Raw genomic sequence first — 57,323 nt, forward strand, 5'->3', positions numbered from 1 at the left:
GGTGCTCGAGCCCTGGCGCGGCGTCATCTTCCTGGTGGGCAACAAGTCCATCAGCAACGCGCTGCTCTTCACCATCCTGGGCGCCACCGCGGCCGTGTTCGGCCTGCAGGCGCTCTCGGAGCACCGGCCGCTGCGCGCGCTGAGCGCTTTCGCGGTGACGCTGGCGGTGATCGTGATCATCACCTTCAGCCTGCCCTCGCGCACCTCCCTGCTGGCGCTGCTGCTGGTGATCCCGGCGGCCTGCGTGCACCAGTGGCGCGGGCGTCTCAAGGTGCTCGCGCTGGCCCTGGCAGCGGTCGGCGCGATCGTCGTGGTGGGCCTGTGGAACTCGCCGGCGGTGCAGCAGAAGTTCGAGCTGGGCGTGCAGGAGCTCGAACAGGCGCAGACCGGCGCCGTCTCGGAGGGCAGCTGGGTCGTGCGCTATTACATGTACCGCGACACGGGCCGCATGATCCTCGATCGGCCCTGGATGGGCTGGGGCATCGGCGGCTGGACCGCGCAGTGGCACTTGCGCGGCCCCAAGCTGCTGGCCGACTACAACATGCCGCACAACGACTTCCTGTGGATGGGCTCCCAGGCCGGCATCCCGGGCGCGCTGTGCCTGCTGGCGATGATGCTGACAGGCGTCTGGATCGGTTGGCGGCGTGACGACCTGTATGGCCGCTATGCCTTCGTCGCCCAGCTGATCGCCCTGATCGCGACCAATGCCAACTCGGCGTTGCGCGATGCGCAGATCGGGCTCAGCCTGTTGTGGGTGTCGACGATCTACCTGCGGCTCGCGCAGGAGCAGGGCGATGCGTGGCGCGGATTGCTGCCGCGCCGCGGGGCGCCCCCGGCGCTCGCTGGCGATGTGCGTTCGCCTGGGCAAGCTTGAGGCGATTCACGCAGCGCGGCAAGCTCGTGCCGCGCGCTTGAAGCGAGCGCCCCAGCGCAGCTCATTTCGACAACTTTCCCTTGTCGGACCTATACGGCGCCAGGAAGCTCACCACCTCGAGCCGCTCGCTCTGCTCCAGACGTTTGAACTTGCACGTCCTGAACGCAAGACCAAGTTGCTTCAAGGTGTCGGCGATGCCGCCATCCTGATGACCGGGCCCGGAGCTCACAAGGAGACAAGCCCACAAGCACATTCGCTCCTGCGCACGTTCACTGGGCGACAGCACTCTCAGCAACTCTGCAATCGCCTTCTGCGTGAGCGCGCTGCCTGCCTTCATGTACTTCGTCGCCGCGCGGAGATCATTGCCTGTCACGATCGTGGATTCGCAAAGCAATGCAATGAGCTCGGTCGCCCGCTGGTCGTTTCCGTCAACGTAGGCGCTACTGGCGCACTTGACAACGAGGCAAACGACGAGCGCCCTGTATTTCGGGTCTGTCGGGTATCTTTCGAGCAACGACTTGATCCAGTTGCCAGATGCACCGCTCAGGACGTACGCGACGATGTCGTCCATGTCGCCGTCCCGAACGTCGCCGCCTCCTTGATCGAGCGCGTTCTTGAGAATGTCCGCCGTCAGGTCGAAAGTCTGCGGCGGCATCTTCAACGGCAAAATTCGAGGCTTGGGGCCTGACCCATCGTCACGCCACAGGAGCTGAACCTTCCACGACGCCTCCTTGAATCCTGTCGGGGCCAGAGACGCCAGCACCTCGCTGGTGCTTGTACTTCGGAAGAGCGCCATCAGCCCTCGCTTCACGTCTTCGTGCAACCGTAGCTGTGACTGGAACGCCTGGTCTGCGCCACAGCGGCCAATCATGTGGGCCAGGACCTGGGTCGCATGATCCAACTTTGCAAAGGGAATCGCCAAGGACCCCTCTCGCCAGGGCAGTTGCAACGGATATCTCTGCGTGGATGCAGGCAGCCGCGAACGATCCTCCAGGAGCCAGGGAAGATGTTGGGCGAATGAATAGGACGCGGCGGCGGAAAAATGCCGAGCGAAATTCTTGTGGAGACGGTCCAGCAGCCAACCCAGGGCGTCACCGTGCACGTCGCCATTCTTCAGACCGTGGGAAAGAACGATGAACGCACAACTGAAGAACAGGTCCGCCCGGTTCTCACGCCGGATGCAGTTGATGGCCTCCACGGCGTTTCCGTATCGCAGCTCCCGATCGCGCGCGCCGCGCAAGATCTGGTGGAACTGGTAACGGATGTAGCGCACGCCGGTCCTCCAGATGAGCCCGCCTTCCTGCGGATACTTGGCGCTGCGCACTCGCTCCAGGTTGGCGTCGGGCTGATAACGAGCCACCAATGCCTCGGGATCGGGATTCAGCCGCCGCCTGACCTCATCGGTGGGCGCCGCAATCATCGAAGCGCGCCACGGGTCTGTCATGTGCGGGTCGCCGAGCGTACTCAGGATGTCGCAAAGCGTGGCCTCCGCCCATGAAGGACAGCGCGCCATCCATACCGCAATGCGTTGCGGATCGCGCGCCTGCTTCATCTCGGACGTCAATCCCGATTGAAAATGGGCAAGCAACGATTCCCGGTCCGCTTCGTCGACGATTCGCGCCGTCAGCACGTCGAACGTGGGCGGATACCTGGTCAACAGGGTCCATTGGTCTTGCGGTGCCATGCACAAGAACACAAGACAGGCCAGGGACGGCGCGTGGCTGGCCAGGTTGACGATGACGCTCTGGAGCCATTGAACATCCCCTGTCAAGAACGGCCGACCGTCCGCTACGGTGAGTCTGACCCCCGGTTCCCGCGCATGCACCATCAACACCGGCGTGCGCAGAAGCACACGCAGGACATCCTCTTCGTGCCGCATACCCAGCGCAGCCAGGAACTCGAACGCGAAGCCCAAGCGGCCCAGGACATTACCCGCGCGCGTGCCCTGCAGGTGAAGCACGCCTCCCGAGATCCACGGTTCACCCTGCACTCCCTTGACCCTTTGCAGGGCCGACAGGAAATCCTTGTTCTCCCATGTGCTCGACAATCGCATGAAGGCGCCGCCTTCTTCTTCCACGACCTGGGATGCCAGGAGCCTGTACCGCTCAAACAGGCCCCTGACCTTGGGACCGTTCTGCGTCAGATACTTGAACTCGCGCCCCTTGTGCATCAATTCGAGGTAGCGCACGGTCTCCGCCACACGATCACTTTGATCCGATTGCACCGAACGTTCAAGGAAATAGGCCCATAGATACATCCGTTCCCGCCCGCGCTGATCAGGGGACAACGCTTTCTCCAGCGGCTTGATGGCTTCCAGCGTGATCGCTGCAATCGCTGCAACTGCCGTCATGGACGACGCAGCCCTCTCGAGATCGTCGTCAAACAAGAACGGGCTTTTGCAAAGCATCGCGATGAACTCCGTCGCGCGCGTTCTGTCTTCAGCAATGTAGGCGTCACTCGCACACCTGGCGGCAAGGCAAGCGACCAAGCCTCTGAATTTTGGGCGTGCGGTAAATATGGGATTCAATCGCAGCAGCGAATGGAGCCAGTCGGAAGACTTGTCCTTCAAGACGTAGGAAACGATGTCATCCATGTCCTGGTCCTGGAGTCCGTCCCCGTCCTCTTGATCAAGCGCAGCATTGAGAATGGCTGCCGTCTCGATCGCAGAGCCATTCGTCACGCCACAGGAGCTGCACCTTCCAAGATGCCTTCTTGAAACCGTCTTTCTGGCCGGTCGGGGCCAGCCACACGAACAGATCCTGGCCGGCCAACGCTGCCAGCTCGTCCTTCACTTCTTTCGTCAACCGGAGCCCGGACTGAAATTCCAGAGTTGCATGACACCAGCCGATCATGCGGCACACGATGTTCCAAACCTGCACAAAGTCTGTAAACGCAACCGTCTCGTCTCTCGAGCGCCCACCCAATGGCAGTTCTTTGGTGCACGGAGAAGCTACCAGGTGGGCGAGCGCAGAGGAGGCTATGACGGAAAAATCAAGGGCAAACCCGTTGAAAAGCCGGCTGAGAAGCCACTCAAGGGGCTCGCTCTCCACCCTTGTAGTCTTCAACGCAGTGGCGATGGAAGAGAGCGCGCAATGAAAGAAGAACTGCGTCACCTGGCCCTTTTCCTGATATCTCTTCAGAGCCTGCTTGTATCGACTCTCTCGGTCTTTGGCGGATTTGGCGGAGCCTTGCAAGATCTGCTTGAAATGGTTGCAGATGTACTGCGTATCCTCATTCGAAGGCTTTATGAGTTCGACTTCCAGAGATTGCTGCCGGCCCGGGTCATCGATGCGCGCTCCCGGCGTCGACGAAAAAGATTCCGCCCATTGCGCCAGGGTTTGGCTCAGCGCAGGGTGGTCTTCCTGCCATCCCTTCTTTGTGGATTCCTCGCCGTGTGTCGACCAGATGTCATGGAGCGAAGCTTCCGCCCATGGAGGGCAGCGCGCCATCCAGACGGCAATGTATCGAGCACCGCGCGAGCCCTTCATTTCAGACGCCAACTCACGTTGGAAGTAAGCCTGCAACGCTTCTTGGTCTTCCTTGTTCTCGACGCGCGCCACCAGCGCATCGAAGACAGAGGGATGGTGGGACAACAGTGTCCATTTCGCCCGGCGGTCCAGCAGATCCAAGAAGACGCGGCAGGCGAGCGAAGGGAAATGACAGGCCAGGTCGCCGATCAGGCTTTGCAGCCATCGAGCATCCCCTTTCAAGCACGCGCCATGCTCGTCGAGGGTGAATTTCACGGGCTGCTTCGCCCCGTCCACCATCAACGCTGGCGTGTCTCGGAGAACATCCAGGGCCTTCACATCGAGGACTCGGAGCACCCGCAACGCCACGGCCAGTTTGGTCAGGACGTGCCCTGCCCGAGGCCCCGGCAGGTGAAGCGCTCCAGCAGAGATCCAGGCCCCCTGTCCGCCCTTCACTCGGTCGATCACGGACAGGAGGGCCTCGTTGTCTCTCCACCCCCCGGGCAAGCGCATGAAGGCGCCGCCCGCCTCTGTCACGACGTCGAGCGCGCCTCCATCCTGCTCGAAGATGACCCCTTGCTGCCCTTCGAGGGGCCGCAGGGAGTTCAGGGGCGGCTGCGACGGGAGTGGCCGCTCGGTCGAGAGCGGTCGCCGAGTGACGGGGGTCGGTTGACTGGACGAGCGATGCATGGGATTCCCTGATTGGCTGGATCGGCGCAGCTTCGCGTCCGCCTTTCCGTTGTTCTTGTTCGCGTACGAGGACGCGGAGCCTAACCCAACTTTCGTCGTGGCGGTGCTCCTGCGAACTTGCGAATTCTTGTGGTGGCGGCGGCGTCCGTGATCCGCCGCGGTGCCCATGCTTGCGCGCGCCATCAGGCGCCGCCGATCGCGCAGAGCAGTCAGCATCGCTTCGGCCGAGGCGATGCAAAGACCGGACTCAGCCCATGATGGATTTCAACGGTCTACCTGCGGCTCGGGCCCGCGCAGGCAGATGGCACGGCGCAGACCGCGACGCTTGGGCGCGGGGCGCCCTCAGTGTCGATGCGCCACGGCCTCGCCGGCCTTGAGCCGGTACACCGTGCCGCAATACGGGCACTTGGCCTCGCCGGTGCGCGCCACGTCCAGGTAGACCTTGGGGTGTGCGCTCCACAGCTTCATATCGGCCTTGGGATTGGGGCAGAACACGCCGCCCTGGTGGTTCAGGTCCTGGCCCGACAGTTCGATCACGGCTTTGGCGCTCATGGGTTTTCTCAGACCTTCGTGAGCCAGTGGGCGTACTTGGGATTGCGGCCGTTCACGATGTCGAAGAAGGCGCTCTGGATCTTCTCGGTGACGGGACCGCGCGAACCCTGGCCGATTTCGACGCGGTCGAGTTCGCGGATGGGCGTGACTTCGGCCGCGGTGCCGGTGAAGAAGGCCTCCTCGGCGATGTAGACCTCGTCGCGCGTGATGCGCTTCTGCACCACCTCGATGCCGAGGTCCTTGCAGATGTGGAGGATGGTGTTGCGCGTGATGCCGTTCAGCGCACCGGCCGACAGGTCGGGCGTGTAGACCACGCCGCCCTTGACCACGAAGATGTTCTCGCCCGCGCCTTCGCTCACGAAGCCGGACGCATCCAGCAGGAGCGCCTCGTCGTAGCCGTCGTCCAGCGCCTCCATGTTGGCGAGGATCGAGTTGCTGTAGTTGCTCACCGCCTTGGCCTGCGTCATCGTGATGTTGACGTGGTGGCGCGTGTAGCTGGAGGTCTTGACGCGGATGCCGCGCTTCATGCCCTCGTCACCCAGGTAGGCACCCCAGGCCCAGGCCGCGACCATCGCGTGGATGCGGTTGCCCTTGGGGCTCACGCCCAGCTTCTCGGAGCCGATCCACACCAGCGGGCGCAGGTAGCAGCTCTCCAGCTTGTTGGCGCGCACCACCTGCTTCTGCGCCTCGTTGAGCTGCTCGGGCGTGAACGGAATCTTCATGCGCAGGATCTTGGCGCTGTTGAACAGGCGCTCGGTGTGCTCGGCCAGGCGGAAGATCGCAGTGCCGTCGACCGTCTTGTAGGCCCGCACCCCTTCGAAGGCGCCGCAGCCATAGTGCAGCGTGTGGCTCAGCACGTGGATCTTGGCGTCGCGCCAGTCCACGAGATCACCGTCCATCCAGATCTTTCCGTCACGATCGTCCAATGCGGGGGGCAGCGCGCTCATTGCTTGGGTCCTTTGGGGGAGGGAAGTCGCAAAAGCTTGCGATTTTACGGCGCGGCCCGGCGCGCGCCCGCCGACAATGCTCGGCTTTGCCAAACAGCCAGGAAAAGGGTTTTCTTCTCGTGTCCGTCTTCAAGAACGTCATCGTCTATCGCATCGAATCCACATGGTCACAAACGCTCACGGACGTCGAGCAGCGCCTGGAGGCCTTTCGCTTCGTGCCCTGCAGCCCCTCGCAGGAGAAAGCCGCCGGCTGGGCCGAGCCCCGCGGCGAGGCGCATGGGCCCCTCGTCGAATCCGTCGGGGGCCAGTGGCTGCTCGAGTACATGATCGAAAGCAAGACGCTGCCCGGCTCGGTGGTGCGCCGCAAGGTCGACGAGCGCGCCGCGCAGATCGAGGCCACCACCGGCCGCAAGCCTGGCAAGAAGGAGAGGAAGGAGCTCAAGGAAGACATCACGCAGGAACTGCTGCCGCTCGCCTTCACGCGGCACGTGCGCATCGCGGTCTGGATCGATCCGGCCGCGCACCGGCTGGTGGTGAACGCCAGCAACGCGGCGCGCGCCGACGAGGTCGTGACCAGCCTGGTGAAGGCGCTGGAAGGCCTCGCGGTGGCGCAGATCAACACCCAGGTCGAACCGGCCGTCGCCATGTCGGACTGGCTGTCGACGCAGGAGCCGCCGACCGGCTTCACCATCGACCGCGAATGCGAGCTCAAGGCCACCGATGAATCGAAGGCCGTGGTGCGCTATGCCAAGCACCCGCTGGACATCGAGGAAGTGCGCCAGCACATCGCCGACGGCAAGCGGCCCACGCGCCTGGCGATGACCTGGGACGACCGCGTCTCCTTCGAGCTGACCGAAGGCATGCAGCTGCGCAAGATCGTGTTCCTCGAGGGCACGCTCGACGAGACGAAGGGCTCGGCCAAGGAGGACAACTTCGACGCCGATGCCGCGATCGCCACCGGCGAGCTGGGGCAGCTGGTGCCGGAGCTGATCGAGGCGTTGGGAGGTGAGATGCAGCTCGGGGCGGCGCCGATCGACACCGCGCCGAAAGCGGCGGCGCATGCCGAGGAAATGGCGGATGAGTCGGCGCCGTTCTAAAGAACCCCCGCTCCGCGTGCAAGTTCGGGCCTCGATAGGAAAAACCCTGAGAAGCATCAGGCCGAATCGGCTGGCTTCTCGAGCCCTTTCTTGAAGGACCGATAGCCCTCGAGGATCAGCGCCGGCAATCCGGCTGATTGGAGGGCGATGGCGAGCTTGTGAAGGTCGTCCAGTTCGCGGGCCAAGTTCCAGGCGATCAGGGCCGCTCCACTGGCAATCAAGGCGGCTTTGAGCATCAGTCGGTACTGCCATCCGCCGAGCCAGTGCCGCCGCAGCCGCTGCTCCCGCATGCGCTGCCATCACCGTCACTGCCATCGACACTTGCGTCGACGCAAGGATTGTCGTTCACACAATTGGCATCCGCTACGGATGGGGCTGGGATGCCTGCGATAGCGTTCATACAGGCGCCCACCGCCGAAAGCCCAGCAATGGCGTTCGCTGAACTCACTGCCGCGGCGATCGCAGCCGCGCAAGAGATCGCATCTCCTAGAGCATCTCCCCCTGAGACAAGGTGGAGTTCCGCCTCCGTCGAATCGCGCATGCCGGGGTGATCAAGCAAAGGCCGAGAGTTCTGCTTCTTTTTCAATGCGAACATGTGTTTTCCCTTCATTCAATCGGATTGAGGTGGTCCGATCTTCCACCGCTGATAGAAGCGCGAGGTCTTCCACATGCCTCGATGGAGACGATTCAGTACAACAGCTGCGCGCCGAGGTCGCGCAGAACTGACTCGCCAAGCGCGTACAGTTTCTGGTGGTCCTCTGGGTCCATGACCGCTTTTGTGGTGTTCACTTCAAGCGTGCGTTGAATGATTACTTGATTGCCGCTCTGGACGTAGCTCGATTGATAGCGGCCCACGGAGCTCTCGACCATGGCGGGTACCGGCAGTGCGCGCACATTGATCGAGGACGGAAGCATGAGAACCGTGACTTCCTCATGACGTGCACCCATCTGAGGCGCCGGAAATCGTCGAACGGGCTGCGCGGCTAGCGCGCCAGCGACAGAGCGAATGCTGGCAAAGGCACCAATGCCCGAGGGAATCGCAATGGCTCCGGGCGCGGGCGGTAGCCGGTGCGGCAAGGTGAACTCCGACGTGTACGAGAACGGCGTAGCAAGCTCTTTCACTCCTTTGAGAACATAGGTGCCCATGCCGTTCTCTCCACTTGTGCGGAACAGCCGAGCGGCGAACTGAGCCTCCAGTCCTGGCGGGATCGAGGCTGCGACTTGGCGGCTCATCAGATCCAGCCAGCCCGTCGTTGTCACCGAGCTCTTGCCTTCGATACTTCCGTCCGCGTTTGCCAGCAGCGAAGTCTCCACGCGATGGGCATCGTGCTGCGGATCGCTGAGCGGCAAGGTCACCAGCTTCGCAGTTCCTCGGCCATAGTCGGTCACGAGCGCCGCCTTGCCGCGTTCCAGCGCAGGCAACACACCGAAAGGTGCTACACCGACTGTCGAGTCGACGTATACGTCGAACTCCGGCAAGTAGGTGATGGCATGGTTGAAGACACCCGGTGTCACAGCAACGTTGGGAAGGGCATAGACACTGCCCAGATTGACCAGCACCGGGCTGCTCTGAATTCCTTCAGCAGATAGTAGTGCTTCGAGCAACGTCACATGATCCTTGCAGTCGCCGTACTTGACGCGCGCAATGGTTTCGGCATCGTGTGGGACGACTCCGCCGGTGCCGAGGAAGACTGCGACATAGCGGACCTGCGAGCTCACCCATTGGTAGAGAGCTTCGGCCTTCGAGCGGCGGTCGGCGACATCCTTCGTTATTTCGTCAGCGAGTTGCTGGATTGCCGGCGTTACTGCGGCCTTGGGCCGCGCGCGATCTTGGTAGGCCTTGCCTGCCATCTCGAAGTTTGTAAAGCTCGTCGCCTCCACGCGAGGGCTGAAATCGTAGACTCCGACAGAGCCGGGCTCCGGCGCCCGGGCCTGCGCGTTTTCCAGAGTCCAGCGCCAGGCCTTCGTGCCCTTGGGGTGGGCGGCTGGTTCCCCTGACCTGAGCCCACTCGCGTCGATGTACAACTTGAGCGACTCGGGCGCTTGCAAATTCACTTCGGCACTCTCGAATTCAGCCGTTTGCGCAAACACCTGGGACATCGAGAAAGCGCCAGGAAAGAGCGGAGTCTTCTGGATCATGCGCCACCGCAGATTGATCACCCCGCCGACCTCCGTGGTCGGGAAGATGACCGTCCTGACTTTGGAGTCGTCGAACATAGGCGCGCCCGCGCTTGTCGCACTCTGCTGAAGCATGATCTTGTCGGGCTCTACGTCGATCCTTCTCCCATCCTTGGCAAGGGTGTACGCCTCGAGCACTTCCAGGTCCTGCAACGATGCGCTGAAACGCAGAGGAACCTGACTGCTTTGCTTGACCCCTTGCTCGTTGTTCAAACGAATGCTCTCGAACTTCTCGAAGTCGTACGTCCCATCCGCGCGTACGTCATAGGAGATCTCGTCGCGCAGAAAAGTGATCGGGGGCACGTAGCCGCTCTCCGCCGCTCGCGCCGCCTGCCAGGTGCCGCAGAGACAGACTAGGACATGTGCCGCCAAGGCCTGCCTCAACCTCATCGAAGTATTCATTCGACTGCATTCGACCAACGCATCGCTGCTCAGGCGCATACGTTCTCTCCCCTTTTGATGTTTCGCTCTTGAAGTCCACCTTGCACGGCAAACTATCCTGCTCATTCAGAGGAACCCACCTGATCAGTGGCACGTCTTGAATCCGCAATTCAAGCGGACCGGCTGGAGCATGCTGGGGAAAGGCATGCCGATCAATACACCCGATCGGGTGTATTGACAGCGCTCAATCAACGCGATAGCGCGCGCAATTCCGAACGCGCTACACCGGCGGCCGCAGCGCATCCGCGGCTGCGGGCTTGACGGCGTCGGCACTCGGCGGGTCGGCCGGCGATTCATCGCCCTCGGCCGGCGCCTCCGGCCGCACCAGCGTCCATTCGGTCAGCTTGCCATTCACGAAGGTGGCATCGACCCAGGAGCCGCCGCCGTCGGTCCAGCGAAAGACCTCGGGCTGCGCGTCCTTGGGCGTGCGCTGCTCGCCGAGCGCGCGCGTCATCGCGATCACGTGCAGCAGGGTTGCCTTGGGCTTGAGCTTGGCGTTGAGCATCACCGCGCTGGCGACCGTGCCGACCGGCCGGTCGGCCGCGCGCTTCAGCACCTGCATCGTGCGGTTGAAGTGCATCAACAGGAACATGACGATGGCGCCGCCTGCGAAGGCGACACCGGGCCATCCGTAGGCGCGGTAGGCGGCGCCGAGCAGCAGCAGGCCCGCTAGGGGCACGAAGACTTTCCCGAAATTCATGAGCCGGATTGTCGCCGCGGACGAAGCGGGGCTATTGCGCGAGTTCGCGCATCTTCATGGGCGAGCGCGGCTCAGTCGATTCCACGCACCACATCCATCGCTTCCTCGATGCGCTCCACCGGGTGGATCGTCAGCCCCTCGATGTCCCGGGTGCCCTTGCGCGGCGCGTTGGCCTTGGGCACCACCGCCACGCTGAAGCCCAGCTTGGCCGCCTCGCGCAGCCGCTCCTGGCCACGCGGCGCCGGCCGCACCTCGCCGGCCAGGCCGACCTCGCCGAAGGCGATGAAGCCCTTGGGCAGCGGCTTGCCGCGCAGGCTGGAGGTGATGGCCAGCATCACCGCGAGGTCCGCCGCCGGCTCGCTGATGCGCACCCCGCCCACCGCGTTGACGAACACGTCCTGGTCCATGCAGGCCACGCCCGCATGGCGGTGCAGCACCGCCAGCAGCATCGCGAGCCGGTCGCGATCGAGGCCGACCGACAGGCGGCGCGGGCTGGGCCCGCCGTTGTCGACCAGGGCTTGGATCTCGACCAGCATCGGCCGCGTGCCCTCCAGCGTGACCAGCACCACGCTGCCGGGCACCGGCTCGGCGTGCTGGCTCAGGAAGATCGCACTGGGATTGGCCACGCCCTTCAGGCCGCGCTCGGTCATCGCAAAGACGCCGATCTCGTTGACCGCGCCGAAGCGGTTCTTGATGGCGCGCACCAGGCGGAAGCTGGAATGCGTGTCGCCCTCGAAGTACAGCACCGTGTCGACCATGTGCTCGAGCACGCGCGGCCCGGCTAGCGCGCCCTCCTTGGTCACATGGCCCACCAGCACCACCGCCGTGCCGCTGGCCTTGGCGAAGCGCGTGAGGTGCGCCGCGCATTCACGCACCTGCGCGACCGAGCCCGGTGCCGAGGTCAGCTGGTCCGAATACACGGTCTGGATCGAATCGATCACCGCGATCGCCGGGCGCGTGGCGTCCAGCGTGGCGATGATCTTCTCCAACTGGATCTCGGCCAGCACCTGCACCTGCGACAGCTCGAGGCCGAGGCGCCGCGAGCGCAGCGCCACCTGCGCGCCGCTTTCCTCGCCGGTCACGTAGAGCGCGTTCTGCCCCGCGCGCTGCAGCGCATCGGCCGCCTGCAGCAGCAGTGTCGACTTGCCGATGCCCGGGTCGCCGCCGATCAACGTGACGCCGCCGTCGACGATGCCGCCGCCCAGCACGCGATCGAGTTCGTCCAGCCCGGTCGGCGTGCGCGCGATCTCGCTCGCCTCGATCTCCGACAGCACCGCCAGTTCGGCCGAGCCGGCGAGCGCGGCGAAGGGCGCGCCGAAGCGGTTGTTGGCGCCGCCGGGCGCCACAGCCGCCACCTGCTCGATCAGCGTGTTCCAGGCATTGCAGCTGGGGCAGCGGCCCAGCCACTTGGGGCTGGTGCCGCCGCATTCGGAGCAGACGAAGAGTGTTTTTTCCTTGGCCATCGCCCGAGTGTAGGGAGGGCCCATCGGCGACAGCGCTGCCGGCCGCGGGAAAACCCGAGGAATGCAGTGGCAGGAAAGTCTTGCCCAGAAATTTAACATGTTAAATAATCCAGACCTCATGGCCACGCCCTTCGTCCACCGCAACCTCCCCCGCCTTCTGCTGCAGGCGCGCGAAGCCGTCATGGCGCACACGCGGCCCAGCTTGCGCGAGCACGGGTTGAGCGACCAGCAATGGCGCGTGCTGCGGGTGCTGGGCGAGCACGGCATGGTCGAGACCGGCCGTGTCGCGCGCGAGGCCTTCATCCTCGGCCCTAGCCTGACCGGCGTGCTCGCGCGCATGGAGCGCGACGGGCTGATCCGCCGCGCGCGCGATCCCGCCGACCAGCGCCGCACCGTGGTCGAGGCCACGGCCAAGGGCACGCAGATGGTCCAGCAGCTCTCGCGCACCATCGAGGCGCACTACGCGTGGATGGAAAAGTCGCTCGGCAAGCAGAAGCTGTCTCAGCTCTACGTACTGCTCGACGAAGTGATCGAACTGGAACAACCATGAGCTTCATCCCCACCGGCACGGTCTACGGCGTGCTGCTCAACTTCCGCGCGGAAGTCGACGCGCTGGCGCCGCAGATGACGCAGCCGCCCTACAAGGCACCACCCCAGGCGCCGGTGCTGTACGTGAAGACGGCCAACACCTGGAGCCCGCACGGCAGCGCGATCGTGATACCCCCGCGCATTCCGGAGGTCGAGGTCGGCGCCACCATCGCGATGGTGATCGGCGCCGACGGCGATGTCGAAGGCTTCGTGCCGATGAACGACCTGTCCATCCCGCACTCGAGTTTCTTCCGGCCGCCGGTCAAGTTCAAATGTGTCGACGGCTTCCTCGGCATCGGGCCGGCGATGCGCGACGCGCAGGAGGTGGCCGACCCGGCCGAGTTCAGGCTCGAGGTGCGCATCGACGGCGAGCTGCGTCAGTCGGTCGACTTCTCGCAGCTGGTGCGCAATGCCTCACGGTTGCTTGCGGACGTGAGCGAGTTCATGACGCTCGCGCGCGGCGACGTGCTGATGCTCGGCTGCGATGCGGGGCGCCCCCTGGCCAGGGTCGGTGACCGCATCGAGATCAGCGCGCCCGGCTTCGAGACGCTCCTCAACACCCTGGCGGGAGAAGCGGCATGAAGCACGCACGCATCGCCTTCGAAGGCGTGGAGCAGGATGCGACCGAGCGCGACGGCCGGCTGCTGCTGGCCGATGGCCGCCTGGTCGACTTCGACGCCGCGCTGTGGCTGCCGCCGCTGGCGCCCACGCCGCGGCCGCGCACCATCCTCGCGCTCGGACTCAACTACGCCGACCATGCGAAGGAACTGGAATTCAAGGCGCCCGAGGAGCCGCTGGTCTTCGTCAAGGGCCAGAGCACGCTCATCGGCCACCGCCAGAAAACGCAGCGCCCGGCCGGCGTGCAGTTCATGCACTACGAATGCGAGCTGGTCGTCGTGATCGGCAAGACCGCGCGCCGGGTGCGGCGCGACGATGCCTACGACTTCATCGCCGGCTACACGGTGGCCAACGATTACGCGATCCGCGACTACCTCGAGAACTGGTACCGCCCCAACCTGCGCGTGAAGAACCGCGACACCTGCACGCCGATCGGCCCGTGGCTGGTGGACGCGCAGGACGTGCCGGACCCGATGGCGCTGGCGCTGCAGACCACCGTCAACGGGAAGATCACGCAGTCGGGCAACACCAGGGACATGATCTTCGACGTGCCCTTCCTGATCGAGTACTTCTCGAGCTTCATGACGCTCGCACCCGGCGACCTGATCCTCACCGGCACGCCCGACGGCGTGGTCGATTGCCGGGCGGGCGACGTGGTCGTCACCGAGATCGAGCGCATCGGCGCGCTGGTCAACACCATCGAAAGCCGCCGCACCGCACCGACGGCGAACGCAACGAGTGCCGCGCGCTGATCTAGGCATGCGAGATCCAACTGAATCGAAGGCCCCATGAAGATCGATCACCTCATCGACGGCAAGCCGATCGCCGGCGCCGACTACTTCGAGACCGTCAACCCGGCCACGCAGGAAGTGCTGGCCGAGGTCGCCTCGGGCGGCGAAGCCGAAGTCAACGCCGCCGTGGCCGCCGCCAAGGAAGCCTTCCCGAAGTGGGCCGGCCTGCCCGCGCCGCAACGCGCGAAGCTGATCCGCAAGCTCGGCGACCTGATCGCGGCCCACGTGCCCGAGCTGGCGCGGACCGAGACCAACGATTGCGGCCAGGTCATCGCGCAGACCGGCAAGCAGCTGGTCCCGCGCGCGGCCGACAACTTCTATTACTTCGCCGAGATGTGCACCCGGGTGGACGGCCACACCTACCCGACCGAGACGCACCTCAACTACACGCTGTTCCACCCGGTGGGCGTGTGCGCGCTGATCTCGCCGTGGAACGTGCCCTTCATGACCGCCACCTGGAAGGTGGCGCCCTGCCTGGCCTTCGGCAACACCGCGGTGCTGAAGATGAGCGAGCTCTCGCCGCTCACGGCCGCGCGCCTGGGCGAGCTGGCGCTGGAAGCAGGCATTCCCCCGGGCGTGCTGAACCTGGTGCATGGCTACGGCAAGGAGGCCGGCGAGCCGCTGGTGGCGCATCCGGACGTGCGCGCGATCTCCTTCACCGGCTCGACAGCCACCGGCAACCGCATCGTCCAGAGCGCGGGCCTGAAGAAGTTCAGCATGGAGCTCGGCGGCAAGAGTCCCTTCGTGGTCTTCGAGGACGCCAACCTGGACCGCGCGCTCGATGCAGCCGTGTTCATGATCTTCAGCAACAACGGCGAGCGCTGCACGGCGGGCTCGCGCATCCTGGTGCAGCGGTCGATCTACGCCGACTTTGCCGCGAAGTTCGCGGAGCGTGCCAAGCGCATCGTGGTCGGAGATCCGCTGGACGAGAAGACCATCGTCGGACCGATGATCTCGCAGGCGCACCTGGCGAAGGTGCGCAGCTACATCGAGCTCGGACCGAAGGAAGGCGCGACCTTGCTGTGCGGCGGCCTCGAAGTGCCGCAGCTGCCCGAGCGCGTGCGGCGCGGCAACTACGTCGCGCCGACGGTCTTCGCCGACGTGGACAACCGCATGAAGATCGCCCAGGACGAGATCTTCGGCCCGGTGGCCTGCCTGATTCCCTTCACGGACGAAGCCGACGCGATCCGCCTGGCCAACGACATTCCCTACGGGCTGAGCAGCTACGTCTGGACCGAGAATATCGGCCGTGCGCATCGTGTCGCGGCCGCGGTCGAGGCCGGCATGTGCTTCGTCAACAGCCAGAACGTGCGCGACCTGCGCCAGCCCTTCGGCGGCACCAAGGCCTCGGGCACGGGCCGCGAGGGCGGCACCTGGAGCTACGAGGTGTTCTGCGAGCCGAAGAACGTGGCGGTGTCGCTCGGCTCCCACCACATACCCCATTGGGGAGGCTGATCATGGGCACGCTCGCACTCGCCGCCAAGATCACGCACGTTCCGTCGATGTACCTGTCGGAATTCCCCGGCCCCCACTTGGGCTGCCGCGACGCGGCGATCAACGGCCACAAGGAAATCGACCGCCGCTGCCGCGAACTCGGCGTCGACACCATCGTGGTCTTCGACGTGCACTGGCAGGTCAACAGCGAATACCACATCAACTGCGGTCCGACGTTCGAGGGCATCTACACCAGCAACGAACTGCCGCACTTCATCAAGAACATGCCCTACGCCTATCCGGGCAATCCGGGCTTGGGCCACCTGATCGCCGACGTCGCCAACGAGATGGGCGTGAAGAGCCGCGCCCACAGCGACACCACGCTGGAGCTGGAATACGGCACGCTGGTGCCGATGCGCTACATGAATGCCGACCAGCGCTACAAGGTGATCAGCATCAGCGGCTGGTGCGACTGGCACGACCTCACCGAGTCGGGCCGCTTCGGCCTGGCGGTGCGCCGCGCGATCGAAGAGCGCTACGAGGGCACGGTGGCTGTGTTCGCCAGCGGCTCGCTGTCGCACCACTTCGCCGACAACGGCCGCGCGCCGGAGTTCATGCACAAGGTCTACGACCCCTTCCTCGAGCAGGTCGACCGCCGCGTGGTCGAGCTCTGGAAGGCCGGCGAGTGGAAGACCTTCGTCGGCATGCTGCCGATGTACGCCGAGAAGTGCTGGGGCGAGGGCGACATGCACGACACCGCGATGCTGCTGGGCCTGCTCGGCTGGGACCGCTACACCGCGCCGGTCGAGATCGTCACGCCCTACTTCGGCAGCTCGGGCACCGGTCAGATCAACGCGATCTTCCCCGTCACGCCGTTGCCGGCGCCAGCCGTTGCCTGAGAAAGCCTGTCCATGCCTCATCTCGTGATCCTCTACACGCCCGACGTCGAACCCGATGCCGACATGCCGACGCTGTGCCGCGCCCTGGCCGACACCCTGCTCGCGCAGCGCGACGACCAGGACCGCCCGGTCTTCCCGGTCAGCGGCACGCGCGTGCTCGCCTACCCGGCCGCGCACTGCGCGGTGGCCGACGGATCGGGCGAGCACGGCTTCGTCTACCTCAACCTGCGCATCGCCGCGGGACGCCCCGATGCGGTGAAGAAGCGCATCGGCGAGGCGCTGCTCGAACGCCTGAAGCGGCATGCCGAGCCACTGCTCGCAAAGCGCCACGTCGGCATCACCTTGCAGATCGACGAAGCGCCCGGGCAGGTCTACGACGGCAAGTGCGGCAACCTGCACGCCCTTTTCCGGCAACCCTGACATGCTCGACAAGAAGCTGATCCAGCAACTCGCCGCCGAGCTGCACGAGAGCGAGAAGTCGCGCGTGCAGGTGCGGCATTTCTCGATGCGCCACCCCGAGATGCGCATCGAGGACGGCTACGCCATCTCGCGCGAGTGGGTGAAGACCAAACTGGCCGAGGGCCGCGTGGTCCGGGGCCACAAGATCGGCCTCACCTCGCGCGCCATGCAGCAGGCCAGCCAGATCACCGAGCCGGACTACGGCACCCTGCTGGACGACATGTTCTTCGATCAGGGCGGCGACATTCCCTTCACCCGCTTCATCGCCCCGCGCGTGGAGGTCGAGCTTGCCTTCGTCCTGGGCAAGCGGCTGGAGGGGCCGAACGCGAGCATCTTCGATGTGCTGGCCGCGACCGAGTACGTGGTGCCGGCCATCGAGATCATCGACGCGCGCATCGAGCAGGTCGACCGCGAGACCGGTGCGATGCGCAAGGTCTTCGACACCATCGCCGACAACGCGGCCAACGCGGGCATCGTGACCGGCGGCCGGCCGGTGAAGCCGGACGCGGTGGACCTGCGCTGGGTCGGCGCCCTGCTCTACAAGAACGGCGTGATCGAGGAGTCGGGGCTGGCCGCCGCCGTGCTCAACCACCCGGCCACCGGCGTGGCCTGGCTGGCCAACAAGCTGGCGCCCTGGGGCGAGTGCCTGGAGGCCGGCGAGGTGGTGCTGGGCGGCTCCTTCACGCGGCCGGCCACCGCCGCGCCCGGGGACACCTTCCACGCCGACTACGGCCCCTTGGGCTCCATCTCCTTCCGTTTTGTCTGATCAGGAAAGTCCCATGCAAACGCCCCTCAATCCCTTCAAGCAAGCCCTCGCGGACAAGCGCGCGCAAATCGGCCTGTGGCTCGGCCTGGCCGATGCCTACGCCGCGGAGATCTGCGCCGGTGCCGGCTTCGACTGGCTGTTGCTCGATGGCGAGCATTCGCCCAACGGCCTGCGCAGCGTGCTTCAGCAGGCGCAGGCGATCGCCGCCTATCCGGGCGTGAACGCGATCGCGCGCGTGCCGGTCGGCCACGGCGACGCCGGCACCGCGCTGATCAAGCAGTACCTGGACCTGGGCGTGCAGACCTTGCTGGTGCCGATGGTCGACACGCCCGAGCAGGCGCAGGCCATCGTGCGCGCCATGCGCTATCCGCCCCAGGGCGTGCGCGGCATGGGCGGCGCGCGCGCCTCGCGCTGGGGCCGCTATACGGGCTATGCGAAGGAAGCCAACGAGCGGGTCTGCCTGCTGGTCCAGGCCGAGACGCGTCAGGCGCTCACCCATCTCGAGGCGATCGCGGAGATCGACGGCGTCGACGGCATCTTCATCGGACCGGCCGACCTGTCGGCCTCGCTCGGCCACCTCGGCAATTCGAACCACGCGGAAGTGCAGGCCGCCATCGAAGACGCGATTTCACGCATCGGCCGCACCGGCAAGGCCGCGGGCATCCTGACGCCGGACGAAACGCTGGCGCAGAGGTACCTGGACCTGGGCGCCCTCTTCGTCGCCGTCGGGCTGGACACCAACCTCCTGGTGCGCGGCACCAACGCGCTGGCCGCGCGATTCAAGCCCGCGGCGAAGGCGGTGCCCTCCGGCGGCACCTATTGAATCCATTGAAGCGAAGGCATGAAAAGGAAGCGCCGATGAACAGTCCGCTCGCCACCCCGGCCGCCGCCGCGGCCCGCCCCGCCATCCATCCCGACGAGCAGGAGGCGCGCCTGCAGCTGGCCGCCTGCTACCGCGTGTTCGCGATGCTGGGCTGGACCGAGATGATCTACAACCACATCACCGTGCGGCTGCCCGACAGCGTGACTGACGGGCAGAAGCAGTTTTTGATCAATCCCTTCGGCCTGCACTACAACGAGGTCACCGCCGGGAACCTGGTGAAGATCGACGTGCACGGCAAGGTGCTGGACGGCTCGCGGCATCCGGTGAATCCCGCCGGCTTCACCGTGCATGCCGCGATCCACGAAGGCCTGCCCGATGCACATTGCGTGATGCACACCCACACCACCGCCGGCGTGGCCGTGGCCTGCCTGCAGGGCGGGCTGCAGCAGACCAACTTCTACAGCGCGCAGCTGCACGACATGGTGGCCTATCACGACTTCGAAGGCATCACCATCCATGCCGACGAAGGCCCGCGCCTCCTGAAGAGCATCGGCGATCGTCCGGCCGTGATCCTGCGCAACCACGGCCTGCTGGCCTGGGGCCGCACGCTGCCGCAGACCTTCGCCATCCTGTGGACGCTGCAGCGCGCCTGCGAGATCCAGATGGCGACCTTGTCGATGGGTGCGCCGATCCCGGTCTCCGAGGAGGTCGCGCGCAAGTGCACGCGCGATGCGCTGCAGTTCGATCCGAAGCGCGGCGGCGGCCAGGACGTGTTCGATGCGCTGGTGCGGCAGGTCGATCGCATCGATGACAGCTACAGGCACTGAGCGATGAAAGTCTGCATCTACGGCGCCGGCGCGATCGGCGGCTGGATCGGAGCCGGCCTTGCGCAGGCAGGCTGCCGGCTCAACGTGGTGGCGCGCGGCGCGACGCTGGACGCGCTGCAGCGCGATGGACTGAGCGTGCTGCGCGGGGACCAGCGCACGCGCGTCGCGGTGAACGCGGTGTCCGATCCGGCCGACCTGGGCACACAGGACCTCGTCGTCATCGCAGTGAAGGCGCCTTCCCTGCCGGCCGTTGCCGCGCAGATCGCGCCGCTGCTGGGGCCCGACACCATCGTGCTGACGGCCATGAACGGCGTGCCGTGGTGGTTTCTGCAGGGTGGCTTCGGCGGCTCGCTGGCCGGCGCCCAACTGGAGGCGGTAGACCCGGGCGGGCGCATCGATGCAGCGATCCCCGCACAGCACGTGATCGGCTGCGTCGTGCACGCGAGCTGCTCGCTGGACGCGCCGGGCTTGGTGCGGCACCACTTCGGCAATGGCCTGATCATCGGCGAGCCCTCGGGCGAGGCGACGCCGCGCGCGCAGCGGCTCGAGGCCTTGCTCGAGCAAGCGGGCTTCGAAGCCCGGCTCTCGCCCCGCATCCAGAAGGACGTCTGGTACAAGCTGTGGGGCAACATGACGGTCAATCCGATCAGTGCGTTGACGGGCGCCACCACCGACCTCATCCTCAACGACGAGCTGGTGCGCGGCTTCATCTCGACCATCATGCTGGAGGCGCGCGAGATCGGCGAGCGCATCGGCGTGCCGATCGCCGAGAGTCCGGACGACCGGCACGCCGTCACGCGCAAGCTGGGCGCCTTCAAGACCTCGATGCTGCAGGACGTGGAAGCGCATCGTCCGGTCGAGCTCGATGCGCTGGTCTCGGTGGTGCGCGAGCTGGGGCAGCGCGCGGGCGTGGCCACGCCGTTTACCGATGCGCTGCTGGGGCTGGCGCGGCTGCAGGCAAGGCAGCTCGGGCTGTACTGATTCGGATGGCGCCTGGGCCATGCACCTGATCGAGCAGGAGCACTTCCCGGAGGTCCACCCATCCTGACCTCTTCAACGACGCAGCCGGCTGCAACCCCCTCGGTCCGGTTGACCAGTCACGCATGGTGCCGCCCCAGCAGCACCCGCACCGCCTCCGGCAGCGAATTCACCTGTGGCAAAAAGCGGTCCAGCACCGCACCCAGCAACACCGCGCAGAACAGGGCACCCAGCAGCGGCTTCCAGGTCAGGCGCACCGCGGCGGTGAGCCAGCCTTCGCGCGCCACGCGCATCGCCGCGGTGGCGGTGACGTAGCCGAAGGCCAACTCGATCGCTACCGCGATCAGTGCCTCAGAGCCGAAGTACAGCAGCACCAGCGCGCCGGCGCCCAAAACAATGGCCAGGCCGATCAGGAACATGGCGACGACCGGCACCACCACGATGGCGCCCTCATCCGCTCCGGCGGCGGCTTCGAGAGCGCCGCCGGCCAGGTCGCCGACGCCATGCCCGCCACCGGAAGGACTGGCGCCGCTGCGGGCCGAGGGCCAGTCGAAAATCTGCGGGTCCGGCAGATCGGGGTTGAACTGCATGTTCTTGCGGATCAGCAGCGTGGCCCACCCGCGCAGGATCCAGAGGTACCCCAGGTAGCCGGCACCCAGCGTCAGCAGGTAGCGCAGTGCGAGCGACTCGACGCCGGCCCTCATCTGCAGCCAGGACGCCAGCCACATGAGCAGCAGCGTCGAGGCTCCGATCAAAAGGCCATGCAGGCGCAGGTCGTGCTCGCGATGCAGGTCGCGCTCGAGCTGCGTTTCCCAGAGGCGCACCGAGCGCCAGTTGGAGAGAATTTTCAAGCGGCCCGGTTCTTGGGTCAGTCGACCGCCACGGGCACGCGCGGCGCCACCGCGCACATCAGCTCGTACCCGACGGTGCCGGCGGCCCGCGCGACCTCGTCGATGGGCAGCACGGCGCCGTTCGAGGCCCGTCCCCACAAGGTGACCTCGCTGCCGAAGGCGGCGTCGGGCACCGGCGTGAGGTCGACCGTGATCATGTCCATGCTGACCCGGCCGACCAGGCGCGTGCGCACGCCGTTCACCAGGACCGGTGTGCCGGTGTCGCAATGGCGCGGATACCCGTCTGCGTATCCGACCGCGGCGACGCCGATGGTGAGCGGCCCTTCGGCCGTGAAGCGCGAGCCGTAGCCGATGGTGTCGCCGGCCTTCAGGGTCTGGACGGAGATCAGCCGCGTGGACAGCGTCATCGACGGCTGCAGCTGCCAGTGCGCTGCATCGTGCTCGGGAAAGTCGGGCGCGCTGCCGTACAGCAAGATGCCGGGGCGCACCCAATCGGCGCGGGTCGTGGCCGCATGGCGCAAGGTGGCGGCGCTGTTGGCGATCGAGCGCTCGCCCGGCAGGTCGCGCGTGAAGCGCTCGAAGACCTCGAGCTGGTGGGCCACGCCGCGCTCGCCGTCGGCATCGCTGAAATGGGTCATCAGCGAGATCTCGTCGACCTGCGGCAGTGCATCGAGCCGCGTCCACGCGGCGCGGAAGCGCTCGGGCGCGAAGCCCAGCCGGTTCATGCCGGAGTTCATCTTGAGGAACACGCGCTGCGGCACCTGGGTCTTGTGCGCGGCCAACATGTCGATCTGCGCGTCGCAGTGCACGGTGTGCCAGAGCTCGAGGCGCGAGCACAGCTCCAGGTCGCGCGGCTCGAAGACGCCTTCCAGCAGCAGCACCGGGCCACGCCAGCCGAGCGCGCGCACGCGCTCGGCTTCGGCCAGGTCGAGCAGCGCGAAGCCGTCGGCGGCGCGGAAGGGCTCGAACACGCGCTCGATACCGTGCCCGTAGGCATTGGCCTTGACCACCGCCCAGACCCGGGCATCGACGGCGGCGCGCCGCGCGCGCTCGAGGTTGTGGGTGAGGGCGGCGGCGTGGATGGTGGCGAGGATGGGACGAGGCACGGCGTGAACCCGTTGGGGAAGACAAAAACATTCGCACGAAAGCGCCCGGAACGCTGCGGCGGTGCGTCATTTTGACATTGCACCCCCATGCTATAACCGCGCATTCCGCCAGTACCGCGGCCTTTTTTCACTATTGCCAGCAGCCCCCTCCTGGCCAGCCAGCCCATCGATGAAGCGCGGTTTCTACACGATCATGTCGGCCCAGTTCTTCTCGTCGCTGGCCGACAATGCGCTTTTCGTGGCGGCGGTGGAATTGATGCGAAGCAGCGGCGCACCCGAGTGGCAGCGCGCGGCACTGGTGCCGATCTTCACCATCTTCTACGTCGCGCTGGCACCGCTGGTCGGCGCTTTCGCCGATGCGTTGCCCAAGGGCCGCGTGATGTTCATCAGCAATGCGATCAAGGTGGTCGGCTGCTTGATGATGCTGTTCGGCGGTCATCCGCTGCTGGCCTATGCGGTGGTCGGCCTGGGCGCGGCAGCCTACTCGCCCGCCAAGTACGGGATCCTGACCGAGCTGCTGCCAGCCTCGCAGCTGGTCAAGGCCAACGGCTGGATCGAGGGCCTGACCATCGCATCCATCATCCTGGGCATCGTGCTCGGCGGGCAGCTGGTGGGGCACGCGCTGTCGATGCGGCTGCTGGCGCTGGACTTCCCGATCATCGACACCGGCATCGAAACTCCGCCCGAGGCGGCGATCGCGTCGCTGATCCTGGTCTATGTCGTCGCGGCCTGGTTCAACACGCGCATCCCCGACACCGGCGTCGAGATGCGGCCGCTGCGCGCCAATCCGCGCCACGGCATGCTGCGCAACCTGCTGGCGCTACTGCCGGACTTCTGGCACTGCAACTCACGGCTGTGGCGCGACAAGCTGGGCCAGATCTCGCTGGCGACCACCACGCTGTTCTGGGGCGCGGGCGGCAACCTCAAGTACATCGTGCTGGCCTGGGCCTCGCTGGCGCTGGGCTACAGCACGGCGCAGGCGTCCTCGTTGACCGGCGTGGTGGCGATCGGCACCGCGGTCGGCGCGGTGGTGGCGTCGGTGCGCATGCGACTGGACATGGCCACGCGCGTGATCCCGATGGGCATCAGCATGGGCGTCCTGCTGATCGCGATGAACTTCATCGGCAACATCTGGATCGCGGTGCCCTTCCTCATCCTGCTCGGCGGCCTGGGCGGCTTCCTGGTGGTGCCGATGAATGCGCTGCTGCAGCATCGCGGCCATAACCTGATGGGCGCCGGCCGCTCGATCGCGGTGCAGAACTTCAACGAGCAGGCCTGCATCCTGAGCCTGGGCGCCTTCTACAGTGCCTGCACCGGCCTGGGCCTCTCGGCCTACTCGGCCATCACCGCCTTCGGGCTGGTGGTGGCTGGCTTCATGTGGCTCATCAAGCGCTGGCATCGCAACAACCTGAAGCGCTATCCGGAAGAAGTGGAGCACCTGCTCGCGATCGCCCGCAGCGACAAGCATCACTGAGGCCGCCGCCGCGTCAACGCCTTGCCAGCCCTTGCGCTCGTCTTCAACGCCTTCGTCTGGGGCGTGTCCTGGTTCCCCTTCCGGCAGATCGAGGCGCACGGCCTTCATCCGGTCTGGACCACGGCGCTTGTCTATGCAGTGATTGCGTTGGCGATGGGATGGCTGCGCCGCCATGCCTGGCTGGCCTTCGTGCGATGGCCGGGGCTTGCGCTGCTGGGGCTGGCCGCCGGCTTCACGAACGTGGGCTTCAACTGGGCCGTGACGCAGGGCGACGTCGTGCGGGTGGTGCTGCTGTTCTACCTGATGCCGTTGTGGAGCGTGCTGCTGGCGTGGGTCTTCCTCGGCGAGCGGCCCAGCCGCTCGGCGCTCGCGCGCATGGCGCTCGCGCTCGCCGGCGTGGCGGTCGTGCTCAAGAGGCCGGAGACCGACTGGCCGGTGCCCGCGAGCCTGCCCGATTGGCTCGGCGTGGCAGCCGGCTTCAGCTTCGCGCTGACCAACATCCTGCTGCGCCGGCTGCGCGCGGCGCCCGGCGAATCGCGCGCGCTCGCCATGTTCGGCGGCTGCGCGCTGGTGGCGGGCCTGACCGCGGCGGCCGGCACCACGCTGGGCGCCATCGCCGCGCCGCCGCTGCAGCCGTCGGCCGCGGCAGGGTGGGCGGGCTGGGCGGCGCTGTTGGGCGCGGGCTTCGTGTTCGCCAACGTCTGCCTGCAATACGGCGCGGCACGGCTGGCAGCCAGCGCCACCTCGGTGATCATGCTGTCGGAGGTGCTGTTCGCCAGCGTCTCCTCGGTCGCCTGGGGCGCGGCCACGCTGGATGGCCGCATCTGGGCCGGCGGCGCCTTGATCGTGCTGGCGGCCTTGTGGTCCTCGTTTGCGCGAACGAACGGCGGCGAGGATGATCGACGTTCCCGCATTCTGGAGGACACGCCATCATGACCAGCGTCTACGACTTCGAAGCCCGGCAGATCGACGGCACCGAGGTGCCACTCTCGCGGTACAAGGGCAAGGTGCTGCTGATCGTCAACACCGCCAGCAAGTGCGGCTTCACGCCACAGTTCGAAGGCCTGGAGGCGCTCCACAAGAAGTACGCCGGCCAGGGCCTTGCCGTGCTCGGCTTCCCGTCCAACCAGTTCGCCAACCAGGACCCGGGCACGAACGAGGAGATCGGCGCCTTCTGCGTGCAGAACTACGGCGTGAGCTTTCCGATGATGGAGAAGATCGAGGTCAACGGCTCCGGCGCGACGCCGCTCTACAAGTGGCTCACCAAGGAAGCGCCCGGCCTGCTGGGCAGCACGGCCATCAAGTGGAACTTCACCAAGTTCCTGGTCGGCAAGGACGGGCGCGTGCTCAAGCGCTATGCGCCGGTGGACACGCCGGCCTCGATGGCGCGCGACATCGAGGCGGCGCTGGCAGCCTGAGAAGCCCGGCTCAGAAACGGAAGTCGGCGGTCTGCGAACCGCGCCCCACCGTGACGGTGTGCGTCTTGGTCACGCCTTCCGAGCTGGCCTCGACGGTGTAGCGGCCGGCGGGCAGGTCGATCAGGCAGACCGGCCCGGCAGCGCGCATCGCGAGCGCGGTGTCGCCGCTTGCGGACTTGATGGAGACGTCCACGTTGGCCAGGTACTCGCCGCCTGCGCGGGCGAACAGCAGGGACAAGGGATGGTCCTTCATCGCGGCACGCATCGCGTTGGACTCGTCCGAGCCGATACCGCCGCAGGCGAAGCGCGCGTTGCCCTGCACCTTCATGGCCGGCAGCGCGCCGGTGCCCGGGTCCACGGTCTGCGCGCGCGAAGCCAGTGGGGCGGCGACGCAGGCACACGCGACCGCGGCGCCGAAGATCCATCGATGGAGAGAGGGGTTGCCCATGATCGTGCTTCCGAAGTGACGACCTTCGCATCGTGCTGCGCCGCCGCACGACCCGAGTCGGACCAGCACTTCTTCGCTTGTGCGATCAGGCCGTCTCCGCGGGGCACGCACCCCCCGGGATGGCGCGATCAAATCTGACGAATAGTCGCAAGACGCGGAGCAAGCCGCGCAGGCTCGCCACACTTTCGCTTCTGCGCCCTGGCGCTGCACGAAGCAGGTCGACGCCAGCCCTCCGAATCAGACAGACCGACTCCATGATCAGCTCTCGCACTGCGCCGCTCCGCGGCCTTGCCACAGCCCTCCTCTCCCTTGCCCTGGGGGCCTGTGGCGGCGGCGGCGATGGCGGGTCCGGGACTGTCGTTCTGAGCGCATCGGCCCTGCCGGATCCCTCGACAGGCTCAGCTCCCCCACCGGCGGCCGACATCCCCCCTTCGACACAAACCCCGGGCTCGACCGAACCTGCGGCGCCGCCGGCCTCAGCGCCCGAGCGCTTTGTCATCTCCGGCGCGCTCACGGGCCTGGCCGCCAACACCAAGCTGGTTCTCCTGGACAACGGGGGCGACGCGCTGACACTGGCGGCCAATGGCGCGTTCAGCTTCGCCTCGCCCGTGGCTTTCAATATGGCCTATGCGGTGACGATCGCCACCCAGCCTCTCTGGCAGGCCTGCACCGTGGCCAATGGCAACGGCACCGCCGTGGGCCAGGTGACCAACGTGGACGTGTCCTGCGCCACCGCGCAAGCGCAGGTCTCGACGTGGGCCGGCTCTGCGACCCCCGGTTCGGCCGATGGCAACGGCGCATCCGCATCATTCAGTGGCCCGGAGGCGCTCGCGATCGACGGCAGCGGGAATCTCTACGTGATGGATACCGACAACGAAGTCGTCCGCAAAGTCACGCCGGCCGGCGACGTGACCACCTTGGCCGCTTCCGCGGCGCCGGGCTATTCCGATGGCGTGGCAGTGGATGCGAACGGGAATGTCTACATCGCGGACTATGACAACAACGCGATCCGCAAGATCACGCCCAGCGGGGACGTCTCCATCCTGGCCGGCTCGACGAACGGCTCGGCCGACGGGACCGGCATCGCCGCACAGTTCAACGGGCCAGCGGGCCTCGATGTCGATGCCAATGGCAACGTCTACGTGGCCGACTATGGCAACAACATGATCCGCAAGATCACGCCGGATGGCGTCGTCACCACGCTGGCCGGCTCCACGACGCGAGGCTCGGCAGACGGACAAGGCGCAGCCGCATCTTTCAACAAGCCCAACGGTGTAAAGGTGGATGCCAGCGGAAACGCCTATGTCGCCGATGCTTCCAACCACCTGATCCGCAAGATCACGCCGGATGGCGTTGTCACCACCCTGGCCGGCTCGACGCCGGGGTATGCGGATGGCACCGGCGCCGCCGCCCAGTTCTCTTACCCGTGGGGCATTGCGCTCGACGCCAGCGGCTATGTCTATGTCGCAGACTCCGGCACCGACACGATCCGCAGGATCGCCCCGAACGGGGTTGTCACCACGCTCGCCGGCTCCGGGACCAGAGGCTCGGACGACGGACTGGGTGCCGTCGCCCAGTTCGACGATCCGTTCGACGTCGCGGTGGATGCCAGCGGCAATGTCTATGTGCTCCAGGGCAACGTGATCCGCAAGATCACACCGTTGCGCTGAGGGGCTGGGACGTGCCGCTGACCGCTGCCCCTGTCACAAGGCAATCGTTGATTGGAAGTTGCCCGTCGCATGGTTTGGCGCTCATGCAAACGGAGGGCCGGGTTCATCACGGCACTGGCGCCGCCAATCTCTCTCGATTCATCCCATGATGCAACTTCTCACAGCAACCCTTCGCCCTCTCACCGCCCTGGCCTTCTGTCTGCTCATCACTGCATGCGGCGGCGGAGGTGATGGCGGCTGCTCGGCCTGCGGACTCCTTGCCGCTGCCGCGAGTGCTCCGGCTCCGGCCACGACGCCCGCAGGTTCAACGGACACCCCGGCTTCGGACGTTCCCCCGTCGCCGCCGGCGGACTCCGCAGTGCCCGTCGCACCCACCGACCCTTCCGCGCCGGGCGACGCGGCACCGCCCAGCTATGCCATCGGTGGCACCCTCACAGGCCTGGCCGACAACAGCAAGCTGGTTCTGCTGGACAACGGCGGCGATGCACTCACGCTGGCAGCCAATGGCGCCTTCGGCTTTGCTGCGCCTATGGCCTTCAACACGGCCTACGCGGTGACAGTCAGCACTTCGCCATGGTGGCAGAACTGCAGCGTCAGCAATGGCAGCGGCACGGCCACTGCCGATGTGAGCGGCGTGCAGGTGAGCTGCGTTGACGCGCAGGCCCAGGTGTCGACGCTTGCGGGCTCGAATGTCCAAGGCTCCGCCGACGGAACGGGCGCAGCGGCATCATTCAACGACCCGCAAGCCCTCAAAGTCGATGCCAGCGGCAATGTCTATGTGGGGGATACCTTCAATCACCTGATCCGCAAGATCACGCCGGATGGTGTGGTGACGACCTTCGCCGGCTCCGGAACAGCAGGTTCGGCCGACGGCACCGGCACATTGGCTCAGTTCAACGCGCCGGATGGCTTGGCCATTGACCGTCAGGGCCATCTCTATGTCGCAGACTCCTACAACAATGAGATTCGCAAGATCACACCGACCGGCGTTGTCACGACCCTCGCCGGTTCCGGAACGGCAGGTGCGGCCGAAGGCACCGGAACCGCCGCGCAATTCAACAATCCAGGTGGCATTGCAGTCGACGCAAGCGGCAACGTCTATGTGGCGGACATCGACAACCACAAGATCCGCAAGATCACGCCGGAGGGGGTTGTCACGACGCTCGCCGGCTCCGGAACAGCGGGTTCCGCCGATGGCACCGGCGCCAGCGCGCAGTTCTCTTCCCCGTGGGGCGTCGCCATCGATGCCAGCGGCTATGTCTACGTCACGGACAACGGCAACAGCACGATCCGCAAGATTAGCCCAGCCGGCGTGGTCACCACCTTCGCCGGTTCAGGAACGCGGGGGTTTGGGGACGGCAACAGTGCCAACGCACAGTTCAAGGGTCCGTCTGGCATAGCCGTCGACAGCACCGGCAATGTCTATGTCTCGGACCTCGACAACTACGCGATTCGCAAGATCACACCGGCTGGACTTGTCACGACGCTCGCCGGTGGAACGGCAGGGTCGACCGACGGCATTGGGGCAGCGGCGCAGTTCTCCTTGCCGTGGGACATTGAGTTGGACGCAAGCGGAAACCTTTATGTAGCCACCAACCACTCGATCCGCAAGATCACTCCTTTGCGCTGAGGTGGCTGCGACATGGCGATCCATGCCATCATGAGCCGCGTCACCGCACCACTGCGCCCTCTTGCCGCAATGGCCCTGTGCCTGCCGCTCGCTGCTCGCTGCTTGCGGCGGCGGAGGCGACGGTGGTTGCACGGCACGCGCGCTCCTGGCCACCACGGCCTGAACTGCGCCGCCGCGCCGGCGCCGTCGGCCGAACCTCACCGATGGCATAGCTGGGGCGGTGCCGCGTCGCCCGGCGCGGAAGGGTCGGTGGAAGTGGCTCGGCCGACGGCATCGGCACTGCTGCGTCATTCAAGAATCCGCTCTCTGTTGCGCTGGATGCCTCCGGTAACGCGATCCGCAAAATCACACCGCTGCGCTGACTTCGCATGATGGAGTGCTGCCAGATGGCGGCAGGGCAAGGACAGTCCGGTATAAGAGCTGTCAGGCTCCCAGCGCCTCGTCCAGCACTTCCACCCAATGCCGCACCGGCAGCCCGCTGCCGCTCTGCAGGTGCGTGATGCAGCCGATGTTGGCCGAGAGGATGGCCGCGGGCCGCAGCTGATCGAGGTGGCCCAGCTTGCGGTCGCGCAATGCATAGGCAAGCTCGGGCTGCAGCACGGAGTACGTGCCCGCGGAGCCGCAGCAGAGGTGCGACTCGTTTTTCGCCAGCTGCACGTCGAAGCCGAGCGCGCGCAGATTCGTCTCGACGCCGCCGCGCAGCTTCTGGCCATGCTGGAGCGTGCACGGCGGGTGATAGGCGAAGACGCCGGGCGGCGCGCTCACGCGGTCCTCGAGCAGCGGCACCAGCTCAGGCAGCAGCTCGCTCAGGTCCCGCGTCAATGCGCCGACGCGCGCGGCCTTCTGCGCATAGGCGGGCTCGTTGCGCAGCACGTGGCCATACTCGCGCACGCTCACGCCGCAGCCTGAGGCGTTCATCACGATCGCCTCGACCACGCCCTCTTCCACGAAGGGCCACCATGCATCGATGTTGGCGCGCATCTGCGCCTTGCCGCCCTCGTGGTCGTTGAGATGGAACTTCACCGCGCCGCAGCAGCCCGCGGCCGGCGCGATCACTGCCTCGATGCCTGCGGCGTCGAGCACGCGCGCGGTCGCACTGTTGATGTTGGGTGCCATCGAGGGCTGCACGCAGCCAGCGAGCATGAGCATCTTGCGCCCATGGCTGCGCGCGGGCCACGCGCCGGCCGGCTGCGTCGCGGGCACCTTCGCCTTGAGCTTGGCCGGCAGCAGGCCTCGCACCGATTGCCCGAGCTTCATCGCGGGACCGAAGAGCGGCGAGGGCAGCGCCTCCTTCAGTGTCCAGCGCAGCGCACCTTCCAGCATCGGGCGCGGGACCTTCTCATCGACGATCTTGCGGCCGATGTCGACCAGGTGGCCGTACTGCACGCCCGAGGGACAGGTGCTCTCGCAGTTGCGGCACGTCAGGCAGCGGTCCAGGTGCAGCTGCGTGCTGCGCGTCGGCGCCTTGCCTTCGAGCACCTGCTTGATCAGGTAGATGCGCCCGCGCGGACCATCGAGCTCGTCGCCCAGCAGCTGATAGGTCGGGCAGGTGGCGGTGCAGAAGCCGCAGTGCACGCATTTGCGCAGAATGGCCTCGGCCTCCTGACCGTCGGCGGTGCCCTGGAATTCGGCGGCGAGTTCGGTTTGCATTTCAGGCCTGTGGGAAAAGCCGCGCACGGTCGAACACGGCATGGGGATCGAACTCGCGCATCAACGCCTCTTGGATACGCCGCAGCGGTGCACTCGGCGCATCGAAGCGGCGCGTTGCAGGGCCCGCATCGTCCGCGGCCATGAACAGCGTCGCATGGCCGCCCGTGGAGCGCGCCGCCGCTCGCAGCCGCTCGCCCTGCCCGCTTGCCACCACATACCAGCGCTGCGCGCCGTGCCACTCGATCAACGGCGGCTCTTCCAGCGCCAGCACCGGCGCGGTCTGCGGCACCGACAGGCGCCACAGCTCCCTGCCCTGGCGCGCTTCAAACCACGGCAGCCGGAGATCGCGCGCGGCCTCCCAGTCGCTGCGGGCCTGCGCTTCGTCCTGTCGCTCGCCGCCGAGCCGCGCGCAAGCGGCCGCTACCGCCGCGCTCGCGCCGCGCAGGCGCAGCCAGAGCCGGCCCCGGCCCTGCTCGTGCGTCCAGCGGCTCGCGTTGAGCGGCAGCGGCTGGCCACCCCAGCCATTCAGCAGGCGCAGCGCGTCGGCCTGGTGACACTCGAAGACCAGCGTGGCCTCGGCCGGCGGCAGCGGCAGCACCTTGAGGCTGACTTCCGTGATCAGCCCCAGCACGCCCAGCGAGCCGGCCAGCACGCGCGAGACGTCGTAGCCGGCGACGTTCTTCATGACCTGGCCGCCGAAGCTGAGCAGTTCGCCACGGCCGTTGAGCAGCTGGGCGCCCAGCACGTAGTCGCGCACCGCACCGACGCTGGCACGCGCGGGGCCGCTGAGGCCGGCGGCGACCATGCCTCCCACCGTCGATGCGCTCCTGGCGGCGATGCCACCGGACGTGGCGCGCTCGCTCGAGCGCTCCGCGCGCATCCCGTCATCATCGAAGCGCGGTGGTTCGAAGGGCAGGCACTGGCCCTGCTCGGCCAGCACGGCTTCCAGTTCGGCCAACGGCGTGCCGGAGCGAACCGTGACCACCAACTCGCTCGGCTCGTAACTGACGATGCCTCGCCAGCTCGCGGTGGAAAGGGGCTCGCCGCGCGGCGGCTCGCCGTAGAAGTCCTTGGTCCCGCCGCCACGAATACGAAGAAGGGTGCGCTCGGCGGCGGCGCCACGGATGCGCTCGGCGATCTGGCGAAGGGCTGGGTCCATGCGGGCGATGGTAGCGAACGGCGGAGAGATCATTCCTGGAAGAAATGGACGGGCAGTCCTGACACTTCCGCACGCATCGCGATCACCTGGCCCGAGGCCGGCCGCTGCTCGAGTTCATCCGCGGGCCGCCCGCGGCGCGCGCTGGTGACGAACAGCGTGCGCAGGTCGTCGCCGCCGAAGCAGGGCATGGTGGGGCATTGCACCGGCACCGGCAGCGCCGCAAGCTGTTCGCCCAGCGGCGAAAAGCGCAGCAACTGCCCGCCCTCGAACATGGCGACCCAGTAGCAGCCCTCGGCGTCGACGGTCGCGCCATCGGGTCGCCCCTGGTAGCGCCGGCCTGAAGCGTGCGAGCCGGCCGCGGCCTTGGCCTCGAACTGGCGGAACACGCGGGGGCTCGCGAGCCGGTTCGCCTGGGCGTCCCAGTCCCACACGCTCACGCAGTGCGCAGCGGTGTCGGCCCAGTAGAGCGCGGAGGCATCGGGCGCGAAGGCCAGCCCGTTGGCGGTGGTGACGCCCTCTGCCATCCGCGTCAGCTGCGGCGCGCGCCCGCCGCGTGCATCGAGGCAATAGAGCGCGCCGCTGGGACGGTCCTTGGCTTCGTTGAGCGTGCCGGCCCAGAAACGGCCCTGCGCGTCGCACTTGCCGTCGTTGAAGCGCATGCGCTGCGCGTCGTGGTCGACGTGCGCGAGCGCCGTCAGCGCGCCGCCCCACTTGCGCGCGCGGTAGATGCCGTCGCGCAGCGCGATCACCAAGCCGCCGCTCGCGGCCGGCGCCATGCAGCCGGGTTCGGTGGGCAGGCTCCATCGCTCGACCGTCGGCTGGTCTCCGATTTCGCCGCGCGTGCGCAGCACCGCGCGGCCGGGGATGTCGAGCCAGTAGAGCGAGCGCTCATGGGGGTGCCAGAAGGGCGATTCGCCGAGTTGGCAGAGGCTGTCGTCAAGGGCGGTCCACATGCCGGCAGCTTAGGCCAAAAAAAGAGCCCGCTCGCGCCGGGGCGCTTGCGGGCCGAACATCCAGAGGAGACTCTCTTGCTATTGAACGGTTCTTGCGGACGATGCCGCGGGCCGCGCGACGCGGCGGCCCGCGTTCGCCTCAGCGGTTGTAGGCGGTTTCGCCGTGGGCCGAGATGTCCAGGCCCTCGCGCTCTTCCTCTTCGCTCACGCGCAGGCCGATGGTGAGGTCGACGATCTTGTAGGCGATGAAGGAGACGACAGCAGACCAGACGATGGTCAGCAACACGGCCTTGAGCTGGATCCAGACCTGCGCGCCGATGCCGTTGGAGGTGACGCTCGCCGTGACCCAGTCGCCCACCAGGCCGGGGCCGCCGAGCGCCTGGGTGTTGAACACGCCGGTCAGCAGTGCGCCGACGATGCCGCCCACGCCGTGCACGCCGAACACGTCCAGCGAGTCGTCCGCGCCGAGCATGCGCTTGAGGCCGTTGACGCCCCACAGGCACGCGAAGCCGGCGACGAAACCGATGATGATCGCGCCCATCAGGCCGACGTTGCCGGCCGCCGGCGTGATGGCCACCAGGCCTGCGACGGCGCCGGAGGCGGCGCCCAGCATCGAGGCCTTGCCCTTCATCAGCGCTTCGCCGATGGACCAGGCCAGCACCGCCGCGGCCGTGGCCGAGAAGGTGTTCATGAAGGCCAGCACGGCGCTGGTGCCGGCTTCGAGCGCGGAGCCGGCGTTGAAGCCGAACCAGCCCACCCACAGGAGCGAGGCGCCGACCATGGTGAGCGTCAGCGAATGCGGCGTGAAGGCTTCCCTGCCGTAGCCGATGCGCTTGCCGATCAGGATGGCGCCGACCAGGCCGGCGACGGCCGCGTTGATGTGCACCACGGTGCCACCCGCGAAGTCGAGCGCGCCCCATTGCCAGATCAAACCAGCCTTGGCGTTCATGGCATCGACCACGTCCTTGTTGGCGTAGGCGTCCGGGCCCATCCAGAACCAGACCATGTGCGCGATCGGCGCATAGCTGAAGGTGAACCACAGCGCCATGAAGAGCAGCACCGCCGAGAACTTGATGCGCTCGGCGAAGGCGCCCACGATCAGGCAGCAGGTGATGCCGGCAAAGGTGGCCTGGAAGGCGGCGAACAGCAGCTCGGGGATGTAGACGCCCTTGCTGAAGGTCGCGCCCGGCGCGAAGGTGCCGGTAGCGGCATCGAAGATGCCCTTCATGAAGAGCCGGTCGAAGCCGCCGATGAAGGAGTTGCCCTCGGTGAAGGCCAGGCTGTAGCCGTAGATCAGCCACAGCACCACGATCATCGAGAAGGTGACCATGATCTGCATCAGCACCGACAGCATGTTCTTGCTGCGCACCAGGCCGCCGTAGAAGAGCGCCAGGCCGGGGACGGTCATCATGATGACCAGCAGCGTCGACAGCAGCATCCAGGCGGTGTCGCCCTTGTTGAAGGAGGGCGCGGGCGCCGCGGCCGGCGCCGCGGCGGCGGCATCGGCCGGTGCGGCAGCGGCAGCGGCGGGTGCCGCTGTGGCCGGTGCCGCGGGCGCGGCGGCGGCCGGGGCGGAAGCGGCAGGCGCTTCGGCCGGCGCCGGCGGGGTCTGGGCAAAGCCGGCGGTGCCGGCGACGAACACGCTCAGGCCGAGGGCGAGAGAGACAAACAGTTTTTTCATGGGATCGGTTCTTTCGTGCCTCGAATCAAAGGGCTTCGCGGCCTGTTTCTCCGGTACGGATGCGCACGACCTGCTCGAGGTCGTAGACGAAGATCTTGCCGTCGCCGATCTTGCCGGTGCGGGCGGCGCTCTCGACCGCCTCGATCACGCGCTCGACCAGCTCGTCGGCCACGGCGGCTTCGATCTTGACCTTGGGCAGAAAGTCGACCACGTACTCCGCGCCGCGGTAGAGCTCCGTATGGCCCTTCTGGCGGCCGAAGCCCTTGACTTCCGTCACGGTGATGCCTTGCACGCCGATTGCCGAGAGTGCTTCGCGCACCTCGTCGAGCTTGAACGGCTTGATGATGGCTGTGACCAGCTTCATGATGTTTCCCCCACAGATTTCACGATGTTTCTCCTCAGGATGGATCGGGACGGTTGCGTTGTAGTGATCAGAGCGTCTTCGTCAGGGTGACGATGAAGCGCGCCTTGTTGGGCGACCAGGTCTGCGCGCCGACCGGACCGAAGCCGAAGTCGACGCCGGGATTGGACACCAGCAGGTACGAGTTCTTGTGGTTGGCGCCTTGCACCGAGCCGGCCAGCGACAGCCCGCTGCCGAAGTCGTAGGAGGCGCCCACGTTGTAGTCGACGTAGTTGCGGTAGCCCAGGCTGCGGATGTCGCTGCTCATGTGCGTGTAGCCCACGGCCGCCTTGAAGGTCACCTTGGGCGCGATTTCCTTCGAGTAGCTCAGGTTCAGATAGCCGGTGTTGCGCCCCTTCAGGCCCGAGCCGTCCTTGTTGCCGGCGTAATTGAAGTAGTCCTTCGATACCGTGTGCGAGTACTTCAGCGTGAACGAGCCGATCGCCTCGTCGGCCCAGGTGCCCGCCCCGTACAGCTCGGTGGTGTTGCCGCGGGTGTTGCCCGGGTAGATGTAGCTGAGCACGCCGAAGTCGAGGTCGAACACGCCGGCCTTGAACTTGTAGCCGCCGTAGACGTCGCTCTCGATGCTGTTGCCGCTGAGCCAGTTGACGCTCGAGTTCCAGTTGCCGACGTAGAAGCCGCTCTCGCCGAAGGCATAGTCGAAGCCGCCCTGGATGGCGGGCTTGAAGGCCTTGGTCTTGGCGAGGCCGTTGCTGCCCAGCACGTCCTGGTCCTGACCGCGGAACTTGTAGTTGCTGGTCAAGGAAACGTTGCCTGTCAGTTGCGCGCTCGCCAGCATGGGAAGGGCTGCCAGCGCGGCGACGGCCAAGGCGGACGCGGTTTTACGGTGCATCATCGGGGAGACTCCTCGGTCAGTTTTGAATGGTTGGATGCCGTCTCAAAGCAGGGAGCGTGCCAAATGCCGCGGTCCGCGCGCTGCGGAGCCTGCGACAGGTGCACGAAGGCGCACGAACAAAACATAAGCGCACCATCTTGGTGAAAGGGAGCAAAAATGAGTCTGTCTTTGGTGCAAAGCCGCGCTCTGCTGGGCCTGGAAGCGGCCAGCGTCACGGTCGAGGTGCATCTGGCCAACGGCTTGCCCAGCTTCACCCTGGTCGGCCTCGCCGACGTGGAAGTGAAGGAGGCCCGGGAGCGCGTGCGCGCCGCCATCCAGAACGCCGGCCTGGAATTCCCGAGCAACAAGAGGATCACGGTCAACCTGGCGCCGGCCGACCTGCCGAAGGACTCGGGCCGTTTCGACCTGCCGATCGCCCTGGGCATCCTGGCGGCGGCCGGGCAGATCGAGGCGGCCCGGCTGGCCGGTCATGAGTTCGCCGGGGAGCTCTCGCTTTCAGGGCACTTGCGGCCCGTTCGTGGTGCACTCGCGATGGCGCTGGCGTTGCATGGCCGGGGCGTGGCGACGCGGCTGGTGCTGCCGGCCGACAGCGCGCCGGAGGCTGCCCTGGTGCCCGGCGCGGAAATCTACGGCGCGGCCCACCTGCTCGACGTGGTGCGGCAGTTCCTGCCGGGCGGTCCGGTATCGGGCGAAGCGCCGGACGACGGCTGGCACCGTGCGCTGCCTTCTCCCGCCGGCCCGGCGGCGGCCACGGCCGACCTGGCGGAGGTCAAGGGCCATGCGGCCGCGAGGCGCGCCCTCGAGATCGCCGCAGCGGGCCAGCACAGCCTGCTGATGGTCGGCCCGCCGGGTTCCGGCAAATCGATGCTGGCCCAGCGCTTCGCCGGCCTGCTGCCCGAAATGAGCGTCGACGAGGCGCTGGAGAGCGCGGCGGTCGCCAGCCTGCAGGGCCGCTTCGCCGTCGAGCGCTGGCGCGTGCGGCCGACCTGCAGCCCGCACCACAGCGCCAGCGCGGTGGCGCTGGTGGGCGGAGGCTCACCGCCTCGGCCGGGGGAGATCTCGCTGGCGCACAATGGCGTGCTGTTCCTGGACGAGTTCCCGGAATTCCAGCGCAGCGCGCTCGAGGCGCTGCGCGAGCCGCTGGAGACCGGCACCATCACCATCGCGCGCGCCGCGCGGCGTGCCGAGTTCCCGGCCCGCTTCCAACTGGTTGCGGCCATGAATCCCTGCCCTTGCGGCTATCTGGGTTCCTCGCTCAAGCCCTGCCGCTGCACGCCCGACCAGGTGGCCCGCTACCAGGGCAAGCTCAGTGGACCGCTGCTGGACCGCATCGACCTGCACATCGAGGTGCCCGCGGTGCCGGCCACCCAGCTGCTCGACACACCCGCCGGTGAAACCAGTGCCGACGTGCGTTCGCGCGTGGTCGAGGCGCGCGAGCGTGCCGTCCGGCGTCAGGGCAAGGCCAACCAGGCGTTGCAAGGCGCGGAGATCGACCGCTACGCGCAGCTCGATGCCGGCGCCCTCCAGTTCCTGCATTCGGCGGCATCGCGGCTGGGCTGGTCGGCCCGCGGCACGCATCGCGCGCTCAAGCTGGCCCGCACGATCGCCGACCTGGCCGGGGCCGCCGCGGTGCAGGCGGCACATGTCGCGGAGGCGGTGCAGTACCGGCGTGCGCTGCAGATGGCCGAATGATCGGGCGCCTGCCGGCCGATCTTCTTGCCGGTGCTTCCGAGTCCCGGCGTGCAGCGCCCGCGAGGCTCAACGCTTGAAGCGGCCCCCGCTGATGATCGACAGGTCGACGTAGTCGATGCCCGTGTGGTCCTGCGGCGAGTAGCCCACCTCCAGCCCGCCGCCCGCGTCGTAGCGGAAATCGTTGAGCGTCGCCAGCAGCTTGGCGCGTGTGGGCTTGGGGCCGGTGCGGCGCAGTGCCTCCACCAGCACCTTGGTGGCGACGAAGCCTTCGAGCAGCGCCGGCGAGAGCTCGATATCGCCCTTGGCCTTGGCCAGGTCGGAAGCTTCCTTGATCAACGGGTGCGCCATCGCGCGCTCCGAGGGCAGCACCTGGGTGACGATCACACCGCCGCTGGCCGTGCCGAGATCCTTGATGAAACCCGAGGCCGCGTTGTTCGACAGCGTGATCACCTGCGCCGCCGAGCCGCTTGCGCGCAGCGCCTTGATGCCTTCGCTGACGGACGTGCCGGAGCCGATCCACAGCACGGCCTGCGCGTTGGCGGCGGTGAGCTTGGGCACGATGGCCGCGAAGTCCGGCTTGTTGCGATCGGCCAGCGCCACCGCGACGGGCTTCAAGCCGGCCTTGTCGAAGCCCTTCATCGCGCCCTCCATGGCGTCCTTGCCGAAGGAGTCCTCGGCCTGGACCACGGCAATGCGCTGCATGCCCACCGTATTGAGATGCTGGATCGCCTTCTCGGCCTCGCGCTGGTAGGTGGAGCGCACGTTGAAGACGAACTTCTGCACCGGCTTGTGCAGCGCCATCGCGCCCGTGGAAGGACCGATCATCGGGGTGCCGCTCTTGTCCAGCAGCGGAATGACCGCCAGCGCATTCGGCGTGCCGCGGTTCAGCAGCAGCGCGATGACCTTCTTGTCCTCGATCAGGATGCGCGAGTTCTCCGCCGAACGCTTCGGGTCCAGCCCGTCGTCCAGGCGGATCACTTCGATCTTCTCGCCGTTGATCCCGCCCTGGGCATTGACATGGTCGATGACCAGCTGCGAGCCCACGATGGTCTCTTTCACGCTGGCCGCGACCGGCCCCGACATGTCGGCGGACTGGCCGATCAGGATCTGGGCCGCCGCATTCGCGGCGCTCAGCACGAGCGCAGCGGCGCAGCAAAGAATTCGCACGGTTTTCATGGGCTCCTCCAACGGGGCCGGGCGTGAAAATCCGCGGCGGCTCAGGTGTGTGCAATTGTTACCAAACCTGCCCTCCGGCCGTTCGGGAAGAAACCCTTGAGGAAATGGTCTTAGTTTCGAGGGCCTGGCGCCACGGCGCCGCGAGGTCAGAGCAATCCGCGCCCCGCCAGGTTGCGCATCAGCGCGCCGATGCCGAAGCTCCAGCGCGCCGCCTGGTCGGCATGCACCACGCGGTTGGTGAGCGCGCCGAGCTCGGGCGCCGAGATGGTCACGCGGTCGCCCACCACGTGGGTGAAGCCCTGGCCCGGACCATGGCGGTCCTGCGTGGGCGCGAACATGGTGCCGAGGAAGAGCATCAGCCCGTCCGGGTAGGCATGGTGCGGCCCGATCGCCTGCGACACCAGGTCGAGCGGATCGCGGCTGATCTGCGCCAGCGAGCTCGAGCCCTCGAGCATGAAGCCCTCCGGCCCGGCGACGCGCAGCGCCACCGTGATGCGGCGCACCTCGTCGATGCCGAAATGCGTGTCGAACAGACGGATGAAGGGGCCGATCGCGCAGGAGGCGTTGTTGTCCTTGGCCTTGCCCAGCAACAGCGCGCTGCGGCCTTCGAAGTCGCGCAGGTTGACGTCGTTGCCGAGTGCCGCGCCCAAGGTGCGGCCGCGGCTGTCCACCGCCAGCACCACCTCGGGCTCGGGGTTGTTCCAGACCGAGCCTGAATGAATCCCCACGTCGGCGCCGGTGCCCACGGACGACAGCACCGGCGCCTTGGTGAAGATCTCGGCATCGGGGCCGATGCCGACCTCGAGGTACTGCGACCAGGCGCCCTGCGCGATCAGCACTTCCTTGACCTGGGCCGCCTGCGGCGAGCCGGGCACGATGCCGGCGAGGTTGTCGCCCAGCACGCGGCCGAGCTCGGCGCGGATGGCTTCGGCCCTGGAGGCATCGCCACGCGCCTGCTCCTCGATCACGCGCTCCAGCAGGCTGGCGACGAAGGTCACGCCGCTGGCCTTCACGGCCTGCAGGTCGCAGGGAGCGAGCAGCCAGGGCAGCTCGGGATCGCGCCTGGCTTCCTCGCTGTTGGCCAATGCCGCGTCGAGCGCGGCGATGCGCGGCGCGTCGTTGTCGCGCAAGGCCTGGCGCACCATGCCCACGGGGTCGTCGAGCTCGAGCAGCTGGCTGGTCGTCGGCGCGATGCGCGTCAGCTCATGCAGGCCGCCCTCGTGCACCACCACCGGCGTCGGCCCGACATCGGGTTGCCAGAGGCGGCCGATCAGGGTGGCGCGCTCGGCGTCGCGGGGGAGGCTGGTGGCGGGCGAGAGGGTCAGGGGCATGGGGTCTCCAAGAAATCGGGGGTCGGACGCAGGGGATGCGAAGGCATCGCGAAAGACGCGAATGGAATCCGGGAAGGCCATTCTGTATGGCTTTTTCGCGTTCTTCGCGAAACCTTTGTGTGCTCCGCGTTCCGGTCAGCCCGCAGTCATTCGCGGCCTCGCACCCGCGCCACCTCCGCCGGCAGGTCTTTCCATGCCGGCTCCTGCGGCGCGAAGCGCGCACGCATGTAGCCGGCCAGGTCGGCGATCTGCGCATCGCTGAGCGCCTCGCGGAACGCGGGCATGAAGCCGATGTCGCGCGACGCCGGCTCGCGCACGCCGTCGAGGATGGTGCGCAGAAGGTTGTCGGGGCGCGCGCTCGTCAGATTACTGTTGAGCGCGAGCGGCACGTTGGCGCCGAGCAGCGTGGGGCCGTTGCCGTCGTGATGGCAGGCGGCGCAGGCGCCGTCGAACAGGCGCTGCGCCGGGCCGAGCAGCTGGCCCTGGCGCGCCGCGGCGGCGGCGACCGCGCGCTGCGCCTGCAAGCCGGCCTCGGCCTCGGTGGTCTGCGCGTTGAAGGACGCGAGGTAGCTGGCCATCGCGCGAATGTCCGCATCGGGCACCTGGGCCAGTTCGCGCACCACCTCGGCCATCGGCCCGCCGGCGGTGCCGTGCTGCGCGCTGTGGCCGTGGCGGAGGTAGCGGTAGAGCGATTCGGCATTCCACGGCACGGCCGACTTCGACGCCAGGCCGGTGAGCGCGGGCGCCTCCCAGCCCTCGACCATCGCGCCCGACAGGTAGGCGCTGCCGCCCCGCTCCGCGCCCAGCGCATTGCGCGGCGTATGGCAGGCGCCGCAATGACCCAGGCCGTTGACCAGGTAGGCGCCGCGGTTCCATTCGGCGCTCTGCTGCGCAACCGGCTGCATGGGCGTCGGATCGTGGAAGAGCGCGTTCCAGCCGGCCATCAGCGGGCGGATGCCGAAGGGGAACTTCAGCGCGGACTTCGGCGTGGGCGCCTGCACCGCCGGCAGCGACATCAAGTAGGCGTAGAGCGCCTGCAGGTCGTCGTCGCTGGTCCTGGCGAAGGCGGTGTAGGGGAAAGCTGGGTAGAGATGGTGGCCGTCGCGCGAGACGCCCTCGCGCATGGCGCGCTGGAAGGCGCTGAAGGACCAGCGGCCCAGGCCGGTGACGGGGTCGGGCGTGAGGTTGGTGGTGTAGAGGGTGCCGAAGGGCGTGTCCATCGCGCGGCCGCCGGCATTGGGGGCGCCGCCGGGCGCGGTGTGGCAGACGGCGCAGTCGCCCAGCGCCGCCAGCACGCGGCCGCGCTCGATGGTGGCCGGGCTGTAGATCGGTGCGCTGAGCGTGACGGGGGCGATGGTGGAGCGCCAGCCCAGGAGCCCCGCGAGGACGCCGACGGCGCCGATGGCGAGGGCCGCGGCGCTGGCCCAGACGGTCTTGCGCCTTCCCTCTGCGGGGCCGAAGGGCACGGCCGCGGGCTGCGGCACCTGAGGCAGGGGTGGCGGCGCGCCGGCGCCGGCATCGACCGCCCGCGGGCCCGCGCTCCCGTCGTCCCCCGGAGGGGAAAGGCGTGAAGCCGGATTCAGCGCGGCCCGCACCACCTCCGGCGTGAACGGCGGCGCCCTGAACCTCACCCCCGTCGCATCGAAGATCGCGTTCGCGATCGCCGCCGTCCCCGGCACCGAGGACGACTCCCCCGCCCCCAGCGGCGGCTCGCCCGTACGCTGGATGTGCACGACCTCGATCACCGGCACCTCGCGGAAGCTGAGGATCGGGTAGCTGCCCCATTCGCGGCTCGCCACCACGCCCGCAGGCAGCACGCCCGCCAGCGCCTCGCCGGCTGGCGCATGGGCGGGCGCATCGGCCGGCGGCGCGAACTGCACGCGCTCCTTCAAGGCCCGGCTGGTGGTCTGGATCACGTTGCCGTGGACCTGGTGATCGACCCCGGCCGGGTTCACCATCAGGCCCGCGTCGTGCCCCACCACCACGCGGCGCACATGCACCTCGCCGGTGGTCCTGTGCACCTCCACGTCAGCCACCCAGGCCGACCAGGCCGCGCCGAAGCCGGGCCATTTGCTGTGGATGTAGCGGGCATACGCAAAGCCCTGGCCGAAGAGCACATCGCCGCCGGCTCCCAGCCCCCCGTCGGCGTTCTCCTGCGGCCCGGTGCGCATGCGCCAGCCGGCCTTCTGCGCCGTCTCGCGCACCAGCGCGGCCGCGCGCGGATCGCGCAGGTGGCGCAGGCGGAAGGCCACCGGGTCGATGCCGGCCGCCGTGGCGAGCTCGTCCACGTAGGACTCGTGTGCGAAGGCGTTGGGCAGCGCCGACACGCCGCGCAACCAGGAGGCGCGCACGATCGGCGCCATGTCGTTGACCTTGACCCGCAGGTTCTCGTAGGCGTAGGGCGGGCGCGCGGTGCGGTCGCCCATCTCGAAGGCCTGGGCGACCGGCTCCACCGTGCGGGTGAGCAGCAGCGCCAGCGTGGGGGCGCCGTTCGACGGGTAGGACGTCTCGAAGTCATAGGCCGCCACGCCGCCCTCGGCGTCCAGCCCGCCGTTGACCTGCATCAGCTGCGCCGCGCCCTTGGGCTCCCAGGCATGCTCCTGCGCGCGCGTGAGCTGCACGCGCACGGGCGCACCCGCCGCGCGCGCGAGCAGGGCCGCGTCGGCCGCCACGTCGTCGGCGCCGTTGCGGCCGTAGCAGCCCGCAGCCTCCATGCGCACCACGTCGACGGCCAGGTCCTCCAGCCCCATGAGCTTCGCCAGATCGGCCCGCAGCACGTGCGGGTTCTGCGAGCCGGCCCACACGCGCAGCCGCACGCCCGGCTCGCCCTCGGGCTGCCAATGCGCCAGCGCGCACGACGGGCCGATCGAGGCATGCATCTGGTACGGCCAGACATAGGTGCGGGGCATCGGCTGGGCGGCCTCGGCGAGGGCTTCGTCCACCCGGCCCTCGTCGACCAGCAGCCGCTGCGTCGCGGGGTTGGCGCGGATCGCGCCTTCGAGGTCATCGAGCGCGGGCAGCCCGGGCCAAGCCTTCCAATGCACCCGCAGCTCGCGCAGTGCCTGCTCCGCATGCTCCTCGCGCTCGGCCACGATGCCGATGAAGTCGCGGATCACCACCACGGCGCGGATGCCGGGGATGTGGGCGATGGAGGATTCGTCGACCGACTCCAGCGTGTTGCCGATGAAGTCGCCGTGGTCCGCGCCCGCATAGGGCGGCCGCACGACGCGGCCGTGCAGCATGCCGGGCACGCGCATGTCGTGCACGAACACCGTCTCGCCCGCCAGCTTGGCCGGGATGTCGACGCGCGGGACCGCGGTGCCGACCAATCGGTAGTCCTTCGGGTCCTTGAGCCGGGCCGCGGCGTCCAGCTGCAGCACGGTGCGCGTGCCGGCCACCAGCTCGCCGAAGCCCACGCTGAAGGCGGCGTCCTCGCCCGCATGGATGCGGCCCTCGCGCACATCGAGCAGCGAGGGCTGCACGCCGAAGCGCTCGGAAGCCTGCGCCAGCAGCCAGGCACGCGCCTGCGCCGCCGCCAGCCGCAGCGGCACGGCGTGGATCTGCAGCGAGGCACTGGCGATGGTCGCGCCCTGGTTGGGCGCGCGTGCCGTGTCGCCCAGCACCATGTGCACTTGCGACAGCGGCAGGTCGAGCTCCTCGGCCACCACCTGCGCCAGCGCGGTGCGGATGCCGGTGCCCAGGTCGACGTGGCCGTTCATCGCGGTCACGCTGCCATCGCTCCACAGCGCAAGGAGGATTTCCGGGCCCTCGGCGGGATTGCCCGCGACCGCCGCGGGCTGGCCCTTGGCGGCCGGCGGCGCGGGCGGCGTCTCGCGCACCACCACCAGCACGTCCCGGGCCTCCAGGAAGTCGCTGCGCTTGCGCGGCGCTTCGGCGCGCCGGGTCACGAGGGCTTGCCCTTCGCGATCCGCTCTGCGGCCGCCTGCACCGCGGCGAGGATCTCCACATGCGTGCCGCAACGGCACAGGTTGCCCGAGAGTTCGGCACGGATGCGCGCGTCGCCGGCGTGCGGATCGCGCGCCAGCAGCGCGGCGGCCTGCATCACCATGCCGTTGAGGCAGTAGCCGCACTGCGCGGCCTGCGCGTCCTCGAAGGCCTGCTGCACCGGATGCCACTGGCCTCGCGAGCCCAGCCCTTCGAGCGTGGTGATCGCGCGTCCCGCCACGCCATGCGCCGGGATCACGCACGACCGCGCCGCCACGCCGTCGATCCACACGGTGCAGGCACCGCATTGGCCCAGCCCGCAGCCGTACTTGGGGCCATTGAGCGCCAGGTCGTTGCGCAGCACGTGCAGCAGCGAGGCCTGCGCGGGCACGGAGAGCTCGATCTCGCGTCCGTTGACCTTCAGGGCGAACTCGGGCATTCGGCGCGCGGTCGCTCTCAGGCGCTGATGTCGATGTCGGCGGACTGGATGCGCTTGACGCCCTTGGCCTGCATCTCCTTCCAGGCCTTGGCGAGCGAGCCATTCAGGTCGATGGCGCGGGTCGCGTCCTCGATCACGTAGGCCTCGAAGCCGGCCTTGCGCGCGTCGAGTGCGGTCCAGGCCACGCAGAAGTCGGTGGCCAGGCCGGTCACGAAGATGGTCTTGATGCCGCGCTGCTTGAGGTAGCCGCCCAGCCCGGTCGGCGTCCTGCGGTCGGCCTCCTCGAAGGCCGAGTAGCTGTCGACCCCCTTGTGGTAGCCCTTGCGGATGATCAGCTGCGCGCTCGGCAGCTTCAGGTCCTTGTGCAGCGCGGCGTCTTCCGTGCCCTGCACGCAGTGGTCGGGCCACAGCACCTGGTTGCCGTAGCCGAGCTTGATGCTGCTGAAGGGCTTCTGCCCCGGATGCGCGCTCGCGAAGGAGGCGTGGCCCTGGGTGTGCCAGTCCTGCGTGAGCACGATGTTCTCGAAGGCGGTGGAGAGCCTGTTGATCACCGGCACCACGTCGGCGCCGCCCTTCACCGGCAGCGTGCCGCCGTCGACGAAGCAGTTCTGCACATCGACCACGATCAGCGCCGCCTTGTCGCCGGGCTTGATCTTCGCGGCCGCGAAGAGCGGCGCCGAAAGCCCGGCCAGGCCCAGGGCGGCGGCGGACTGGAGAAAGATTCTGCGGTGCGTGTCGTGCATGGTGTTCGCTCCTCGGTGAATGAAATATGGCCTCTCAGACGGACAGGTAGGCCCGCCGTACTTCCTCGTTGGTCGCCAGGTCCGCCATGGAGGCCTGGTAGCGGATTTGCCCCTTTTCGAGCACGTAGGCGCGATCGGAGACCAGCTCGGCGAAGTGCATGTTCTGCTCCGACAGCAGGATGCTCACGCCCTGCGCCTTGAGCTCGAGGATCATGTTGGCCATCTGCTCGACGATCACCGGCGCCACGCCCTCGGAGGGCTCGTCCAGCAGCACGAGATAGGGATTGCCCATCAGCGTGCGCGCCACGGTCAGCATCTGCTGCTCCCCGCCGCTCATGCGGCCACCGGGGCGTTGCGGCATCTCGCCGAGATTGGGGAAGAGCTTGAACAGGCGCTCCGGCGTCCACAGCGGCGCCTCGCTGCCGTCGACCCAGCGGCGCGCGGCCTGCTTGCCGACTTCGAGGTTCTCCATCACCGTGAGGTCGGTGAACACGCGCCGGTCCTCGGGCACGAAGCCCAGGCCCAGCTTGGCGGCGTGATGCGGCTCGCACCGCGAGATGTCGTGGCCCAGGAAGTGCACCGCGCCGCGCCGCTTGGCCAGCATGCCGATCAGCGCCTTGAGCGTGGTGGACTTGCCCGCGCCGTTGCGGCCCATCAGGGCCACCACCTCGCCGCGGCGCACTTCGAGATCGACGTCGTAGAGGATCTGCGCGGCGCCGTACCAGGCGCACAGGGACTTGGCTTCGAGCAGTGTTTCGTGGCGGCTCATGTCGATTCCCCGAGCTCCGCGGCCACCGCCGCCGCCTTCTCCGCGATCTTCTCGAAGGTCTTGCCGCTGCCGAAGTAGACCTCCTGCACCTTGGGATGGTCGCGAATCTCGAGCGGCTTGCCCTGCGCGATGAGCCGGCCGCGCGCCAGCACGATCATGCGGTCGGCATAGGCGAAGACCACGTCCATGCTGTGCTCGGTGAAGAGCACGGCCATGCCGCGGTCGATCACCAGCTGCTTGGTGAGCGCCATCAGCGAGTTGCGCTCCTTGGGCGCCATGCCGGCGGTGGGCTCGTCCATCAACAGCAGCTTGGGCGCGTTGGCCATCGCGATCGCGAGCTCGACACGCTTGACGTCGCCATAGGCCAGCACGCTGCACGGCCGGTCGGCCTGGGCCTTCATGCCGACCTGGTCGAGCAGGGCCAGCGCCTCCTCGCGCTTGTGGTCGGCCGCGCGGCGCCAGGTCGCGAAGAGCTTGTGGTCGTGCGAGAGCAGGGCCATCTGCACGTTCTCCACCACCGTGAGCGAGGCGAAGGTCTCGGCGATCTGGAAGGTGCGGCCCACGCCCATGCGCCAGATCTCGCGCGGCTTCTTTCCCACGAGTTCCTGCCCGTCGAGCAGGATCGAGCCGCGGTCGGCCTTGAGCTGGCCGTTGACCATGTTGAAGGTGGTGGACTTGCCTGCGCCATTGGGGCCGATGAGCGCGAGCAGCTCGCCGGGGGCGAGGTCGAAGCTGATGCCGTCGACGGCTTTGACGCCGCCGAAGGACTTGCCGAGGTCTTGGACTTTGAGAAGGCTCATGGGTTTGTCCCTCTTTTGTTTTGGAGAGGGGGGCTGGGCTCGGGGCTTTGTTGGGGCGTTGCTGTCGGTTTGAGGCCGGGGCCGGGATGTCGCCCCGGCGGGCGAGTCACTTTCTTTTGCTTCGCCAAAAGAAAGTAACCAAAGAAAAGGCGACCCCACTGGCCGCGACCCTGCGCTTCGCTCCGGGAAGCCTGCGGTGCTCGCTTTTCGCGGGGTCCGCGCAAACTCGCTTCGCTCAAACACGCGCGGCCCTGATCCGCGAAAAGCTGCGCTCCTCGGCTACGGCCAGAGGGGAGTTGAACTCCAACGCGCCATGGCGCGTCCTTGTGTGGGGCGCGCGAAGACGGGCGCTGCAGGTCTTGGCTCACGCTGCGCAGACGCAGACACATGCCATGCACGTCCACATGCCCATGCTCATACGTATTCGTATGCGTATGCGTATGTCCGTGCCCATGCCCATGCCCATGCCCATGCGCATACGTATGCGTAGGTCCGTGCACATGCACATGCACATGCATCCGTTCTAGGCCTCGCGCAGCGAGGCCGTTGGAGGCCGAGCGCAGCGACGGCCCGGTCCACTCCCCTCTGCGCGTGCCGAGGAGCGCAGCTTCAGGCGGATCAAGGGCCGCGCGTGTTTGAGCGAAGCGAGTTTGCGCGGACCCCGCCTGAAGCGAGCACCGCAGGTTGCCCGTAGCGAAGCGAAGGGTCACGCGCAGCGGGGTCGCCTTTTCTTTGGTTACTTTCTTTTGGCGAAGCAAAAGAAAGTGACTCGGCTGCCGGGACGACGCCCCGGCTCCAGCCTCAAACAAAGCGCAACGCCAAAGCAAGCGAACGAAGGCCCCACCCTCTCCCAGAGCGCAAGGCAGAGGGAGCAAGCCCGCGCTCATGCCTTCGCCTCCTTCAACTCACCCGCATCCTTCGCATGCCGCCTCCGATCGAACAACCGTTTCGCGAACCCCGCAATCCCCTGCGGGAACAGCAGCACCAGCAGAAGGATGATCCCGCCGAGCATGGCCCGCCAGTAGTCGGTATTGCGCGCCACGGTGTCGTGCAGCCAGGTGAAGGTCACCGCGCCGACCACCGGCCCCGCCAGCGTCTGGATGCCGCCCAGCAGCACCATCACCAGTGCGTCGACCGATTTGCCCACGCTCAGCGACTCCGGCGAGATGCTGCCCTTGGAGAACGCATAGAGCGCCCCGGCCAGCCCCGCCGCCGCGCCAGCGATCACGAAGGCGACCCACTGCATGCGCTTGACGTCGACGCCGATCGCATCCGCGCGCAGCGCCGAATCGCGGCCCGCGCGCAGCGCATAGCCGAAGGGCGAGAACAGCACGCGCCGCAGCCACAGCACGCCGAGCGCCACCAGCGCGAGCGTGACCCAGTAGTACACCTGCTTGTCCGCCAGCCACGCCGCCGGCCATACGCCGGTCAGCCCGTTGCTGCCGCCGGTGAAGCTGTCCCACTGGTACGTGATGGCCCAGGTGATCTGCGCGAAGGCCAGCGTCAGCATCGCGAGGTACACGCCCGAGAGCCGCACCGCAAACCAGCCATAGACGAAGGCGCCGGCCGCCGCCACCAGCGGCGCGACCACCAGCGCCAGCTCCATCGGCATGCCGCTCGCGCGCACCAGCAGGGCGGCGCCGTACGCGCCGAGCCCGAAGTACGCCGCATGCCCGAAGGAATGCATGCCAGCCGGGCCCATGATGAAGTGCAGGCTGGTGGCGAACAGCGCGGCGATCATCAGGTCGATCATCAGCACCATGGTGTAGGGCGAGTCCGCCGTGAAGAAAGGCAACGCCGCCAGCACCAGGCCGAAGACGGCGGCGGCCACGAGATAGGTCCTGCTCGGCCGGCGCAACGGCTCCTCCTGCATGCCCACGTAGCGGCTGGGCGCCTGGGGCCGGCCGAACAGCCCCCAGGGCCGCCACACCAGCACCACGGCCATCACGAGGAAGTCCACCACCAGCGTGAGCTTGGAAAAGGACACGCTGATGCCGAACACGTCGACCACGCCGAGCCAGATGCAGATCGCCTTGATCTCGGCGATCAGCAGCGCGGCCGCGTAGGCGCCGGGGATCGACCCCATGCCGCCCACCACCACCACCACGAAGGCGGCGCCGATGGTATTGAGGTCCATCTCCAGCGTGGCCGGCTCGCGCGGCAACTGCAGCGCACCGCCCAGGCCCGCGAGCAGGGCGCCGAGCGCGAACACGGCCGTGAACAGCCAGGCCTGGTTCACGCCCAGCGCACTGACCATCTCGCGGTCCTGCGTGGCGGCGCGCACCAGGGTGCCGAAGCGGGTGCGCGTGAGGAGCATCCACACCAGGCCCAGCACCACCGGGCCGACCACGATCAGGAACAGGTCATAGGAGGGGAACTGGCGCCCCAGGATGGCCACCGAGCCCGAGAGTCCCGGCGCGCGCGGCCCCAGCAGCTCGTCCGGCCCCCACAGCCACAGCACCGCGTCCTTGATCACCAGCACCAGCGCGAAGGTGGCCAGGAGCTGGAACAGCTCGGGCGACTTGTAGATGCGGCGCAGCAGCACCACTTCGATCAGCGCCCCCAGCACGCCCACGGCCAGCGCCGCCACCACCAGCGCCGGCCAGAAGCCGAAGCCGGTGCCCAGCCGATCGACCAGCGTGTAGGCGACGTAGATGCCCACCATGAAGAACGAGCCATGCGCGAAATTCACGATCCGCGTGACGCCGAAGATCAGCGACAGGCCGGCCGCCACCAGGAACAGCGACGACGCGCTCGCCAGTCCATTGAGCAGCTGGACGATGAAACCTGAAAAGCTCATGACTCGCTCGCCTCCGGCTCAGTCGTTCGCGCGCGACTTCTTCAACTCTTCGGTGGGCGGCTGGTACTTGGCGTCGGCGCCGTCGAGGTACACGTAGTTCACCATCACGCCCTTGCCGCCCTCGTTCTTGGTGCGGCCCACGAACGCGCCCATCGTCGACTGGTGGTCTTCCGGGCGGTAGGTGATCTTGCCGAACGGCGTGTCGACCTGCAGGCCCTTGAAGGCCGCGACCAGCTTGTCGGTGTCGGTGCTCTTGGCCTTGGCGATGCCGGCGGCCGCCGACTTGATCATGCTGTAGCCCACCACCGAGCCCAGGCGCGGATAGTCCTTGAACTTGGCCTGGTAGGCCTGTTCGAACTTCTTGTGCTCGGGCGTGGCGATGCCGTACCACGGGTAGCCGGTCACGATCCAGCCGTTGGGCGCCTCGTCCTTCAGCGCGTCCATGTACTCGGGCTCGCCGGTCAGCACGCTGACCACCTCGCGGTCCTTGAACAGGCCGCGCGTGTTGCCCTCGCGCACGAACTTCGAGAGATCGGCGCCGAAGAGAACGTTGAAGATCGCGTCCGGCTTGGCATCGGCCAGCGCCTGCACCACGCTGCCGGCATCGACCTTGCCCAGGGGCGTGGCCTGCTCGGCCACGAACTCCACGTCGGGCTGCGCCGCCTTCAGCAGGTTCTTGAAGGCCGCAACCGCCGACTGGCCGTATTCGTAGTTGGGGTAGACCACGGCCCAGCGCTTCTTCTTGAGCTTGACCGCCTCCGGCACCAGCATCGCGGCCTGCATGTAGGTGCCGGGGCGCAGGCGGAAGGTGTACTGGTTGCCGCCCTGCCAGGTGATCTTGTCGGTGAGCGGCTCGCCGGCCAGGAAGAAGAACTTCTTCTGCTTGGCGAAGTCGGTCACCGCCAGGCCGGTGTTCGACAGGAAGGTGCCGGCGAGCAGATCCACCTTCTCGCGCGAGACCAGCTCCTCGGCCACGCGCACCGCGTCGCCCGGGTTGGCGTTGTCGTCGCGGCTGATGAGCTCGATCTTCTTGCCGTTGACGCCGCCCGCCGCGTTGATCTCGTCGACCGCCAGCTCCATGCCCTTCTTGTAGGGCTCGAGGAAAGCGGGCTGCGCCTTGTAGCTGTTGATCTCGCCGATCTTGATCACGCCCTGCGCATGCGCGGGAACGAGTGCGGGGGCGGCGAGCGCGGCGACGGCGGCCGCACTGAAGACATGACGCAACGGGTTCATGGAGACTCCTTGAGAAATAAACGAGGTCGAAAACCGGATCGGGAACGGCGGCCGAACGCAGAAGTCGCGAAGGCGTCGCAGAGGTCGCAGCAGGAGGCGTTCAAGATTTTTCATGGGTCTTTTTTGCGGCTTCTGCGAAACCTCGGCGCCTGCTGCGTTCCGCTGTCCGCTTTCAGCGGAGGCCATCTTCGCCCTTGATCTCGGACACCTGGAGCCCGCCGATGCGCGGCAGGGGACGCCCGCTGTCGGTCACGGCAACGGCCACGACGATCTCGTTGGCGCGCGGCGCATCGGAGACGCGGGCCTCGACGGCATCGAAATGGCTGCGAACGAAAGCCGCATCCTTGTGGCCCAGCGGCACGTCAATGGCGGTGCCCAGCGTGCCGCGCTTCTTGGCCGAAGGCACCAGCGCCGCACCCTTCTCCACCGCCACGCGCAGCGGCGCGCCCAGCTTGGGATGCAGGATCGCCGCGGCATGCTCCAGCTCGCCGGCCTCGCCGACGATCGCGGCCTTGCCGTAGCTCTGCGCCTGGCCCGGCTGGATGCCGAGCGCCTGCACCGCCTTCTGCCCCAGCAGCGCGCCCAGTTCCTCGCCGATCGCGATCAGCTCGTCGAGCGATTCGCTGTAGCGGCCGGCATAGGGGTTGTCGATGACCGCGATCGCCACGGCACGGCGCGTCGGCGGCTCGACGGCCTTCCCCATTTCCTTGCGGGTCTCGTCGACCTGCACGACGAGCTTTCGAATGTTGGCTGGCATGTTCTCTCCTAATCCTTTTCAGCTTTCAGATGTCTTTGCCGCGCGTCCATGGCGTCCGGTCAGCCCGCCTTCGACGGCCTTCATCTCAAACCGTCCCACTTGGCGATGTTCTCGGCGCGCAAGCCGCCCACGCGCTCGTGCACCCGGTACCCGGTCGACATCGCGAGGATGAAGACGATCTCGTCGGCGGCCGGCGCACCCGGCACGCGCACCTCGATCGCGTCGAACTGGCCGCGCACGTAGCTGGCGTTGATGTTGGTGAGCGGCACGTCCAGCGCCGCGCCGGGCGGCCCCACTTTCTTGGTCGACGGCACGATCGAGAGCGCGTTGCCCGGCTGGCCGGTCTTCTTTTCTTCCACGGTGCCGGCGGTGTAGGCCGCGCGGTCGCCCTTCCAGCCCAGCAGCTCGCGCATGGCATAGCCGCCGGGCACATGCCACAGCGCACCATGCTCCAGCTCGCCGGCGGCGCCGACGATGGCGCCCTTGCCGTAGGTCGAGATCTGCTCCAGCGGCACCTCCATCGCCGCATGCAGGCGATGCGCCATGTCGACGCCCACCGGATCGAGCAGCGCCATCATCGGCAGGATGTCGGGCTCGTAGCGGCCGGCGAAAGGGTTGGCGAGCACCGCGCCGATGGCACCGCGCACCAGCGGCTTCGCGGCGCGCGGACCGAACTCGTGGTGGATGGTCTCGACCTGGGTGAAAACACGGCGTATATCGATCATCGAAGGGTCCTGCTTTTCATTAAGCAAATACTGAACCAACTGCAGCCGCCTGCGGCGAATTCCCGAGCGCGAAGATGCCGGATGCCGACGAGCTTAAAGGCTCCACCAGTCGCCATTGCCCCTGGCAAACCAGCATGGCGGACGCGATCAACCCCTGGCGCTGCAGTGCCATCGCGCGGGCCTCGCCCGCCGCCAGGGCGTGCTGCACCTGGGCGATGGCGAGCGGCCGCACCTCGACGGTGACGGGGATGTCGCCGAGGTCGCTGTCGTCCTTGCATTGGCTGGCCGGCCGGCGAAGGATGCCCGGGTCCTGCACGTCGACCGCGTTGGCGATCACGGTTGCAGCCGCATCCGCCTCTGCCGCCGTCGCCGCGAGCACGGTCACGCTGTCGGCAATGCCCAGCGAGAAGCTGCGCCCGCGCCAGCCGCTGGTGGCGACGCCGCGCACCGGCATCTCGGCACGCAGCTCGAACTGGCCATCGGTGGTGAGCGGGACGCGATCGCGCAGGTCGAAGCGTGCGAGGTCGGCGAACAGGCCGATGCGCGCGGACTGCCCCGGGGCCAGGTGCAGCGCGATGTCTCCCCCGTTGTTGATCCAGGCGCGCTCGATGCCTTCGCGCCGGTAGCAGGCGATCAGCTCCTGCGCCACCGCGCCGGCCACGGCCGCCATCGGCGTGATGAAGCCGGCGCGGAAGGGCGCGCAGGCCTGCCACATGCGGCGCGCGATGGTGCCCCGCAACGGGCAGCTGTCGCCGACCGGCTGGCGCAACAATGGCAACTCGGCCACCAGTTCCTCGAGCACCGTTTCGAAGCGCCGCCAGGCGCACTCGTGCGCGACGGCGACTTCCACGTCATTGCCGTGGGCCTCGGCCACGATGTCGATCGGGCCGTGGTTGAAATGCAAGCGGCCTGCGTCGAGCACGCTGCGTTGGGCGGTCATGGCAGCCCCGCTCAACCGAGCATCGGCGGGCGGCCAAGCGGCCACGGGTTGGCTTCGTCCATGCGGAGCCATCGGCGCGCCAAGGGGGCGCCGTCGTTCTGCCAGGCGCCGCGCGCCAGCGCCTGTTCGAGCGAGAAGACGTGCTCCATGTGCCCGCCCAGGGCCTGGTAGTCCTCGCGCCGCATGCTGAACTCGATGGGCGCGACGATGGCCGGCGTGGGCACGGTGCCGAAGCTGTTGTCGGGCATGCGCAGCACGTCGGCCATCACCGTGATGCCGCCGCCGGGCCACACGTAGGCCGGCGCGCCGCCGCAGGTCACGTTGACCAGCGCGCGCTTGATGGCGCGGGTCAGCAGCACCGGGTTCTCGGTCACGCCGGCGCGCAGGGAGCCGCCGGCGCCGCCGAGGAAGAGCACGCTGCACAGCGAGGGCTCGCAGTTCTCGCCGATGCGCTCGACGATGCGGCGCACCTCGGCCGGCATCTCCTGCTCGACCGGCCTGAGCGCGTCGTCGAGCACGTACCACTGCGCATGCTCGCCGGTGGTGGAGGTCATCAGCAAGCGAAGGCCGGGCCGGGCCACGCCCTCCTCCCAGCCCTCGATGATCGACAGCGGATCGTCGATGTCGGTGCCGCCCCAGCCGTTGCCCGGATTGGCCACCTGGAAGTAGCGCCCCGGCGTGGACTTGCGCCCGCGCATCTGGATGCCGGAGGACGGCATGTCCAGGCAGCGCCCGGCCTGGTGCTCGGTCAGCACGCCGGTGATGTGGTCGTCGACCACCACCACCTCGTCGGCCTGCCCGTAGAGCTGGCGCGCGAAGATGCCGATCGCGGCGGAGCCGCAGCCCACGCGCATGCGCTTTTCCTCGACGCCATTGACGATGGGCGCGCGGCCCGCCTGGATCACCATGCCGGCGCCGCCGTCGATCACGCACTCGACCGGCTTCTTGTTGCCCAGCAGCTGCATCAGCTCGACGGTCATCCGGCCTTCCTTCTTGCTGCCGCCGGTCAGGTGGTGCACGCCGCCGAGGGAGAGCATCTGCGAGCCGTACTCCGCCGTCGTCACATGGCCGACCACTTCGCCCTTGTAGCGGACATTGGCCTGCTCGGCGCCGAGGAAGCGGTCGGTGTCGATCTTCACCTTGAAGCTGCAATAGCTGAAGATGCCCTCGGTCACCACTGTCACCATGTCCACACCCTGCGCCTTGGAGGCCACGATGAAGGGCGCGGGCTTGTAGTCGGGGTACGTGGTGGAGGAGCCCACGCCGGTCACGAAGACCTCGTCGGCATGGAGGAGATCGCCGTTCCAGTCGGGCTCGGCGCCGGCTGCAGCCGGCTCGGCCGCAGGCCGCGCGAAGGGGACCAGCGCAGGCGTTTCGGTGGCCAGTTCGCGGCGCAGCAGCAGGACGGGATCGACCCGCACCAGCACGCCCTCGCGGTTGGCGTAGCGGTCGCAGGCGCCCGTGCGGCCCTCGGAGATCTGGCACAGCACCGGGCAGGCGTTGCACTCGACCTTGGCCGTGCTCATTCGCTCGTTGCGCAGGGGCGAGCGGCCCGTGGCTTCGGGAAGCACGGGCATGTCCATGCCGGGCAATCCGTCTGTCTTCGTGTGTTCGGTCATCGCGGGCTTCCCGTGAATTCGTGGCAAGCAGGGTGTGCGGCCAATGGGCTGGAGGGCTCTCTTGTGCTGCAACTTCTCTTTGTGTAGCATTCACTACAAATTCATGTGGTGATCACTACATGAAGTCAATGTATCAAACAGACCCGATGCTTGCAATGGTGTTTTCTCAGGTGTCGCCGACAATCGGGGGGTTGCGGCAGACTGACGGTGTTCGGCTCCGCGCCCCCGTGCACCGCCTCCGTGCGCGTCGTTTCGTTCACAACCACCCCTGATTCCTATGAGTGCATTCAGCGAAGAACGTGTCTTGAGCGTCCACCACTGGACCGACCGCCTGTTCACCTTCACCACCACGCGCGACCCCGCGCTGCGCTTCTCGAACGGCCACTTCACGATGATCGGCCTGAAGGTCAACAACAAGCCCCTGCTGCGGGCCTACAGCATCGTGAGCCCCAATTACGAGGAGCACCTGGAGTTCCTCAGCATCAAGGTCGAGGAAGGGCCGCTCACCTCGAAGCTCCAGCACATCCAGGTCGGCGACACGATCATCGTGGGCCGCAAGCCGACGGGCACGCTGCTGATCGACTACACCTTGCCGGGCAAGCGGCTCTACCTGTTCGGCACGGGCACCGGCCTGGCGCCGTTCATGAGCATCATCCGCGACCCCGAGACCTACGAGAAGTACGAGCAGGTCATCCTGGTGCACGGCGTGCGCCAGATCGACGAGCTGGCCTACCACGACCTGGTGACCGACCACCTGCCCAAGCATGAATTCCTGGGCGAGATGGTCGAGAAGCAATTGCTCTACTACCCCACGGTGACGCGCGAGGAGTTCCGCAACATGGGCCGCATCACCGACCTGATCGCGACCAACAAGCTCACCGACGACCTCGGCCTGCCGCCGCTCAATCCAGCGGAAGACCGCGTGATGCTGTGCGGCAGCCCCGGCCTGCTGGTCGACCTCAAGCACATCCTCGAGGGCCGCGGCTTCAAGGAAGGCAACACCTCCACGCCGGGCGATTTCGTCATCGAACGCGCCTTCGCCGAAAAGTAAATGGCAGCGGCACGCGCACCCAAGCCGGCCACGCGCCGCACCGGCGTGCGCGAGGCCGCCGCGCAGGCCACGCGCGACAGCATCCTGCGCGCGGCCACCAAGGTGTTCGCCAAGTACGGCTACGACGGCGGCAGCGTCGAGAAGATCTCGAAGGCCGCCAATTCGTACGACCGGATGATCTATTACTACTTCGGCAGCAAGGAAGGGCTGTTCATCGCGGTGCTGGAAAGCATCTACCGCCGAATGGACGATGCCGAGGCCGCGCTTCACCTCGATGCGAGCCGGCCGGTGGAAGCCCTGGCGGCGGTGATTCGCTTCGTGCTGGGCTACTACCGCAAGAACCCGGAGTTCGTGACGCTGCTGAACACCGAGAACCTGCACAAGGGCCGGCACATCGCGAAGTCGCTGCGCGCGCGCGAGTACTCGTCGCGGGCGATCGCGATCATCCAGGAGCTGCTGGAGAGCGGCGTGGCGCAGGGCCTGTTCCGCAAGGACGTGGCGGGGCGCGACCTCTACCTGCTGATCGCCTCGACCGGCTATTTCTACACCTCCAACCGCCACACGCTGACCGCCTTCCTGGGCGAACCGCTCGAGACGCCCGAGGCGGTCGCGCATTGGGAGGACTTCGTGATCGAGACCGTGCTGCGCACGGTCGACGCGAGGCCCTCCGAAGACGAAACAGTTTCATCCACCGCACCCCACGAGGACAAGCCATGGCAGAAGTCGCAAGCACCGCAAAGTCGGGCAAGGTCGTCATCCGGAACATAGGCCTGCTGCTCTCGGGCGACCTCGACGAACCCATCCTCGACGCCGACACCATCGTCGTGAACGACGGGCTGATCGTCGCCGTCGGCAAGGAGAAGGACTGCGACCTGGAAGGCGCGCAGACGGTCATCGACGCGAAGAAAACCTGCGTCGCGCCGGGCCTGATCGACAGCCACGTGCACCCGGTCTTCGGCGATTGGACGCCGCGCCAGAGCCAGCTGGGCTGGATCGACTCGACCATGAACGGCGGCGTCACCACCATGATCTCTGCCGGCGAGGTGCATCTTCCCGGCCGTCCGAAGGACATCGTGGGCGTGAAGGCGTTGGCCATCACCGCACAACGCGCCTTCGACAACTTCCGCCCCGGCGGCGTCAAGGTGCTGGCGGGCGCGCCGGTGCTCGAGAAGGGCATGGTCGAGAGCGATTTCAGGGAGATGGCCGAGGCCGGCGTCGGCCTGCTGGGCGAGGTGGGTCTCGGCTCGGTGAAGGCCGGCTACGAGGCCAAGGAGATGGTGGCCTGGGCGCGCAAGTACGGCATCCAGAGCACGATCCACACCGGCGGGCCCTCGATCCCGGGCTCGGGCCTGATCGACAAGGACGTGGTGCTGGAGGCCGATGCCGACGTCATCGGCCACATCAACGGCGGCCAC

The 57,323-nt window shown here is 67.5% G+C and carries 52 protein-coding genes (2 of these 52 cut by a window edge); 21 read left to right on the plus strand and 31 right to left on the minus strand.

Annotated elements, in window-relative coordinates; translation table 11 throughout:
- Positions 1–874 carry the 3' portion of an O-antigen ligase family protein gene (locus J2739_RS00290; protein WP_309897700.1) on the plus strand. The gene continues 404 nt to the left of window position 1, outside the view, so 874 of the gene's 1,278 nt are visible here — the last part of the coding sequence; the start codon falls outside the window, past its left edge; the stop codon is at positions 872–874.
- A 61-nt stretch (positions 875–935) separates the two neighbouring features.
- Here the strand turns inward: J2739_RS00290 and J2739_RS00295 are convergent, their stop codons facing one another.
- The 4 genes from J2739_RS00295 to J2739_RS00310 all read right to left on the minus strand — a co-directional run bounded on the left by J2739_RS00295 (position 936) and on the right by J2739_RS00310 (position 6,530).
- Positions 936–3,467, minus strand: coding sequence for a hypothetical protein (locus J2739_RS00295; protein WP_309897701.1), 2,532 nt, complete (start codon positions 3,465–3,467; stop codon positions 936–938).
- Between the two features lie 34 nt (positions 3,468–3,501).
- Positions 3,502–5,247 (minus strand): hypothetical protein, encoded by a 1,746-nt coding sequence (locus J2739_RS00300; protein ID WP_309897702.1) that lies wholly within the window; start codon positions 5,245–5,247, stop codon positions 3,502–3,504.
- Between the two features lie 126 nt (positions 5,248–5,373).
- Positions 5,374–5,583 carry a zinc-finger domain-containing protein gene (locus J2739_RS00305; protein WP_309897703.1) on the minus strand — a complete coding sequence of 70 codons (210 nt, stop codon included), beginning with the start codon at positions 5,581–5,583 and terminating at the stop codon, positions 5,374–5,376.
- A gap of 8 nt (positions 5,584–5,591) precedes the next feature.
- Positions 5,592–6,530 (minus strand): branched-chain amino acid transaminase, encoded by a 939-nt coding sequence (locus J2739_RS00310; RefSeq protein WP_309897704.1) that lies wholly within the window; start codon positions 6,528–6,530, stop codon positions 5,592–5,594.
- A gap of 119 nt (positions 6,531–6,649) precedes the next feature.
- On the opposite strand from J2739_RS00310, the gene J2739_RS00315 reads away from it, so the two are divergent.
- A complete protein-coding gene (locus tag J2739_RS00315) occupies positions 6,650–7,627 on the plus strand; it encodes a recombination-associated protein RdgC (protein WP_309897705.1) in 978 nt (325 codons plus the stop codon).
- Between the two features lie 56 nt (positions 7,628–7,683).
- On the opposite strand, the gene J2739_RS00320 is transcribed toward J2739_RS00315, so the two are convergent.
- The 5 genes from J2739_RS00320 to radA all read right to left on the minus strand — a co-directional run bounded on the left by J2739_RS00320 (position 7,684) and on the right by radA (position 12,409).
- The gene (locus J2739_RS00320; RefSeq protein ID WP_309897706.1) at positions 7,684–7,863 is read right to left on the minus strand and encodes a hypothetical protein; all 180 of its coding nucleotides are present in this window, start codon (positions 7,861–7,863) and stop codon (positions 7,684–7,686) included.
- Positions 7,863–8,222 (minus strand): hypothetical protein, encoded by a 360-nt coding sequence (locus J2739_RS00325; RefSeq protein WP_309897707.1) that lies wholly within the window; start codon positions 8,220–8,222, stop codon positions 7,863–7,865. Before J2739_RS00325 ends, J2739_RS00320 begins: the two co-directional genes overlap by 1 nt.
- A gap of 92 nt (positions 8,223–8,314) precedes the next feature.
- Positions 8,315–10,246: a DUF3857 domain-containing transglutaminase family protein gene (locus J2739_RS00330; RefSeq protein ID WP_309897708.1), complete on the minus strand. Its 1,932-nt coding sequence runs from the start codon at positions 10,244–10,246 to the stop codon at positions 8,315–8,317.
- Between the two features lie 220 nt (positions 10,247–10,466).
- The gene (locus J2739_RS00335) at positions 10,467–10,955 is read right to left on the minus strand and encodes a glycerate kinase (RefSeq protein ID WP_309898679.1); all 489 of its coding nucleotides are present in this window, start codon (positions 10,953–10,955) and stop codon (positions 10,467–10,469) included.
- Positions 10,956–11,017: 62 nt separating this feature from the next.
- Positions 11,018–12,409 (minus strand): DNA repair protein RadA, encoded by a 1,392-nt coding sequence (gene radA, locus J2739_RS00340; protein ID WP_309897709.1) that lies wholly within the window; start codon positions 12,407–12,409, stop codon positions 11,018–11,020.
- Positions 12,410–12,527: 118 nt separating this feature from the next.
- Here radA and hpaR point away from each other — a divergent pair, with 118 nt between their 5' ends.
- Genes hpaR through J2739_RS00390 form a run of 10 tightly spaced genes read left to right on the plus strand, consistent with a single transcriptional unit; the run spans position 12,528 to position 20,595 of the window.
- Positions 12,528–12,959 (plus strand): homoprotocatechuate degradation operon regulator HpaR, encoded by a 432-nt coding sequence (hpaR, locus tag J2739_RS00345; RefSeq protein ID WP_309898681.1) that lies wholly within the window; start codon positions 12,528–12,530, stop codon positions 12,957–12,959.
- Positions 12,956–13,579, plus strand: a complete 624-nt coding sequence (locus J2739_RS00350; RefSeq protein WP_309897710.1) for a fumarylacetoacetate hydrolase family protein — start codon at positions 12,956–12,958, stop codon at positions 13,577–13,579. Before hpaR ends, J2739_RS00350 begins: the two co-directional genes overlap by 4 nt.
- A complete protein-coding gene (locus J2739_RS00355) occupies positions 13,576–14,367 on the plus strand; it encodes a fumarylacetoacetate hydrolase family protein (RefSeq protein ID WP_309897711.1) in 792 nt (263 codons plus the stop codon). Before J2739_RS00350 ends, J2739_RS00355 begins: the two co-directional genes overlap by 4 nt.
- A gap of 36 nt (positions 14,368–14,403) precedes the next feature.
- A complete protein-coding gene (hpaE, locus tag J2739_RS00360; RefSeq protein ID WP_309897712.1) occupies positions 14,404–15,861 on the plus strand; it encodes a 5-carboxymethyl-2-hydroxymuconate semialdehyde dehydrogenase in 1,458 nt (485 codons plus the stop codon).
- A 2-nt stretch (positions 15,862–15,863) separates the two neighbouring features.
- Complete coding sequence (hpaD, locus tag J2739_RS00365) at positions 15,864–16,739, plus strand: 3,4-dihydroxyphenylacetate 2,3-dioxygenase (protein WP_309897713.1); 876 nt, start codon at positions 15,864–15,866, stop codon at positions 16,737–16,739.
- A gap of 12 nt (positions 16,740–16,751) precedes the next feature.
- Positions 16,752–17,159 carry a 5-carboxymethyl-2-hydroxymuconate Delta-isomerase gene (locus J2739_RS00370; protein ID WP_309897714.1) on the plus strand — a complete coding sequence of 136 codons (408 nt, stop codon included), beginning with the start codon at positions 16,752–16,754 and terminating at the stop codon, positions 17,157–17,159.
- Position 17,160: 1 nt separating this feature from the next.
- A complete protein-coding gene (hpaH, locus tag J2739_RS00375) occupies positions 17,161–17,964 on the plus strand; it encodes a 2-oxo-hept-4-ene-1,7-dioate hydratase (protein ID WP_309897715.1) in 804 nt (267 codons plus the stop codon).
- Between the two features lie 13 nt (positions 17,965–17,977).
- Entirely contained in the window at positions 17,978–18,787 is an 810-nt protein-coding gene (locus tag J2739_RS00380) for an aldolase/citrate lyase family protein (protein WP_309897716.1), read from the plus strand.
- A 35-nt stretch (positions 18,788–18,822) separates the two neighbouring features.
- Positions 18,823–19,614 (plus strand): class II aldolase/adducin family protein, encoded by a 792-nt coding sequence (locus J2739_RS00385; protein WP_309897717.1) that lies wholly within the window; start codon positions 18,823–18,825, stop codon positions 19,612–19,614.
- Positions 19,615–19,617: 3 nt separating this feature from the next.
- A complete protein-coding gene (locus J2739_RS00390; protein ID WP_309897718.1) occupies positions 19,618–20,595 on the plus strand; it encodes a 2-dehydropantoate 2-reductase in 978 nt (325 codons plus the stop codon).
- 116 nt (positions 20,596–20,711) lie between these two features.
- Here J2739_RS00390 and J2739_RS00395 read toward each other — a convergent pair whose 3' ends face one another.
- Together J2739_RS00395 and alr are read right to left on the minus strand one after the other, a co-directional pair.
- Complete coding sequence (locus J2739_RS00395) at positions 20,712–21,443, minus strand: hypothetical protein (RefSeq protein WP_309897719.1); 732 nt, start codon at positions 21,441–21,443, stop codon at positions 20,712–20,714.
- A 17-nt stretch (positions 21,444–21,460) separates the two neighbouring features.
- Positions 21,461–22,549, minus strand: a complete 1,089-nt coding sequence (gene alr / locus J2739_RS00400; RefSeq protein ID WP_309897720.1) for an alanine racemase — start codon at positions 22,547–22,549, stop codon at positions 21,461–21,463.
- A gap of 169 nt (positions 22,550–22,718) precedes the next feature.
- Between alr and lplT the strand changes: the two genes are divergently transcribed.
- From lplT to J2739_RS00415, 3 genes are read left to right on the plus strand one after another with little or no spacing between them, the layout of a single operon-like run.
- A complete protein-coding gene (gene lplT / locus J2739_RS00405; RefSeq protein ID WP_309897721.1) occupies positions 22,719–24,023 on the plus strand; it encodes a lysophospholipid transporter LplT in 1,305 nt (434 codons plus the stop codon).
- 21 nt (positions 24,024–24,044) lie between these two features.
- The gene (locus J2739_RS00410; RefSeq protein ID WP_309897722.1) at positions 24,045–24,959 is read left to right on the plus strand and encodes a DMT family transporter; all 915 of its coding nucleotides are present in this window, start codon (positions 24,045–24,047) and stop codon (positions 24,957–24,959) included.
- A complete protein-coding gene (locus J2739_RS00415) occupies positions 24,956–25,441 on the plus strand; it encodes a glutathione peroxidase (RefSeq protein ID WP_309897723.1) in 486 nt (161 codons plus the stop codon). Before J2739_RS00410 ends, J2739_RS00415 begins: the two co-directional genes overlap by 4 nt.
- A gap of 10 nt (positions 25,442–25,451) precedes the next feature.
- On the opposite strand, the gene J2739_RS00420 is transcribed toward J2739_RS00415, so the two are convergent.
- A complete protein-coding gene (locus J2739_RS00420; RefSeq protein WP_309897724.1) occupies positions 25,452–25,889 on the minus strand; it encodes a carboxypeptidase regulatory-like domain-containing protein in 438 nt (145 codons plus the stop codon).
- Between the two features lie 254 nt (positions 25,890–26,143).
- Between J2739_RS00420 and J2739_RS00425 the strand changes: the two genes are divergently transcribed.
- The gene (locus tag J2739_RS00425; RefSeq protein WP_309897725.1) at positions 26,144–27,559 is read left to right on the plus strand and encodes an NHL repeat-containing protein; all 1,416 of its coding nucleotides are present in this window, start codon (positions 26,144–26,146) and stop codon (positions 27,557–27,559) included.
- Positions 27,560–27,917: 358 nt separating this feature from the next.
- A complete protein-coding gene (locus J2739_RS00430; RefSeq protein ID WP_309897726.1) occupies positions 27,918–29,189 on the plus strand; it encodes an NHL repeat-containing protein in 1,272 nt (423 codons plus the stop codon).
- A 423-nt stretch (positions 29,190–29,612) separates the two neighbouring features.
- Here the strand turns inward: J2739_RS00430 and glcF are convergent, their stop codons facing one another.
- From glcF to J2739_RS00460, 6 genes are all read right to left on the minus strand, one after another.
- The gene (gene glcF, locus J2739_RS00435; RefSeq protein WP_309897727.1) at positions 29,613–30,839 is read right to left on the minus strand and encodes a glycolate oxidase subunit GlcF; all 1,227 of its coding nucleotides are present in this window, start codon (positions 30,837–30,839) and stop codon (positions 29,613–29,615) included.
- A 1-nt stretch (position 30,840) separates the two neighbouring features.
- Positions 30,841–31,998 carry a glycolate oxidase subunit GlcE gene (gene glcE / locus J2739_RS00440; RefSeq protein ID WP_309897728.1) on the minus strand — a complete coding sequence of 386 codons (1,158 nt, stop codon included), beginning with the start codon at positions 31,996–31,998 and terminating at the stop codon, positions 30,841–30,843.
- A gap of 29 nt (positions 31,999–32,027) precedes the next feature.
- Entirely contained in the window at positions 32,028–32,951 is a 924-nt protein-coding gene (locus J2739_RS00445) for an SMP-30/gluconolactonase/LRE family protein (RefSeq protein ID WP_309897729.1), read from the minus strand.
- Between the two features lie 139 nt (positions 32,952–33,090).
- Positions 33,091–34,632, minus strand: a complete 1,542-nt coding sequence (locus J2739_RS00450; protein WP_309897730.1) for an ammonium transporter — start codon at positions 34,630–34,632, stop codon at positions 33,091–33,093.
- Positions 34,633–34,657: 25 nt separating this feature from the next.
- Positions 34,658–34,996, minus strand: coding sequence for a P-II family nitrogen regulator (gene glnK / locus J2739_RS00455; protein ID WP_068686416.1), 339 nt, complete (start codon positions 34,994–34,996; stop codon positions 34,658–34,660).
- Positions 34,997–35,063: 67 nt separating this feature from the next.
- Positions 35,064–35,885 carry a TorF family putative porin gene (locus J2739_RS00460; protein ID WP_309898682.1) on the minus strand — a complete coding sequence of 274 codons (822 nt, stop codon included), beginning with the start codon at positions 35,883–35,885 and terminating at the stop codon, positions 35,064–35,066.
- Between the two features lie 159 nt (positions 35,886–36,044).
- Here J2739_RS00460 and J2739_RS00465 point away from each other — a divergent pair, with 159 nt between their 5' ends.
- Positions 36,045–37,580 (plus strand): YifB family Mg chelatase-like AAA ATPase, encoded by a 1,536-nt coding sequence (locus J2739_RS00465; protein ID WP_309897731.1) that lies wholly within the window; start codon positions 36,045–36,047, stop codon positions 37,578–37,580.
- 66 nt (positions 37,581–37,646) lie between these two features.
- On the opposite strand, the gene J2739_RS00470 is transcribed toward J2739_RS00465, so the two are convergent.
- From J2739_RS00470 to J2739_RS00530, 13 genes are all read right to left on the minus strand, one after another.
- Complete coding sequence (locus J2739_RS00470) at positions 37,647–38,756, minus strand: ABC transporter substrate-binding protein (protein ID WP_309897732.1); 1,110 nt, start codon at positions 38,754–38,756, stop codon at positions 37,647–37,649.
- Positions 38,757–38,902: 146 nt separating this feature from the next.
- A complete protein-coding gene (locus J2739_RS00475; RefSeq protein WP_309897733.1) occupies positions 38,903–40,087 on the minus strand; it encodes a fumarylacetoacetate hydrolase family protein in 1,185 nt (394 codons plus the stop codon).
- Between the two features lie 146 nt (positions 40,088–40,233).
- Positions 40,234–43,995: a molybdopterin cofactor-binding domain-containing protein gene (locus tag J2739_RS00480; protein WP_309897734.1), complete on the minus strand. Its 3,762-nt coding sequence runs from the start codon at positions 43,993–43,995 to the stop codon at positions 40,234–40,236.
- Complete coding sequence (locus tag J2739_RS00485; protein WP_309897735.1) at positions 43,992–44,471, minus strand: (2Fe-2S)-binding protein; 480 nt, start codon at positions 44,469–44,471, stop codon at positions 43,992–43,994. Before J2739_RS00485 ends, J2739_RS00480 begins: the two co-directional genes overlap by 4 nt.
- 17 nt (positions 44,472–44,488) lie before the next feature.
- Positions 44,489–45,214 (minus strand): bifunctional nicotinamidase/pyrazinamidase, encoded by a 726-nt coding sequence (gene pncA, locus J2739_RS00490; protein ID WP_309897736.1) that lies wholly within the window; start codon positions 45,212–45,214, stop codon positions 44,489–44,491.
- Between the two features lie 34 nt (positions 45,215–45,248).
- Positions 45,249–45,983: an ABC transporter ATP-binding protein gene (locus tag J2739_RS00495; RefSeq protein WP_309897737.1), complete on the minus strand. Its 735-nt coding sequence runs from the start codon at positions 45,981–45,983 to the stop codon at positions 45,249–45,251.
- Positions 45,980–46,783, minus strand: coding sequence for an ABC transporter ATP-binding protein (locus J2739_RS00500; protein ID WP_309897738.1), 804 nt, complete (start codon positions 46,781–46,783; stop codon positions 45,980–45,982). Before J2739_RS00500 ends, J2739_RS00495 begins: the two co-directional genes overlap by 4 nt.
- A gap of 883 nt (positions 46,784–47,666) precedes the next feature.
- Complete coding sequence (locus tag J2739_RS00505) at positions 47,667–49,583, minus strand: ABC transporter permease (RefSeq protein WP_309897739.1); 1,917 nt, start codon at positions 49,581–49,583, stop codon at positions 47,667–47,669.
- A gap of 18 nt (positions 49,584–49,601) precedes the next feature.
- Positions 49,602–50,816, minus strand: a complete 1,215-nt coding sequence (locus tag J2739_RS00510) for an ABC transporter substrate-binding protein (protein WP_309897740.1) — start codon at positions 50,814–50,816, stop codon at positions 49,602–49,604.
- Positions 50,817–50,988: 172 nt separating this feature from the next.
- Complete coding sequence (locus J2739_RS00515) at positions 50,989–51,573, minus strand: amino acid synthesis family protein (protein WP_309897741.1); 585 nt, start codon at positions 51,571–51,573, stop codon at positions 50,989–50,991.
- An 80-nt stretch (positions 51,574–51,653) separates the two neighbouring features.
- Positions 51,654–52,298 (minus strand): amino acid synthesis family protein, encoded by a 645-nt coding sequence (locus tag J2739_RS00520; RefSeq protein ID WP_309897742.1) that lies wholly within the window; start codon positions 52,296–52,298, stop codon positions 51,654–51,656.
- A 19-nt stretch (positions 52,299–52,317) separates the two neighbouring features.
- Positions 52,318–53,238, minus strand: coding sequence for a UPF0280 family protein (locus J2739_RS00525; protein WP_309897743.1), 921 nt, complete (start codon positions 53,236–53,238; stop codon positions 52,318–52,320).
- 11 nt (positions 53,239–53,249) lie between these two features.
- Positions 53,250–54,857, minus strand: coding sequence for a 6-hydroxynicotinate reductase (locus J2739_RS00530; protein WP_309897744.1), 1,608 nt, complete (start codon positions 54,855–54,857; stop codon positions 53,250–53,252).
- 277 nt (positions 54,858–55,134) lie between these two features.
- On the opposite strand from J2739_RS00530, the gene J2739_RS00535 reads away from it, so the two are divergent.
- The 3 genes in view from J2739_RS00535 to J2739_RS00545 are tightly spaced (each overlapping or abutting the next) and all read left to right on the plus strand, a layout consistent with a single transcriptional unit that may run on beyond the window.
- A complete protein-coding gene (locus tag J2739_RS00535) occupies positions 55,135–55,908 on the plus strand; it encodes a ferredoxin--NADP reductase (protein ID WP_309897745.1) in 774 nt (257 codons plus the stop codon).
- Complete coding sequence (locus J2739_RS00540) at positions 55,909–56,676, plus strand: TetR/AcrR family transcriptional regulator (RefSeq protein ID WP_309897746.1); 768 nt, start codon at positions 55,909–55,911, stop codon at positions 56,674–56,676.
- On the plus strand, positions 56,622–57,323 hold the 5' portion of the coding sequence (locus J2739_RS00545; protein WP_309897747.1) for an amidohydrolase family protein. It continues 498 nt past the right edge of the window; 702 of the gene's 1,200 nt are visible here — the first part of the coding sequence; the start codon lies at positions 56,622–56,624; its stop codon lies beyond the right edge, outside the window. Before J2739_RS00540 ends, J2739_RS00545 begins: the two co-directional genes overlap by 55 nt.

The sequence above is a fragment of the Variovorax soli genome, from assembly GCF_031454625.1.
In the GTDB taxonomy this organism is placed as follows: domain Bacteria; phylum Pseudomonadota; class Gammaproteobacteria; order Burkholderiales; family Burkholderiaceae_C; genus Variovorax; species Variovorax soli_A.

Coding starts and splice junctions, on each gene's coding strand:
- J2739_RS00295 (WP_309897701.1), bottom strand. CDS start 3,467: ATGGATGACATCGTTTCCTACGTCTTGAAGGACAAGTCTTCCGACTGG.
- J2739_RS00300 (WP_309897702.1), bottom strand. CDS start 5,247: ATGCTGACTGCTCTGCGCGATCGGCGGCGCCTGATGGCGCGCGCAAGC.
- J2739_RS00305 (WP_309897703.1), bottom strand. CDS start 5,583: ATGAGCGCCAAAGCCGTGATCGAACTGTCGGGCCAGGACCTGAACCAC.
- J2739_RS00310 (WP_309897704.1), bottom strand. CDS start 6,530: ATGAGCGCGCTGCCCCCCGCATTGGACGATCGTGACGGAAAGATCTGG.
- J2739_RS00320 (WP_309897706.1), bottom strand. CDS start 7,863: ATGCTCAAAGCCGCCTTGATTGCCAGTGGAGCGGCCCTGATCGCCTGG.
- J2739_RS00325 (WP_309897707.1), bottom strand. CDS start 8,222: ATGTTCGCATTGAAAAAGAAGCAGAACTCTCGGCCTTTGCTTGATCAC.
- J2739_RS00330 (WP_309897708.1), bottom strand. CDS start 10,246: ATGCGCCTGAGCAGCGATGCGTTGGTCGAATGCAGTCGAATGAATACT.
- radA (WP_309897709.1), bottom strand. CDS start 12,409: ATGGCCAAGGAAAAAACACTCTTCGTCTGCTCCGAATGCGGCGGCACC.
- hpaR (WP_309898681.1), top strand. CDS start 12,528: ATGGCCACGCCCTTCGTCCACCGCAACCTCCCCCGCCTTCTGCTGCAG.
- J2739_RS00350 (WP_309897710.1), top strand. CDS start 12,956: ATGAGCTTCATCCCCACCGGCACGGTCTACGGCGTGCTGCTCAACTTC.
- J2739_RS00355 (WP_309897711.1), top strand. CDS start 13,576: ATGAAGCACGCACGCATCGCCTTCGAAGGCGTGGAGCAGGATGCGACC.
- hpaE (WP_309897712.1), top strand. CDS start 14,404: ATGAAGATCGATCACCTCATCGACGGCAAGCCGATCGCCGGCGCCGAC.
- hpaD (WP_309897713.1), top strand. CDS start 15,864: ATGGGCACGCTCGCACTCGCCGCCAAGATCACGCACGTTCCGTCGATG.
- J2739_RS00370 (WP_309897714.1), top strand. CDS start 16,752: ATGCCTCATCTCGTGATCCTCTACACGCCCGACGTCGAACCCGATGCC.
- hpaH (WP_309897715.1), top strand. CDS start 17,161: ATGCTCGACAAGAAGCTGATCCAGCAACTCGCCGCCGAGCTGCACGAG.
- J2739_RS00380 (WP_309897716.1), top strand. CDS start 17,978: ATGCAAACGCCCCTCAATCCCTTCAAGCAAGCCCTCGCGGACAAGCGC.
- J2739_RS00385 (WP_309897717.1), top strand. CDS start 18,823: ATGAACAGTCCGCTCGCCACCCCGGCCGCCGCCGCGGCCCGCCCCGCC.
- J2739_RS00390 (WP_309897718.1), top strand. CDS start 19,618: ATGAAAGTCTGCATCTACGGCGCCGGCGCGATCGGCGGCTGGATCGGA.
- lplT (WP_309897721.1), top strand. CDS start 22,719: ATGAAGCGCGGTTTCTACACGATCATGTCGGCCCAGTTCTTCTCGTCG.
- J2739_RS00415 (WP_309897723.1), top strand. CDS start 24,956: ATGACCAGCGTCTACGACTTCGAAGCCCGGCAGATCGACGGCACCGAG.
- J2739_RS00420 (WP_309897724.1), bottom strand. CDS start 25,889: ATGGGCAACCCCTCTCTCCATCGATGGATCTTCGGCGCCGCGGTCGCG.
- J2739_RS00425 (WP_309897725.1), top strand. CDS start 26,144: ATGATCAGCTCTCGCACTGCGCCGCTCCGCGGCCTTGCCACAGCCCTC.
- glcF (WP_309897727.1), bottom strand. CDS start 30,839: ATGCAAACCGAACTCGCCGCCGAATTCCAGGGCACCGCCGACGGTCAG.
- glcE (WP_309897728.1), bottom strand. CDS start 31,998: ATGGACCCAGCCCTTCGCCAGATCGCCGAGCGCATCCGTGGCGCCGCC.
- J2739_RS00445 (WP_309897729.1), bottom strand. CDS start 32,951: ATGTGGACCGCCCTTGACGACAGCCTCTGCCAACTCGGCGAATCGCCC.
- J2739_RS00450 (WP_309897730.1), bottom strand. CDS start 34,632: ATGAAAAAACTGTTTGTCTCTCTCGCCCTCGGCCTGAGCGTGTTCGTC.
- glnK (WP_068686416.1), bottom strand. CDS start 34,996: ATGAAGCTGGTCACAGCCATCATCAAGCCGTTCAAGCTCGACGAGGTG.
- J2739_RS00460 (WP_309898682.1), bottom strand. CDS start 35,885: ATGCACCGTAAAACCGCGTCCGCCTTGGCCGTCGCCGCGCTGGCAGCC.
- J2739_RS00465 (WP_309897731.1), top strand. CDS start 36,045: ATGAGTCTGTCTTTGGTGCAAAGCCGCGCTCTGCTGGGCCTGGAAGCG.
- J2739_RS00470 (WP_309897732.1), bottom strand. CDS start 38,756: ATGAAAACCGTGCGAATTCTTTGCTGCGCCGCTGCGCTCGTGCTGAGC.
- J2739_RS00475 (WP_309897733.1), bottom strand. CDS start 40,087: ATGCCCCTGACCCTCTCGCCCGCCACCAGCCTCCCCCGCGACGCCGAG.
- J2739_RS00485 (WP_309897735.1), bottom strand. CDS start 44,471: ATGCCCGAGTTCGCCCTGAAGGTCAACGGACGCGAGATCGAGCTCTCC.
- pncA (WP_309897736.1), bottom strand. CDS start 45,214: ATGCACGACACGCACCGCAGAATCTTTCTCCAGTCCGCCGCCGCCCTG.
- J2739_RS00495 (WP_309897737.1), bottom strand. CDS start 45,983: ATGAGCCGCCACGAAACACTGCTCGAAGCCAAGTCCCTGTGCGCCTGG.
- J2739_RS00500 (WP_309897738.1), bottom strand. CDS start 46,783: ATGAGCCTTCTCAAAGTCCAAGACCTCGGCAAGTCCTTCGGCGGCGTC.
- J2739_RS00505 (WP_309897739.1), bottom strand. CDS start 49,583: ATGAGCTTTTCAGGTTTCATCGTCCAGCTGCTCAATGGACTGGCGAGC.
- J2739_RS00510 (WP_309897740.1), bottom strand. CDS start 50,816: ATGAACCCGTTGCGTCATGTCTTCAGTGCGGCCGCCGTCGCCGCGCTC.
- J2739_RS00515 (WP_309897741.1), bottom strand. CDS start 51,573: ATGCCAGCCAACATTCGAAAGCTCGTCGTGCAGGTCGACGAGACCCGC.
- J2739_RS00520 (WP_309897742.1), bottom strand. CDS start 52,298: ATGATCGATATACGCCGTGTTTTCACCCAGGTCGAGACCATCCACCAC.
- J2739_RS00525 (WP_309897743.1), bottom strand. CDS start 53,238: ATGACCGCCCAACGCAGCGTGCTCGACGCAGGCCGCTTGCATTTCAAC.
- J2739_RS00530 (WP_309897744.1), bottom strand. CDS start 54,857: ATGACCGAACACACGAAGACAGACGGATTGCCCGGCATGGACATGCCC.
- J2739_RS00535 (WP_309897745.1), top strand. CDS start 55,135: ATGAGTGCATTCAGCGAAGAACGTGTCTTGAGCGTCCACCACTGGACC.
- J2739_RS00540 (WP_309897746.1), top strand. CDS start 55,909: ATGGCAGCGGCACGCGCACCCAAGCCGGCCACGCGCCGCACCGGCGTG.